This window comes from Methylophaga sp., assembly GCF_965655755.1.
In the GTDB taxonomy this organism is placed as follows: domain Bacteria; phylum Pseudomonadota; class Gammaproteobacteria; order Nitrosococcales; family Methylophagaceae; genus Methylophaga.
In genome coordinates, this window is the sequence record NZ_CBFHHW010000021.1 from 1 (window position 1) to 45194 (window position 45194).

Here is a 45194-nt window from a genome sequence, read left to right on the forward strand (position 1 = left end):
GATACAGGTGAGGTGTTTTACGAGCTCACACTCAATACTAACAATACTTACACTTTCGAGTTGGTGACGCCACAGCCTACTATGACGACCGCGATTGGTAATCAATTTGGTGCCGGTCAGCCAGTTGAGACCATCAATCTGAATGCAGGCTCAACCAACGTGACATTTGATGGTTTGCTATTCGATTCGGACAACAATTATGAAGCGATCGATCTGAACATAGATCATGACGATGATAGAGAGCATGACGATTATCTGAACCCAAATGGTCTCGGTTTTGGTATCGCTAACGGTAACCTGAATGATAATGAAGGTTTTGTGATGTCTGTGGACTCACCGGCAAGTGGTCTGAGCTTTGAGATGGACGCACAAACCGGTTCAGTCGATAGCACCGATATTCATTGGGCAGCTTTGAATGACAATAACCAGGTTGTGGATTCAGGCGTTCTGAGTTATAGCAACTTGCAAAATGTCGACAAAGTCACTGTTGATGTGCAATCTGATGTCGATTTCAGCAGTCTGCAATTGCGTTTTGATATGCCCGACGCCAATGACGGTGTTCGCATTCAAAACTTCAGTCTCACCTCCAAGGTGGTGCCTGATGATTTGACGTTAAACTTCAGTGCGGTTGCAGGGGACGGTGATGATGATCAAACCACTGCGGCTAACTTTAGCGTCACTATCGATAGTGTTCCAACCGCGGTCAACGATATTGAGGTCGTTGAAGAGCCCACTACTGCTCGAGGCGCTGATGTGGTGTTAATCATCGATACATCCGGCAGCATGGAAGATGATGCACCAGGAAAAGATGATGTCTCCATCATGGATAAAATCAAGCAAGCAGTCACCAATCTATTTGGTGAGGCTGACATTCATTCCGTGTTCCTTGCGACCTTTTCTGTCTCAGGAAAGGTGTACACCAATGATCAGGGTGGCTTCTGGTTTACCGATCTAGACGATGCCTTGTCTGTAATCAATGAACTAGAAGGCGATGGCGGTACCAACTATAAAGCAGCACTGGAAACGGTGATGGACGATTATGTCGCGCCACCAGCAGGAGGTAATGACCTCATCAGTTTCTTCCTGTCCGATGGTGAACCCAGCAAAGACTCTTATGAAGTGGATCGTGATACGGAAGAAGACTGGTACGCATTTCTAACACAGCAGGGCTTCACTAACGCCTACGCGGTCGGTTTCGGTGGCCTGAGTGACGATGACAAAGATCAACTTGAGCCTGTTGCATGGCGTGAGGGTGAAGCTCGGCGTGACATTACGGATGGAGATGACGATAGTAATGTCATTATTGTTTCAGAACTCGACACGCTGGCACAGACACTGGGAGCGACCATTGGTGAAGTGGCCAGCACTGCTCAAGGCAATTTGCTGGCCAATGACATCAGTGGTGCCGATGCTCCGATTTCCTTGGTGTCGTTAGTTTATCAAGGTCAACCTCATACTTTCGCTGATGATGGCAACACTGTTAGCTTTAATGTCAGTGACGCTCAGGGTGTGTTTGGTAGTGTTGAAATCCTCGCCAATGGCGACTACACCTTCACGCCGACAGCGGGTCTGGATGTCGCAGAAGACCGCAGTGCAGCCATCAACTACACCATCAAAGATAGCGACGGTGATACCTCAACCGCACAACTGACCGTGAGTCTGAATGATAGCAGTGAAGTGGTGGCTGTTGATAATGTCAACAATGCTCTAGTTCAGGAAGTTACAGTCCCGGGCAGCAGCAGTACACGTGATATTGAATCCTTAGAACTGAAGGCCGATGATTATGGCGATGGTGATACATCAACGAATGGCTCAAGATCGTTCACTATCAATGAGGGGGAAACTGGAAAACTGGTCTTTGATATTGAGGTTGACTCCGGAGAGTTCCAATCAGGAGATCAATTTTCCTGGGAGTTATACAAAGGCGCTGTGAGCATTGATAGCAAGCTCTATACTGATGATTCAGATCGTGAAGGTATTGCAATTGAGAACCTTTCCGCAGGTAGTTATACTCTGAAATTATCACTTAATGACTCAGGTAAAGGCTCGTACAAAGATGATCTTGAGGTCGAACTTGATGATATTAAGCTGACAACTACGATGTCAGCTACTGCAGCAGTTACTATTACGGCTGCAACAGGTAATGTTTTAGCTGACTCTAACACTTCGCTATCAAGCAGTGGTAAGTGGGGTGCCAGTGATGACCTGGGTGCTGAAGGCGCGGTATTAGCTGCTGTTAATGGCACTCTTTGGGATAACCTGACCGATTCCAGCAATGCTGACTATGCTACTGTGGACGGTTATAAAGCGATTACTGGTAGTTATGGTGATCTGTTTATCAACAATGATGGTGATTATGCCTATGTTCCTGATACTGAGCTGGCTAATGTCGGTGAGCAGGAAGTATTCAGTTATACCCTCACGCAGCCTGATGGCGATAGTGACAGTGCCGATTTGGTTATCAATATCGCGGATAGTGCTTTTGTGGCCGAGACGGCTGTCACCACAGCTACCAGTGAGGGTGATCTGATGCTGGGTGGCATCAGCGATGATATGCTTGATGGTGCTGCCGGTAACGATCACCTGGAGGGGGCTGAAGGTAACGACATCCTGATAGGTGGTAGTGGTAACGATATTCTTATCGGTGGTGATGGTGCTGATAGCTTCAAATGGGAGAGTGGTGATGAAGGCACGAAAGTCTCGCCTGCAAGCGATATTGTTAGTGACTTTAATGCGAGCGAGGGCGATTCTCTCAACCTCGCTGATTTGTTACATAATGAAGAATCAAACGACATCACCGATTACATCAGTGTGACCGAGAGTGGCAGTGATGTTGTTATTGAGGTTACTCCTGCCGGCAAGGGCGATATTAGCCAGGTGATTACGCTTGAAGACACTTCGATTGATGCACTGGCAGGTGTCGATGCTAGTGGGCTGTCTCAAGCCGACATTATCAATACGCTGATTAGCAACGGGCAACTGAACGTCGATCAGAGCTAATTCAGAATTGGCATATCCTGTTGCCAACTTTGGCCGGCCTTGTGCCGGCCTTTTTTTTAGTATTTTTCTCACATTATGCAGATACATCAAAAGCATTCGCTTCTTGTCTGGACTGTAATCAGAGATTGTGCTGAACGGTTTGTACTTTGAACAAACTCATGATAAGTCTGACTAAAAACGCCAACATCCCGGAGCAGAGCCTGGTTTATTGGTTCTATGAACTGATGGACGTGGGATTAATAAAAGTAAGCCAATCCGGGGTGGTCGATGTTTATTGACCCATCAGAACAGCACTGGATGATGACTGGCTATTGATTGCAAAAGATGAAATTAACAGCAGACTTTGTTTGCAGTGTTAGCTGGAAGGTAATGTCACCAGCAGTCAGACTTTGCGGCAGTATGGCTTCCTGTTTGATTGATGGTCATGGTGCCACATCGATCACCGACTTGTGAATTTTTAGGGGTGGCTGAAAGGGTGAAACTGTCAGAGTCACTGGCAACAATGGCGAGGTCATAGTACTTGCTGCCGCCATCTTTCGGCGATTGAATAAAGGGCAAATTAGCACCGGCATAGCTAAAACGCTCGCCATAAAGACGCTCCATGTAGGCAGCTAGCTCAAGTAAGTCAGACTGTGCGTTGGTGCGTCGTGTTTTTTGCACATACTGAGCGTAAGACGGTAAAGCAATTGCGGCAATGACACCAATAATTACCACGGTAATCATCAGTTCGATCAGGCTAAAGCCCCCTGAGCGAATCCTGATCATGAGTCACCAGTGTCATTAATTATCCGGAGCTGTGTTATCAGAGGCGGTCCATCTGTTGAAGGTACGGTATTGAACTCAACCTGCTGTCCAGCTCTTAATTTAGCACCATATTCACCCCGCAGTGTATTACCCTGAATTACAGTATCAAGGTTAATGCTATAGAGCTGATAATCAATCTCAATTCTGTTGTCATTGTAACTATGTACGATCACTGCACCACTGTAGTCATAACCGTTTGCCTGCGCACCAACGCAAAAGCCGCTTATTGTCAGGAAAGCGGCAATGGATTTTGTGTTCATTTAGTTTCTCCTGGGAAGTAACTGTAACTTGCGCCATGACTGTCGACCGGTAATGCCCGGACCAGGATTTTCTGTCGTTACTTCAATGTTTCCAGTGGAGCCACTGGTATATTTCAGCTCTGCTGTACCGTCCTCGGTTGTCACGACAGCCGGGGTGGGAATAATACCGACTTTGGATTTTTTGCCGCTGACAGGCACTTCTGAGGTCTCTGATTCGCCTTGATCATTGGTTTGGGTCAAAGTTGCATAATCACTGGTATCAAAAACACGGTCACCGTTGAGATCAAAAGGAGAGTATGGGAGGCGTGAGCCAGAATAGGCATTGAGTTCCATTAACCAGCCAGAGCCTCCGTATTCACATTGATCTTCAGATGGCAATAGTGTCGTGAATATAATCCTGCCATTTCGTATCAGTGCTTTCGATACCTGTCGTTCCCCTTCATTGTTATCACTGGCAGGACTGAACAAATCCATAAACCAGCCCTTATGTTGTGTCCAGTCAATATTGTTATCACTGGTGACCCGGACTTCATAACTACTCTGAACTGTCTCGCTCAAAATCGATTGCTGGAGTAAATCGGACCGAGTCAATGTGGCATCGTCGGCTGTGTTATCCCATAAACCATAGAAAGATTGTGTCAGCTGATTATCAGGTGTGTTGTCACCAACTTCAAAATACTTACCTGTTCCAAAAAGTACCATGAAGCCGAGTCCGGTAGGATGTCTGGTCACCTGTGGTTGAGTGGTAATCGGTTGTCTGTTATTAGCAGCACACGCTGCGTCATCATCACTGCCAATGCCGCCATTACCACCGCCGTTGTCGTTATCGTTGTCATCACTGCAATTTGTTGGCGAGCCACTGATGGAGACATCGAAGCCACCATCATTATCATCATCTGCAATGGCCTCGACCTCGAGTCGATAGCTACCGGGTGTAACAGCATTGAAACTCAGTGTTCCAGAGTCACGGTCCCAGTCAGCGCCCTCGCTGTCTTCAACGAACCAGTCTAGGGTCCAGTCACCTCGGATGCGCTGCCACTGTTTCTCCAACTCTGCGAAGTGATCACCATCCAGCCTGATAATGAGGCGATCTCCTCGCTCACTGCCTGAGAACTCTGTATTTAGGACGACACTGCATTCACTAGCTATCGTGAATGTATTTGACTCGGTATCAACTGCTTCATCCTCGTCAGGAGTTAAAGTGACTTCAGAACCATCATTTGAAACATCCACATCACGGCCGGTATCTTGCCAATTAATATCAGAAGAGGATTCTTCTGTTGACCCCGTACCGAGACAGCTTGCAAACAGATCAGAGAATGTTGCTTCGAAGTCATCACTGTTATTTCTGGCATAAGCTGACACAGACATCTCATAGCTACCCGCAGACACATTGGTAAAGGTCAACAAACCCGTATCCTCATCCCAACTTGCGTTCTGAGTGTCCCGGGATCTCAGCTCCCAATCACCGTCATCGCGTCGTATTTCTGCATAGTGATTGTTGTCCAATGTCACATTGACACGGTCATCATCGCGGGCATCATCGAAGTTTATTGTGATTGAAACATCGCAACTGTCATTCAGTGTGAACTCTGCTGATGTTGTAGTGACACGCTCCCTTTCGTCTGGCGTGAGACGCACACGTGTATCATCATCAAAAGTGCGTACATCTCTTCCACTGTCATTCCATGTGCCGGGATCATCAACTGTAATCGAGGGAGGTGCTGGAGAGGGTGGGTTGACAGGCGGAGAAGCCGAATCTGCAGAACAGGCCTGAAATAGCGGAAGAGGGGTGTTGCCCTGCTTCAGACTAATATCCCACTGGTTATTATTTTCGCTGGTGATGTCGACTTTCCACAGATTGCCAAACAGGTCGCCAGCATAGATTATGTCAGCAATGCCATCACTGTTGTAATCTACAACAGCCGGTGTTGAGAGGCCATTTGGCCGATTCTGTCCTGTCGGGTCCTCATCACTCCCCACACCGGTATCAATCTTCTTGATCAACTGTCCGTCAGCAAGGTTCACAATGTACAGCACGGCATTGCCGGTATTGCTGTCTTCTGAGCCACCATCGAGACCATTATCGACCGTATTGTTGTAGCCGCCAGAAAAAATCGCCGCCCAGTCGCCGTTATGCAATCTGGCAATACTTGGTTTACCAAAGGTAAAGCCAAGATCGCGATCATCTGAATCTGTAAATTCCCACAGTATATTGTCGCTATCAAAGCTCTCTGGCTCGGTGACATCGAGTGCGAAGATTCCCTGTCCCCCACTCCTGAGACCTGATAATAGAATACTTCGCCATTGCCCATTAATAAATGCATCTACAATAGTTGGCGTACCATCGACATAAAAGCGATGACCATAGCTTGGATCGGCAAGCAGTGGCAATTGCGGGAAAATTGATTCTGGAACATACGCAAATAACTCTTGACCTGTATCCGCATTGAACGCATGCAGCATGCCATCGTTAGCACCGACATATATCACCGGCTGCCGGTTGAAATAGCGACTGACAAAGCTGGAATAGGGCGATGTGTTTTCAGGTGAATCAGCTCCCCAACTATCAGGATAACGCTGTGAGGGACCGGCATAGAAGATAGGGCTGGAGTTAATGATGTCGCCAAGTAGTGAGCCTCTGTTTCTGAAGCTACCACCATTGCGTTGTTCATTTGAAATTTCGCCACGAAGGTATTCCAGAACGGGCTCTGAACCCAGCAAAGATTGTTGTTGGCTGGATAACGAATCCCACAAAAAGGGTTGGCCCTCATTGCCATCGAAGGTGAAGATGTTGCGTTTATCCGGGCCTGAGATTAAATCTGAAGCTCGCCATTGTTCTACTGGGAAATTGTTTGATGACAATCCAAAAGCAATCAAATCACCAGTCCAGTCGCCACTCTCATATCGTGCCTGATAGATGCGACTCTGACTTGAGACGGTACTGGAATTGATCGCAACACTTGATGATGAACCGCTTCGACTACTGATATTTGTGAGAATGCCATCCAGCGCTGAAGTAAACGCGCCGGGTTCAGTGGCGTTGAAATAGCGGCCACGGCTGTTGATTGCTGCATGCCACAAATCATCAATATTTTCTATCTTATCGTCACCGGGCTCAGGCCAATTCAGTGAGCCTGAAGACAGTACCGATAGGTCTGTAGCCGGATTTAACCTGCCATTTACTCCGAGTCCAATGGTGTAGTTGACAAGATGCTGCCAGAAAGCTGGGTCTTCATCATTAGCAGGGACGTTATTTCGCATGTCCGGGCGCAGGTCTTCTTTCCAGAATTCCATAGCCACATCCGCCAGCGTGTCGGACCACTGATCTCTGTATGGATTGGACGGTGTATACTGATAGCTGGTCCCATCTGTGTTGGTGTGTCGAGTTCCTGTCTGATTGTCAGCGTTACCCTCTGAGGGTGAACTACCATTCCAGTATCCGTCAGTCATGAGAATGTTATAGTTCTGTCGGCAGGTAAGCTGCGGCTGATCATCGTTTGTGCCGGGTATTTCCGACCAAGGTCCAAACTGATCATCGCGTTGAAGGTATTCACCCACCTGCTTGATTGAACGTCGAAGCGGGGTCCCACGTAAGTCGATTTCTGTACCGTATAGCAAACTAAAGAACTGATCCCGGTCACTGCCTGTGAACGCGCGCACACCTCTCACCATAGTGCCGTTACTGTCTACATCATCTATTTCTGCGTCGTCTTGGTTTATTCTGGCAAAGCCGACGCGAAGTCCTGAACCCTGTCTTGAGAAAGCAAGCCCGATTCCAGCCCGCGCAGCTAGTATCCTCGACCGATAATAGCTGTACCAATTAGCGAAGTTCTGTATTTCTTCTTGATAAGTGCAATAAGACTGACTGAGGCAGTCAGAGCGATTAGCCGCTCGAGGATAGTTGTTTCCCGGTCTGATTTCGAACTTAGTGTAATTCGCTGCGTTCCAACTGTTGCCACCATCAAACCTGTAGTAAACAGCCGGCCAGAAAGATTGCCTATCATTCCAACTGACTGTCAGATCATCCGGGAAACTATGCTGACCGCCGTTGTAGCTTTCCCAGTTGGCTCTCTCTCTATTTTCTTCAGTTAAATCACGACAACCCAGCCCGGGTTGATATGGGTTGTGAGGTGCACAGGATGGGGAAACAGGCCCCATTGAACTGCCATCCGCTCGGGCCCAGGGGATGTATGTAATCGCAGGATTGTAGTAAATAGCATTGATGTCACTGCTCCTCACTCTTGAGCTGTATGAGGTGTCTTCAAAAGCAGGAATAAAATTGCTAAAGGTATCTGCTCCATACACATCTTCAGGAACGGGATAGAGGTAGTAGGTGTAGTTATCATCTGGCATAAATTCCCACTGCATGGAGCCAGAATCATCTAGAGTGAAGATAACGTTAGGTGCAATACCTCCACCGAGATAGAGTGGAACGTTACTGATATTGAGGCTGGCGGCTTGCAGCGTCGTGCCCAAAAGCCCGCTTACGAGGCTTGATATAAAAAAGATTCTCAAATTAGACAGCAACTTAGTATCTCCTTGCAAATGTGCTTTGTAGGAGCGTTTGTGATTTATCACTGCCACCTGTGCCCCTGGAAGTGATTCTGTAATAGACAAGCCCGGTTTCAGTGCTGCCATCCCCAACGACCAGCTCATCTGGGACAAAATATTGATACTCAACAATGACTCTTGGCTGTTTTGCTATGCCTAACAAGTCCATGTCTTGTTTTGCTGCTTTCGACTCCCACCATGCGCTATCTTTCTCGTTCCACCAACTGGTTGTGTCATTGCCGTTTGTGTCCATGATGCCAAGTGACCAGATGCCGGTGGCTCCATCACTACTCGGTAAAATTTCATTTGTTGCAGCGTGGATGTCGTTTTCAGCAGATCTCAAACCAGCCTCAGCAGCCTGAAATGCCATGTCCGCATCTCGGAAATTAACAGCCATTTTTTGTTCCATGGCACCACTGCGAATACTTGATAAACCCAGCAGAGTCATCAAAACCAACATCATAAGTGTAATTATGAGTGCTACCCCAGATTGTTGACTTTTCATATTAGGCTCACCGTACCCTGTTTCTTAGAGTGATCGTCTTACTGAATACCTGTCTAAGCCGACGATCATCTGGTTGCAACAGATTCCCTGCAAGTAGGTATGGTTGAGGTCCGTCTACAGTTAAGTTGTCACTGGCACTCACCGCGACAATTTCAACATTAACCGCAATAACTTGACCCCAGTCTGTCACGGCGTCAGCAGTCACCATGTTGTCAATTAACTTGTCATCATTGGTGTCGATTGCGTATTGAATCTGCATATTTTCAATGTCTGAAGCAATGGCTGTACTCCCTGAGAGAGAGTCATGCTGTACCAGTGATGATCGGCCATTGCTGCCTTGGGAGACATAGAAAGATCGTGTTGATAACCTCGTCAACCAGGCCCCCTCATAGTTTTTGCCAAGTGCCTGGGTTGCATTACCAGGAGTGAAGTTACCACCAGTGTTGTGAGGTATGGAGCCTGACGTATCAGGATTACCACTGCTGATCTGAAATACTGCTGTTGACTCACAATCGTGAACCATGACAATGTCACCAGGCTTAAGCTGGTTCCCGGTTGTCACCTGAAGGTTAGCTGACCCAGGCGGAGTGCCGCCGGGATGTTTAGTAACTTTTACTATTGGGTCATTGGCCAGCCTAAGCGTGATGATGTCGGTACCTGAACTGGCCAGAGAGAGTGAGGTATCAGCAGAAGGTGACCACCCACTGGCACTTGCCTCAAAGCCCTCGATGGGGGTGGCATAGGCCCAGCCAAAAGCATCCGGGTTATTCAACGTATTGTTGATGTCTGCATCAGCTATGTTGAATGTTCCGCAGCCTCTGTAGCCAACGTTAAGAATGCTATCGGTGAGTACCTGCATCGCCAGGCGACCATTTTCTTGAATATGGGCTTTTGCATCTTGAACACGGTAAACCTGGCGGCTTGAGAGGAATAATTGAATGACTGCTGCAGCGATGATAGTGCTGATAAGTAGAGCAATCATCAGCTCTATCAGTGAGAAACCATTTTCAGTCTTGTTGTGAGCTATCACAGTGCTGCCGAGTAGCTGAACGATGTGATACCGAGCGTGCCGTCATCCTGTATTTCTCTCCAGATTATCCGCACGTCGCAAAGAGTACCTGAGAGACTACCAAAGCTAGTGCAATCAATGGCTGCATCACCTCCTGGTAAAGTTTCAGAGACTCGATTCATCCATGAGGATAATTGTCTTTGGATGATGCTGTTACCGCTTGGGCTATCATCACTGATCTCCAGGTCGTAGGAGCCTGCTCTTGCGTTATTCAGATCGGCTCTCATGATCTCAAACACATCAGCAACGTGATTGGTAGCTAATGTCCTAAGTTCAGCACTCTGATTTATCTTGAGTGAAGTGATGTGCAAATAAGCCAGGCCCAAGAGCCCGATTGCTAGAACAAGCAGAGCTACCAAGACTTCTATCAAAGTGAAACCTGTGTTGATTTTTTTTAGCATGGGTTACTTGAGGTTGTTATTTCCGGTCTGCCAGTAGTATTGACTCTGAGTACCCTGGTACTACCTGAGTCGGTATTGCACAGTTGGAATTCCCCGCTTCCTGCAATATTACCCGATGCAGTCGGATAACCAGTCGGTAGATAGGCAATCCAATCGTCTATATTGCTATCACTCTGAACCGTTATATGGTTCAGCAGTGGGCTTTGCTCGTAGAGAACAGTGTCGGTATTCTGGTCGTACTCACCGTCGAAGGCGGAGTCTGTGAAAATAATCCAACCATCAGCCCAGTCTTGTGAAGCAGAGTTACTGAGAATCATCACTGGCTGACCTCGACGGACAGCTTCAGATCTTGCCAAGTGCATTTGGCTCAAAAAGAGATTTGCTTGTGTTGTCAGCCTGTGGCTTCTCAGCATTTCACTAAAACTGGGTGCAGATATAGCAGCCAAAACTGCTACCACTGCTAGAGTTGTCATGAGTTCAATGAAAGTAAACCCCGAGCTTTTCGACATCATGTAAGACTTCCATATTATGCGGGTTATAGTATAAATATTTGATAATTATTCAGAAGTTTTTTTGGCTTGTCAACATACAAACTTATTGAGCAGTCTGCATTTTGTCGTTTGAAGTGAGTTTTGAGTTGAAAAAGATATAAGACTAACTTTGATACAGGAGAGCGGGGGGATTGGGAGGTATTGAGCAGAATTTACAATGAGTAATGCACCTTTTATCTAAGGTTACATACCAATAGATGCACATGGATATTCATAAAATGAGTAAGCTCAGGAATTTTGTTTTCCTAAATGGCACAGCGCGTTTTTGAGCTAATGTGGTTTGTCAGTTCCAACCAAACACTCAGTCTTGAGACTCTCTCTATGCATGATGAGTAGCGTCAGTGTGGCATAAATTCGTCCCAGAAGTTGATACCCAGCTTTCAGATTGTTTGGCATCCTCTAACTTCAACTTGAAACTTCATTTCCTTCGCCTGACATCAGCTCGCTTCTGCCACCTATAAGCTTCCACGCAGTCTCCAGAAAATGGACTAGAACAGGTTCTATCAATTCAAATTGTTGCTTAAGGATATTTATTCATTCTTAGACTTCCTCATTACAAACGCAGTGCAGAACCTAGTGACTATTTGAGAGAGTCTCTGATTATCTGCTTCAATCTCAAGAAGCCTGTGAACAAAACCAGCTCATAAAGTGTTCGGATTTTTTTTTGATAATTGAGAGATGTAGCACTTTTTCTGAGCAAGAGGCTTATTAGTTTTGGCCTTAATCGCAGAAGCGGAAGAACATGATCAAGTGCATCTGTGTTCAACTCTGATTCATGAATTTTTTCAAGTATCGTCAGGACCGATTGGTTTTCAAGAGAAGCTGTTTCATGGAGAGAGTGTTTTTTGCCGCTATCCAGCAGTCTTAGTCTCAGCCCCGATCCCCTACTAAGGACTTCCGTCGACTCGGTCGATAAAATCTGATAAATGAAGTTTCTCTCTAAAAAAAAGTGAAAAGACATGGGGGGGATATAGTCAGCTTCACAAAGCACAAAATCCAGCTTATTGGAACGGTCAAAATGACGTGTATTACTGCTAACCCCGCGTCCCAAGCAACCCCCTATTTTGTAGCGCCTCTGAGTTGACTTGATTGCCCTTACTAAGCTTGAGTGTTCAAAAGTCTCATCATCAATACAAAGCCATAGCCATGGGTATTCAAGTTTATCGGTCTCAAGCTGGAGCAGTGTAATTAGTGAGACCTTAATGATTAAGTTAGTCGCCCTATGGTTTTTCAATGACAGCTTTGAATGAAAGTCCCTAATGATCTGGATTGCTGTCTCATACTCCGATACAGTCTGTTCTACCAATGCAGCGAAAACGTCTCCATTGTTGTCCTGAACAAACAGGCATTGAGCCTGCTCGGGAATTGACTTAAATGAAATTTCTCGCAAATAAGGTTTTTGTGTATCCGGCTGGGATGCTTGTTTATAGTCTAATTTTGAGAAATGAGCCTTCATCAAAGAGCTCTAACTGAGCTGCAATTCCGAAGCATTATCGATGGCATTAGAGTATGCCTTTATGCAGTGTCTTAGTGTTACCTCATCGAGATGAGACTCCCAATCCCCGCTAAGGAACAACTCAATGGTTTTTAATGACTCGCCGTAAGGGCCATCCATGTGCAGAATGGAACCAGTTATCTCATCATTTAGTTGCAATTCTCTTAGAGCATCAGTTTTAGGAATACCAAGCATTAGATGAAGTTGAGACAGCAGGCCGACTAAGAAAGCAGTTTCGCTGTCACCCCCAGAATTAATTTTCTTAAACAGAGCTTCAGTCATGAATGCTTTAATTAATGACTCAAATATCAAGTTTTTAGATGCTGGCTCTAATTCCTGGAGCATAGTGAGGTATATAAGATTGAGAATCTTTTTTGATCCCATCCTCACAATAGCATCTAATAGCCCAGTTATTTTGAGGTTCTTGACGTAGTATGCGGAGTTAGCGATTTTGAGTATTTTGATGACCAGTCCAGGCTCGCTTGCAATTCTATTGCGTATCTCTTCAGCCGCCAGGTTATTGCTTCTTATAACTTGAGCTATATTCGCCAGGTTGGAAAAATGACCTTTTTCTTTTTCGGCTGAATAAGGTTTATTGGTACTGAAATGATAAAGATTAAAATAGTCTTTGAGCTTATCATCCGTGTCTTTTGCATTTAATAAAGCCAGACTAGTCTCTCCGGCATGCTGCCCATATGACGTTAATGTGGTCATAAGAGCTTCTGAATCAGAGTTATCGACGAAAATGTAGTAAGGTATTAATGAGAGGGCAAATTCGAGTTCATCAATGCCACAAATTAGACTCAGATTTCGAATCTCCCCCGGCGTTAAGAGTTTGTTCTGAAACGCCTGTTTGAGGTCATTTGCGTCTAACAACCAAGATGATGCTCGAGTGTCTAGCTGATTACTAGCCAACCATTCATATGTTGTAGCAGAGACACTAATGAAATTCAGTGTGGATGCTTTTTCAGTCTCTTGGAACAAAAAGTTGACAAAGTCAACCAGCGTTTCATGGTGTTTACCTGACTCTATAAGCTGATAAATGTCTAACTCTATTAGCCTGGCACTGATGTTCCCGGAGGAATCCAGAAGCGTGTGTTTATGCAGAGACGGGCTGGAGCTAATATAATCAAGCTCTGATTTGATTTTTTTCATAATTCCGAACATCGAATGTTTATCTTTCTAGAAGGTGATAAGATCTTGATTAAGCTATACCCTATCAATTGTTACCATAAACTATAGATTAAATGAAAGAAAAGATCGACAAAAACGATACAGAAGTGGAAGCTGCGCTGGGCGTCAAGCAGGGTGACTTCCTTAATGATAATGAAGCTAGCAGGCTCAAGGCGGAGTTCATGTCTTTGATGAGTCATGAACTCAGAACACCGCTCAATTCAATCATCGGTTTTACAGATCTTTTGATAGCGAATGGTTCTGACCGTAGTCCAAAAAATCAGGAATACCTGGAGATAGTCTTATCCTCCGCCAGGCACTTAATGAGCCTGATCGATAAAGTGGTTGACATCTCAAAGTTAGAGTTGGGACAAAGCGAAGTAGTGTCAGAAGAGGTCGAAGTTTCGGCACTGATACAGGCGAGCTTGGGTGAGCTAGCCCAACTCGCTGAGGAAAACGCTATCAAACTTGTTTTTAACAACGTGGGGCAAGAAATTTGGTGTTTAGGTGACAGGACAAGAATAAAACAAGTTTTAGTAAATTTAGTTTCCAATGCGATTAAATACAATAGACCTTCAGGTAGGGTAGATGTTGATGTTTTTCAAGGTGAGCAGACTCAGATTACTGTATCAGACACCGGGCTGGGTATCCCCGAAGATAAGCAGAGTTTGATATTTGAGCCATTCAGAAGACTCAGCTCGTACAGTACAAACATTGAAGGAACCGGTGTCGGTTTAACGATTTCGAAAATGTTTGTAGAAGCAATGGGAGGGCAAATAGGAGTGGAAAGTGACTTGGGGCGCGGGAGTAAGTTCTGGTTTAATTTATGCCGCTTAGAGAGTTTCCCACAATCAAACTCCACCTCAACATTGGCGCTAAGTGAAACAGAAAATAAAACTCCACCCTCGTCTAACTCCCTCGTTTTATATATCGAAGACAATGCCGTTAATAGACTTGTGATGACCGAGTTTTTCGACGAGATTTCTGGGGTAGAATTACTGCTTGCAGATAATGCTCACGATGGCATCGCACTGGTGAAGAAAAATAAACCGGCATTAATTCTGATGGACATAAATCTGCCAGGTATTAGTGGGTTGAAAGCATTGCAGATTATTCGAGGGATTGATGAACTCAAAACTATTCCAATCGCTGCAGTTTCAGCACAGGCGATGAAGCATGATATAGAAGAAGCAATGCAACTGGGAATGGATGACTACCTCACTAAGCCTGTGGAGTTTGCAAAAATTCGAGCGACGGTAGCCAAATTTGTATTTGATAATAGAACTAATTATCATTTATGACTCATTTGATACAAAAGCAGAGCAGAAACTCACATGACAACAATAAATGACTTCAGAGACAATTACACCACATCTCAAGTAGCAAAGTTGATGGGAGTTTCAACGAAAACAGTTCAGACTTGGTGTGACGAAGGCATTCTTCATTTTACCAAGACCAATGGAGGTCATCGTCGTATTCCAACTGCTGATCTTAAAGCTCTAATCAGAAGGAAGAAACAGCACTCAGAGGAAGGAAGAGAAGTAACAACAGACCATCATCTGATACTACCTGAGTCGAGTCCAAGAGACGAAGTCAGAGTACTGATTGTTGACGACGATACAAACATACTTACCTTGTACAAAGCTCAGATTGAAAGTTGGGATCTTAAAGTAGATGTGACATGTTCCAGTGACCCATTTGAAGCTCTGCTTCTGATGGGGAGAAGAAGGTTTGATTTATTAATTACTGACATTCTGATGCCAGGAATCGATGGCGCACAAATGCTTCAGAAAATAAGATCCAAGTTGGATCCAGATATGCAAGTGTTAGTAGTTAGCTCGCTGAGGGCTGATGAAGTTGCGAACCAATATATCCTCCCTGATAAAGTGGACATCTTTGAAAAGCCCATCTCATTTGTTGCACTAAGAGATTCGATTAGCAAATTAGTTGAGAAAAAAGCTATTTGAAATGGATGTTAAAGTTTTCTGAGAATATGTCGATTTCACCGTGTACTCAATCATTTCTTGAAGTTAACATCAGCAACGCTTGAGCTGATAACTGAGCGCTTAATTATGAAACTTTATTAAAAACTTGATATTACTCTCCGTAGTGTTGTTCAAGTTATATGTATTTTTCCAGTAGGTATATTCAATCCCAAGATACAGTCGCTTGCTGACGCCCATAGCAGGCCCGATATCCCATTTCAACTGAGGTGTGAAGTTGATACTGTATTCTGCATCAGATGAAGACGAGCTCCAGTCAATAAAACCATCAAAAAGTAATTTTTGTTGACCGATGATGAATGGTAAAGACCATACAGGCGTCAATTGGAAGTTGCTGGATAAGTTCTCATTTTCCCGATGATAGAAGTTGAGTTGGAAGTAATCAAAATGGCTGATGTTTAGGTCGAGCCCGAGGCCAGCAAGATAATTCTGAGAATGTTTGGACTTTTCCAGCTGTGCTGCCAAGTATATGTTGGAGGTTGTAGAGGAGGATGCAAGATTTAACAACCTAAGCCTTGGTTGTAATTCCAGGTAATAGCCGTCACCATTTTTCTCGGTAAGTCTTGTGTCATGGAAAAAAATAAATCACCCCACGGGCAAGCGGTGAAATATTCGAAAGTGCCGATGACGCTATTCCCTTCTGACAGCTTTTCATTTTGACCACTCAAGATTGTATAGCTCAAATCATGGATGTAATTTTCGGATTTGACCTCATCAGGTGTCAAAACCAGTAAGAATGAAACCACGGTTAGGTGTTTAACCAACATGTCATCATTTATCTCGACACAGAGGTATTTGGTGACCGACCCCTAAGATGTAATCGTTGATTGGTCATATTATTTCAGTTTTGTGATTTGGACTGGCCATGCTCGCGGTATCTTCCGCAGTAAAAATCTGATCGCGACCACTCGCTTTGGCAAGATAGAGAGCCTTGTCAGCCTCATGAACAGCATCAAATACAGATTGAGTCGGTTTTAACAAGGCTACTCCCATGCTTGCTGTCACTGGTTCAGTAATTGGGTATGAACTTTCTCTTACTTTACTCATTAATTTATCAGCATATGTGCGTGAATCCGACACGTCCAAGCCTGGACAAATTATGAGAAACTCCTCACCGCCCCAGCGGCAAACCATATCAGTAGAGCGTGAGTTCTCAAGTAGTATCTTTGCAAAGGTCACAAGTACCTGAGCACCTGTGTTGTGGCCGTATTTATCGTTGATACTTTTGAAGTGATCAATATCGATGATTATTATTCCTGTATTACGCTGGTATCGTTGTAGCTGTTGGAGCGCATTGTGGAGTTCGGTCTCAACATGGAGACGATTGAAAATGCCTGTCAAAGGGTCGGTTATAGACTTTGCATGAAGTTTAGTGTTCATGCTGTGTAATTTTTTGTAATGGTAAGCAAATGCAACAAAGACGATTATGCATATCAGTAAAACATTCTTCACCATTTGATAGTCGACACCAATTTCATTTCTAACTGAAATCCACTCATTTATTATTTTCTGTTTTTCAGGTTTGTGGTTGATGAAGTCAATTACGTTAGAGAAAATCTGTCCCAGCTCTTGAGAGTCGCTCCTCGTTCCAATACTCAAACTAATTTTCTCTTCAAGTTGACCTGAGATTTTTAGTTGACCGGTAAAGCTATCACGAATTTGATACGCAATAGTCGCCAAGTTATCTATGAATCCAAATATTTCTCCTTCATAAACTTGTTTTAACCCTTCATAAACTGACTCTACCTGTACGAGGTTGATGCCAGGGTAATTTTCCAATAATTCGTCAACGATGGCATAACCGGCAACGACCCCAAGTTGTTTTTGTTTGACTGAGGATAGATCTTCGATAAATAGTTCATCATTCCTGGTTGCAATAACAATTGGAACGCTTATGTAGGGTGGGGTGAAGCTAAGATATTTCTTACGGGACTCAGTAGGAGCGATTAGAGATACTAAATCACACTCTCTTCATTGAACTGCCTGCAGAGAATCGAGCCATGTTTCAGTTGGATGTAGCTCAATTGGAATTGGAATCTGAGGCATTATCAATTTCTGGAATATCTCTCCAGTCACACCGATATGATTTCCATCTTTCAACTTCTCGTAAGGCATCCAGTCTGGATCAATTCACAACCTGAGGCTACCTTTTTCATAGAGGTACTGTCTTTGCTCAGTTGTCAGTTTTATATTCGTTGCTGATTGATCGAGAATGTCATCAAGTGCCTGAAATTCATAAGTTTCGGAATCTGAAACGATATTAGTTCTCTGCAGGTTTCTAAAAGCTCTTACTGCCAACTCCTCACTGACTTCACCAATCTGATAGAAACCAGTCAGCATCATCGATTCTGTTTTTATCGCTTCGTAGCTCAGGGCTTCGATTGATTTTCTGTCAGAGTACTTTTCATGAATTATTTGGATTATTTCTTCTTTGTTGGCTAACGCATAGCGCCAACCTTCATTGGTTGCATTGACGAATTTACTTGCTCTTTTGGGGTGGTTTTTCGCCTCTTCTAGTGATGTGAAAAGGTTGACAGCGCCCATGAAAAAACCATATTCGACGGGATCAAGGATATTGAAAGGAATGTTTTTTCTTTCAAGTTCGAAGAGTTGGTTGGTGCTAAAGGCCGACATTGCATCGACCTCTCCAGATATGAATGAGGAAGCATCAAAACTGTGTTCTAAAAAACGGGTGTTTTCGCTGGTTATGAAAAAGTGGTTTAGCATCAAGGCCAATGAGCTGTGCAAGAGCTCATCTGAAGTGGCCATAACCTTTTTTCCTATCAATTCAGCAGGGTTTTTGATGTCTGGCTTTGTGACGAATATTAATGGTGACTGTTGAAGATATGTTGCCAGCAAAACGATCGGTACTATCTTTCCGTCTCTGACAACTAGGCTTGAGTTGTGAATGCCATAGTTGACTTCACCCGATAGTATTTTATCGAGAGTGTTATCTCCTTCCTTATATTCAAGCAGCTCAACGTCAAGGCCAGCTGCGCTATAAAGTCCCTTCTCTTTGGCAGCGATGAATCCAGCGTATTGGAACTGAAATTTCCACTCCAACTGGACAGTAACTTTTTCGTTTGCACCTGCCAGAGTCGGGAATAATGCTATTGAGCACAGGAAAAATACGATTTTATGATTAAAAGTTACCACTTCATAAGTTTATTATCAGAATTACTTCATTTCTAGTCTATATTAGTTACAAATAACAATACATTAATTCGTATTTCTATGCGCTTTTTCTGAGGGAGGGAATAAATTACACAGGCAAATTTTGGGAGGAAGGTTATTCACAGAAGTCTTCAAACAGGAATTTGTTATTTCTAATTCGCTGATATAAAAGTGTTTATCAGCAACACCTGCTTTGCCAGAAAGTTATGAAAGCAGTTATCTTAATCAATCAAAGAATTGTTTTTTTGAATCTTTTGTTGAAATAAGGTATTAAATATCTATCACTTCAAGCTGGCGTTGTTGTTCGTATGGACGATGTAGTTGTTCGTAACCTGAGATTCTGGAAGCCAACACCGAATGAGAGGAGTTGGTGCTGGAGAGCTTTACTAGCTGTTGCGCTACTAATTATGAGCTTGGCTGGTCGTGAGCATTTGACTTCTGAATGGGTGCAAACGTCTATTAACGTCCATTCGGGCATATTGCTGGCAGTTATTCTCAGCCGCGGTGTGTGGTTCACCTTGCTGGTGTGGTTTATTTCGTCATTATCCTATGTGCTGTATGCCGGTCCAGATCCTGTTTTATCTGGAGATACGCTGGTATTAACTTTAGAGCCTTTTTTATTGGTTCTCGCGGTACATTTCATGCTCAAGCCCATTTATCAAAGAGCTACTGACCTGACACATATCAGGCCTTTTCTTTTCATGACTGTAGGCTTGATTACTGTTCTTATCACGGTCAGCTTGACTCCAGCTCTCACAAATTTTCTTTCTGGAGCGGGTGACGAGTTTGCCTTAACTCATTGGTGGTCTTCATTCGCAGCTAACTTTGCTGGCATAGCAATAGGCTTTCCGCTTACTTATTTATTTTTTTTAGATAGTCACAAAACGACTCAAGTCAGAATCGCTAGTGTGCTTATTGCTGTCTCAGGCCTGTACTTCCTCAGCAACGGTGTAAGGCAGAATAATAAAGTTTTTAAATCTGAATACGACACCTCCCTGGAATTAGCAGCTGTTGAGATGGAAGCGATGCTAGTGAGCTTTTTCAACGAGCTTGAGATCTATCAGAGGTCAGTTACAAATTATCTTTCAACACAACCAGGGCTATCGGAAGAAGAATTTAAGAACTTTGTTCTATCTTACTCCGACATAAAGGATGATTTTGTTGTAACAGAATGGTTACCTAAAATTTCTCTGGAGAATAGAGAGCGATACGAGTATGAGATGAGTCTAAGACTTGGTATGCCCATCCAAATATCAGATTTAGCAGAAGAAGGGCAACATAGGGTCGCTTTGAGAAGAAGGTATTATTTCCCCGTCACGTATATTCACCCTGAATGGATCAATAAAGACTCATATGCATTTGACCCCAGTTCCTCACGGTCTTCCAATGAAGCGATATTAGAAGCAGTAAATAGTAGAAAGGCAGTTTTCAGAAAACCACTTAATATGAGGTTAAAAGATGGTCAAACTCTTCCTGTTATGGTCGCATACGAGGCGGTGTTTGACTCAAAAAATTTAAACCAACTCAGAGGATTAGTTTTGATTGCAGTCAAACCGCAAAAAGTTTTCAACCAGGCATCAAAACACATGCTGCTGAAGTCGTTTGATTTTAGGCTCATTGATGTTAATTCTGGTCAGATCTACTACTCTCCTGAACTTGGCTTCTCTGAGTCAGGCGCTAAGTTATCTCGGGACTTGAAGGCTCTGGGTCGCTTGCTTAAATTAGAACTGTACCCCAAGTTTGAAGCTATTGATTCCAACCATGTCATTGAGCAATCAAATGGTCTGATACTCAAATCAAGTCTTTTATTCATGCTTTTTAGTGTTTTTTGGTTAATCAACAACTCTAGAGAGCGATTTGAAGAAGAGCTCAAGCTCAGGACTAAAGAGCTTGAGCATAGTGCCTCAAAGGCAATTGATTCAGAGAAAGAAACTCAAAAATTATTGCAAAAAAAGATAAAGGCAGAAAAGCAATTGCGGCTCTCGAAGGTTGCATTTGAAAGTGCCAGTGAAGCCATGCTGGTGCTATCGTCCTCTGGCAATGTGATTTTAAGTAATCATAGGTTCCACGAGCTGACCGGCCTTTCAGATCATCAGTCGATGTATATACATCATTTATTTGAAATAATAGGTGAAAAAAACAAGTCGGAGCAGATACTAAAAGCATTACCTAGCCACAGAAAATGGCGAGGTGAGCTGAGTATAAAAGCATTTAACGGGCAAAGCATACCTATACTTGCGAGCATTAGACTTGTCCGTGAGTTAGAGGATTATTTTGTTGTTGTTTTTTCTGATATAACCGAACTGAAGAAAGTCCAGAATACTCTGCTGCTGAGGGCAAACTATGACAAGTTGACAGGGCTGCCTAATAGAGCTCTGTTTTATGACCGCATCAGTGAGCAAATCAAAATTTGCCATCGTGAAAGCAAAAGTTTGTGTTTGCTGTTTGTTGACTTGGATAAGTTCAAGCTCATTAACGATTCAATGGGTCATGAACAGGGGGATGTGTATCTTAAACATGTCGCGAGTTGCTTGAGGAATACAGTTAGGGAGGCAGATACAGTAGCAAGATTAGGTGGTGACGAATTTACTGTCATGCTACCTGGCTTAGGTCCACACGACAGAGTAGAGGCACTGTTAAACAAAATTATTGGTGCTATTAGAACGCCACTGGAACTTGATGGCAAAACTGTAATTCCTGATGCGAGTATCGGGGCCGCATTCTATCCATCTGATGCTAATTCTGCACAAGAACTGATTAAGTTCGCGGACCGTGCGATGTATGCTGCCAAGGAGTCAGAAAACCGTAACTATGTCATATATGATGATGAGATTGCAGAACGCTGGCAAACAAGTGAAAAACTTAATGATGACATAAGGTCTGCGCTCTCCAATGATGAGCTTGATGTTGTCTTTCAACCTTTTAATGAGTCTTCAACAGATAGTGAACACATTGCCTATGAAGTTCTACTACGCTGGAATAATAGAGAGAAAGGGCAGCTGAACGCGTCAGAGTTTATTACCAATGCAGTAGATGTCAATTTAGTTAAGGCATTAGATATAAGAGCACTCGAGCTTGTTATGAAATATTTGAGGCAACTTAATTCAGTTGGAAAAACCCTAGAGTGCTCGATCAATATCTCTGTTCACTCGCTGCTTAGTAAAGAGTTTTTACAGCTGGTTAGTGATGGTTCCAAGCTTCTTTGTGAAGATAACCGCCTTTTTGTTGAGTTGAAAGAAAACTCATTGAGTCATATGGGGGAAGAGCTTCTGATGGCTATAGAGAGGGTCAGAGCTCTAGGAGTTATGGTTATCTTAGATGACTTTGGTTGCACTAATGTTGGACTTAGTTTGCTCCAAAACCTCCCAGTAGACCTGGTGAAAATCGACCGGAGTCTATCAGACTTTTCGCTACATGATCATCGCTCAGAAATGATCATTAAAGCTGTGGTGGGGTTATGTAGGGACTTCAGGATTGTTCCAGTGGTTCAATTTGTTGAGAGTCAAAAAGAAATAGAGTGGTTTAACTCAATAGGGGTGGAATGTTTTCAAGGGTATGCGTTATCGCAACCTCTGAGTTTCAAAGAACTCCAATCATTTTGAGTCACTAAGATTGTTTGAAATGGTAAGACTTAGTTTTTATCGACGACCGAAAAGTTACCACTCATGGGGCTTGCAAAGTAATAGCCTTGATAATATTGAATCCCCCTTTGTAATAACCAATCAAACTCATTCAGGGTTTCCACTCCTTCTGCGACTACTTCAATACCTAACCTGTCCGAAATGTGTTTCATAGCCTCAACAATAGCCTGCTGCGGCCCTGAGAGATGAATCTTGCTTATTATACTTCGATCGATTTTTAGTATGTGTGGCTGTATTTTTGATAAAAGTGAGAGGCCTGCGTAGCCTGAACCAAAGTCATCAATAGCGACTTTGATACCAGTTGCACGTATCTGGTCTACTATGAGCATGAAATCACCGAGGTTAATGAAAGCCTCTTGTTCAGTTATTTCAAAGATAAGCCTTTCTGGAGCCAGTCCACGGCCCTGGCAGTGCTCAACTAATTTATAAACTGCGTTTTGATTTTCAAAAAGTGTGCCCGGTAATAGATTAAGCGAAAGCATTCCATTAAATTCTTGTCGGCAAAAATGGTTGATGGCAGAAAATTTTGATTCCATATCCAGCGTATAAACTTCTGATTTTGTCAGGCCTGAAAAGATTTCTGCTGGAGACTCACCATTATCTCCTCTAATTAAGCCCTCAAGGCAACAAATCTGTTCGTTGTATGCGTCATAAATGGGTTGAAATGCAAAACAATGCTTTTCAGCAGCTAATTTTGTTGGTAATGCTATAATTTGACTGTCCAGAAGTTTATCTGATTGTCTCTCTTCACTACTATTCGAGTTTGTCCATAAACCATTGGTAAATGCTTGAATGATTTTAGAGGCTTTACTGGTATCAACTGACCTGTCAGTTCTTAAGTAATCTGTAATCTTGATTATCTCTTGAGTAAGGGGGTTGATTAGATTCTTACTTGTTAAAATAAGCTTCATTCCCCAGTCTCGATGCTCTCTTTTGGGAATTGGCTCTTTCAGAATGACCGTGATTTCGTTATGACGCTCGTCAGCTTCGATCTGAGACATTAAGGACATAACCTGTTTCTGGTCGCCTTCTAGTACCTGTAAGAAATACTCCCCATCAAAGAGTAGTATTCCTGTTATGCCTTTAGCTTCATTCCTAGAGCATAATTTTTGAGTAAATTTCGGGATAAACTCAGAAGGAAAGTTTTCTCTCTTTTTGCTTTTGTAAATTAGTTGAAAGAGTTGCAATTGAATAATCCTAGGCTGAGTTTAACTTCGGTCTCCACAACGGAGTATTTTGACTGAGATGTATTAAATATATATCAAATAACTAGTGGATAAAACAAAAATACAATTTAACTAGAGGTCGTCGGGCAGCTCAGAGGTCAGTTCTGCTCCATTAGAGTTGTATTCACAAAGTGGAATGTTAAACCAGAAAGTAGAGCCTTCAGCCAGAGCACTGATAACGCCAATCTCTCCCCCCATTTTTGTAACCAGCGCTTTCGACAGCGCAAGACCAAGTCCGGTACCCTGATGTAACTCAGAATCACCTACCTTCGTGAAGCTCTCAAAAACGCGCTTTTGGTCTTGGTCACTGATACCGATACCCTGATCATGTATTTCCACTCTCAGTAGTCCCGCATCTGAAGTCGTGAGAATATGTACTGGGCTTTTAGGAGGGCTAAACTTGATAGCGTTTCCTATCAGGTTGATGAGAACCTGACGTAATTTCAGGCTATCGGCCAAAACCTCTGTCTTTGTGTTAAAACTACTGGTGACGATACGAATTGATTTTTCACTGGCCAGAGGTTGAAGTATTGATATAGAGGCTTGTAGCTGTTGATCGAAGTCGATTTTTTCATAATTTATTTCTAGCTTGCCAGACTCGACTTTTGCCAAGTCCAACACATCATTTATCAGAGAGGTGAGATGTTTTGCAGAAATGTATATCTCGTTGGCATATCTGTGAACTTTAGATTGTGTTTCAGTTTTCATCGAGATCAGTTCTGAAAAACCGGTAATGGCGTTAAGCGGTGTCCTCAATTCATGGCTTATGCTTGATACAAATTCTGTTTTTGCCTGGCTAGCCGACTCAAACTTATCTCTTTCTATAATTAACCGCTTTTGGTAAGTTGATTTTTCATGCAATAGTTCTTGGTGTCTAAGAAGACTCCCCATGATCGATCTCAATTCATCTGTTTGGTTTCCAAATCTACTGAAATCCAGCTTTTTATTGCTCGATAAATCTTTAATGCACTGATTGATATGTAGCAAGGGCTTAAGCAGGTAATTTTCAAATACTACCCACATCAAAAGAGTGGTAAAAATTAATAGTGTAATTAAAGCTAAAGTCCATGTAGTTATCCGATTTGAGATACTTTTTTGAGGTGTCGTCAGGTCATAAGTGATGATGACCCTACCAAAAAGCTCACCTTGATGAACAACTTCATATTGATGTTTCTCAAACCTGCTAGCTTCTGTATGGGAAATCGGTTTGTCCCAAGAGGCAAGGGCCTTACCAGACTCTTCAGTGACTGTGATGTTGATGATATTGGAGTCCAGAGCTGCAGCTTTTTTTACAAAAGTCTCCAACTTAGCAACATCTTCAACAATCAGATCATCTACGATGCCGCTACTGAACCCTCTCAAGGACCGCTCCATTGAATCAGAAGTGATATTTTTTAACTGTTCTTCCAGTGATTGCTTAAAATAGAGAACCGCAAACAAAGCATTTACAGAAAAGATTACAGCAAAAAACAGAAAGAACTTTTTCTTGAGAGACATCAGTTGTGTTTTACTGTTGTGTCGAATTTGCGAAGAAAAGATTGTTGTTGGCTATTGCCTCTTTGATCTTCTCAAAAGCAAGTTGATCCGCCTCGGTGAAGCCCGTTGCCCCCAGTTTATTTAGCGAGCTTGTGTTTTCTTGTGACAGGAGAGCTTTTCTAAGTTTCTCAATGGTAATAACAGATAGCCCACTTCTGGCAATCCACGGTTTAGTTACATTTTCGAACCTGGCTATCTCCCTGATAGGTTTTCCCTGCTTTACTAACTTTTCAAATGTGCTTTCTTTGAGTGCACCAGCGTCAAATTTACCCATCGCAACGGCGTTGCCAACGCGATCATGGCGCTCCAAGTAGTCATAGTGTGACAGGCTATGACTGTAAACTTTATGTTCAGAAAGATATTTTTGTGCCAGATAGCGGCCGATAGTTGATTGCGAATCACCAAAAGCAAAAGTTCTGCCGACCAGGTCACTGACATTATGTATGTCGCTATCACTGTGTACGCATATCACGCCATAAAAAACTGTCTTGTCCTCAACTTTCTCTACGGCAAGTATTTCTAAATCAGAATTCTGAGTATGCGCGAGTGTGTAAGATGCGGGACCAAACCTGGCAAAATCAACTTTTCCCTGAACGAGATCATTGATACCCGTCTCATAGTCTTTTGCCACAGACATGCTTATCGTGACGGGCTGTCTCATTTCTATGGACAGCGCTTTCTCAATGTCATTCAGAATCGGTCTGAATTGATTGACTACTGATGTTGGTTTGTCTGCTGTGTAGACGCCAAATTTTAAATTAATGTCAGCAAAACTATTTGTGTTGATAAACCCAAGTAACAGAAAAAGTGCAGCCTTGATGGGAAAGTGAGAAGGTGAAGTACACACAAACGTCTCCATAATTTCGTTTATTAATAAACGAATGATATTATTTGTAGCAGTTTTGTGAAAGTAATTTAGGACTGTATCCTCAGGTAAGCAGAAGGGTTTCTGTAGTCTGTGGCTTTTTGCTAAGCACTGTGCACTAAGGCGAGTGCAAATACATGCGCTGAAATATGGAGTCTCCACGCTTCAATAACTTACTGAGCAATCACATGTCTTTTTGTAACGCCACAATTGCTAAAAAACGCAGCAATAAATTGATGAAATTCAGGAGTGAAGATGAGCGAAAACACGGTGAATGTGCTCGTAGTTGATGATGACATGCCGACGCTTAAACTTCTGAGTGCACAGCTTGAGACGATTCCTCACCCACTTTGCAGGTAGACTGTTGCCAGCACGCTGCTGAGGCCCAAGTAAAAGTTCAATCCAACAGTTATGACTTACTGATCTGTGATTTGAACATGCCAGATTGTCCAGGCGATGAGCTTTTGAGGTATGCATTAGACAACAGTGCAAATGAGAGGCTGGCACTGGCTGCGATGACTGCCCTCAGCCAAGATGATGTGTCCAGGTTTTATTGCGTGCCCGAAAACACAACCGTTATTTGCAAGCCGGTTGACCGAAGTGGTCTCTTCAGTCTTATTCTGGCTGTTAATGCTGCAAAGTGTCTGACAAGGATGGAATAAATTGGACGGTTGACATCATTCCATAATCACATTGTTAAAGTACAATAATGTACAACTCACATTTTTCACGCTGAAAATCGTCTGTATCTCAGCCTGGAAGACCCAGGAAAGCCTCTTTATTTCAGTGGCTTGAGTTCTTCATTAGTTTGTTGTATTTTGGTATAAAAGTAAAGAATAAGTGGAGTTTATATGAAAGAGCTTCTAGAGTCGACGAGATTTAAAGAACTTGGATTACGTTACCCTCATATCGCTATCAAGCTGAAACAGGTTTGGGGTTCAGAGGCGTGCGGAGCATACTTTCATGAGTTGTTCACTGATACCAGAAATGGAGAGAGACAGGGGTTTCCCCAAGAACATTTAGTCTGGCTCAAAGGCTTGGAAAAGCTCTATAAATTCCATTACAAGCCTCATAGTGAAGAGCATGATGTTTGGAGATTCCCACTGTAATTATAGTTGTTACGGGGCTTCGGTTAGCTCTGAATACATACACATAGTTCCATAGTCCTAATCCATTCACACTAACTTATTCCTTGCTAATACTATCTTTGTCCTATTCATTCCCTAACGTAAAACCAAATTACTGACCTCTAGGCCTAGATGTGATTTCGAAGGCTTTGAAAGGTCAGTAATCTTGTAAATTTTCATGCTCATAATACCAATGGATTGATTGATACTTATCTAGCAGTATGAATTGAGTAATCATCGGAGCGAACAAGAGCTTTATTACAAGTCATTATCTAGCAGAAGCTCAATGACTGTTAAACCTTCCTATCTCCGAGGCCATTCAGAGTAAGTAACAAACGATGGCCAGCCAGCGTTCGAACAACACAAACTGAGTGTCAGGATGGCTATCACTCAGGGTTAGCCTCTGCGTATCCAGCATGTCTGTATATTAAAGATGGGAAACCTAATAGGGTATTAGTGACTACGAAAACTTATAGAACGATTAAAAAGTGCGCGTTTGATTGATAACGACTCACTCAAACTCACTAGCTTCTCTGACGCTCGACTTTGTTGTCACTTTCAAACATCCCGGTCGCAGGCTAATCTGTAACACTGTCAATAATCAGAGTAAACAATGGATCACGATTCTTTAATGCCTCATGGGGTCTGTTTTAATTGGAACCTAGAGCTACTTTTTCTTCATGTGGCTTCGGACTTATTGATTGCATTGGCTTATTCTTCGATTCCAATCACAATAGTCTATTTTGCATCTAAACGCAGAAGCAGCGGACTTGCCACTTATTATTATCTTTTTGCCGCTTTCATTTTGGCGTGTGGGGTAACCCACATGCTAGGCATCATTACCTTATGGAGTCCAATTTACCTTGTTTCTGGAACCGCAAAAGCATTAACTGCAATTGTGTCGGTTGTCACAGCAGTCTATCTAATTCCAAGAGTTCCTTTACTGATGGAACTGCCTGACATTGATGAGTTGACGGAGATCAACTCGGAATTAAAAAAAGAAAATCAAAACCGTTTGAGAAGTGAAAAACTCTTAATCGATAAGCAAAATCAGCTGGATGAGACGAATGCAAGACTCATCGCTTTAATTGACTCGATCCCAAGCGCTGTGTGCTGGCTTGACAGTGCTGGTCGCTTCACCGGCGCAAATGCTGAGTATAAAAATCTTTTCGGTTTCCCAGTGCAAGAGGATAGTGATGACAACGCTTTTGTCCCGTGCTTTAGTGATAGAGATGAAATAATATCTTCATTGTCGTCACTACAAAACGGTGAAACAGACCTTCTAAAGTATGAAAAGGAAACTGTTTCACTTAAGGGTGAGATCGTAATTGATGTATCGATGGTATTGATAAGGGATGAGGATTCAATGCATCGGGGCTTCTTAGTCGTTATCAATGATGTGACGGCACGTAAAAAAATGGAATCAGCAAGAGATAAAGCTATCTCTGAAGCCGAGCAGGCCAGTGCTGTTAAGACCCAGTTTTTGGCCAGAGTCAGTCATGAGCTGAGGACCCCAATAAACAGCATTCTGGGTTTTACCGAGTTACTCAAAATTAAGAACCTGGTAACTAGCAAAGGTCGTGAATATTTACAGCATATTAATGATTCAGGCCATTATCTTTTGGATTTAGTCAATGATGTCTTGGACTTGGCAAAAATAGAGTCAGGGACACTGGATATGAAATTTGAGCCAGTCTCACTCGATGAGGTGATTAAGGCATCAATTTCCATGCACAGCAACTATGCCATAGAAAGAGAAGTTGAAATTCATTATCAGAGCTCATCAGACGCGTATTTCATTATTGGAGACAAGGTTCGGTTACTAGAAGTTATCAATAACATTCTTACAAACAGTATTAAATACAAGGCCAATGACTCAAAAACACACGATGTCAGAATCTTTTTAGACAGGCCTACTGCTTCTCATATCGAATTAACTTTGAGGGACAATGGAGTGGGTATGGAAATTAACAACCAGAACGATCCATTTGAACTTTTCAATCGCCTCAATCAAAACGGAAATAATGAGGGTGTAGGGTTAGGGCTTTCTATTTGCAAGCGACTAGTTGAGTTGATGGGCGCGGAAATTGGTCTGGAGTCGCAAGTCGGTGTCGGCACAACTGTAAAGATTAAATTCAACGCTTATTTCAAAAATTCGAAATAATTGGCAAGGTTCCTAGTCAAGACTGCTTGGATGGATGTGGGAGTCCTTGTCAGAGAGGCTGGAAATACCTGCACCCGCAGAATAAACAGCAGTGATCAAATTTCTGATGGCGTATTGATTTGATACATTTCTGATAATAATATTGAGGGCTATTAATTTTATTAAGTTTTCCGGAACAAGTAATGTCAGACTGACAATTACTGCGTATCCCTCACCAAAATTAACGAAAAATAACAATTATGGATATAGCAACTACAGTAGGTTTCATTGCGTCACTATCCACCATTCTGCTGTCAATATATCTTGGACAGTCTTCTGCTGAGTTTATAAACAGCTCGTCAGCTTTGATTGTATTTATGGGTACGCTCACCATCACGCTGATGAAATTTCCACTGAGTCGTTTTGTGTCAGGATTTAAATCTGCCGGGAAAGCTTTTTACCACAGGTCAAGCTCGAATATTGATTTGATTCAAGAAATATTGAGACTCTCAAAGCTTGGTAGAAGTGGTGATTTGTTGAAAACTCAACTGAGCAAAATCAATAATAGTGCGCTCAGGAAAGGGATACAGTTAATCAATGACGGTTTCAAGCAAGGTGAAGTCGAGCTTGTTTTGGAGCGTGATCTGGCGATTGAAATCTATGAACAGAACATCGGTAGGGAGCTATTTAAAGCGATTGGCCGGGTTGCTCCAGCGATGGGAATGATCGGAACCCTTGTAGGTTTAATACAAATGTTGTCCAACCTACAGGAGCCATCGAGCCTGGGGCCGGCTATGGCTGTTGCATTACTGACAACCTTATATGGAGCGGTTTTTGCCCATGCATTTGCGCTTCCTGTAGCGGTGAAGCTTGGCTACCGTATTGAGGAAGAGATAGCCCAACAAGCTCTAGTCTTAGCGGGTCTCAAAGCAATACAAAACAATACAAGTTCTATCGTGTTAGAGGAGATTCTTCATTCTCATTTGGTAAGAAATGAAAAAAAATGAATTCTGCTCATATCCAATCGAATAAACAGCCAGAGGATGAGAATGATTGGTTACTCACCTTTGCCGATCTGATGATGCTATTGTTGGCATTCTTCGTTTTATTGTTTTCTTTATCCTCCATTGACGCCCGAAAATATGCGGAACTCAGCAAATTCATCAACGAATCATTCTCCAGCGACATGGCGAATAGAGAAAATAAACAAAAATATCAGTTAACGAAGCCTGAACAAAGAAAACAAGCAATACTGCAAAAGCTTTCTAATATGAGTGGCGAAGTCAGGGCTGCCATCAATGATAAAAACATTGAAATTATTACAACCGATAGTCACCTGATCTTCAGGTTACGTGATCAGTTTGCTTTTGAGTCTGGTAGCGCGGTACTCAGGCCTGAGTCAGAGCAGGCATTGACTCGAATTTCAGCGACCATCGCTAGGACTGAAGGAAAAATAGAGGTTTCTGGACATACTGACAACATACCAATAGAGACAGAGCATTTCAGTTCTAATTGGTTGCTCAGTGCGGCGAGAGCTGCGGAAGTTTCTGAGTACCTAACTAATGCACAACCTGGAATTGAAGAAAGAATTGTCGTAAAAGCGCATTCCAGCAATCTTCCTTTAGCAGATAACTCAACCTCAGCAGGGAGAGCCATTAACAGACGCGTTGAAATATCATTGTCATTTGAATGACAATGACTTTGAGTTTTCTCCATAAGCTGGAATTAGAGCTCTATTATATAAAGTTATCTGTGTGAGATTTGGCCAAGCCTAGCGGCCATGATTGATAAGGTATTTATTTCTCTTTACACCGTCAATGCTGTATTCGTAGATGTGAAGGTATTGTAATGATAAAGCTTGTACCCGTGTCAACAGAGCTTTCAACTTCAATCTTACCCTCAAGAAGTTCAACAAGGTGTTTAGTAATCACCAGCCCAATACCGCTACCCTGAATGTGACGGTGTTGATCGAGCCTTACAAACATATCAAACAGTTCAGCTAATTTATCTTCAGGAATGCCGCTGCCAGTGTCTTTAATTTCAATTGAGATATTATGGTCGTCCTGCTTCCTTAGGTAAATTTTTACAGTTCCACCGGAACGGTTATATTTGATTGCGTTCGAGAGCAAATTAATGATTATCTGTTTGAGCCTGTCATGGTCGCTTTTTAAATGAAAATCAGCATTGGCCAAGCTGTGTCTCTCCATGTGTACATGCTTAACCTCAGCTTCGTTTTTTAGAAGTGTTAAGCAGTCATCAACTAAGTTTTCCAGATTAAACTCAGTTAAGTTGAGCTTGAATTTGCCTGATTCTATGAGTGATAAATCAAGTAAATCATTAATCAAGCTCAAAAGATAACGGCTCGAACTCCTTATTTGTTCGAGGCTGCGCTTATTTTTTTCGCTCAGATCCGCCTGTCTGTGATGCATCATGTCTCCGAATCCAATGATTGCATTCAAGGGGGTCCTAAGCTCATGACTCATTTTTGTTAAAAAGTCTGATTTTGCTCTTGTTTGAATAAATTGCATTACCCTTGCGCGCTGAGAATGGTATGCAAAAACCAACAAAAAGGTAAAAATAATTCCTAAAAGAGCAATGATATAGGTGCTGGTCAGCGCATGATGCTCAGCTTTGATCGCAAATACCCACTGACCTCCCGGCACACTAATGAATTGTTTCACTGTAGGGTTCTGAAAAACAGTTTCATCTCCCCAGAATATTTCTCCATCCTCACCTAAGCCATGGCGACCTCGAATAGCTAAATTGTAGTTCGAGCTGAGTTCTGACAAACCGGCTTCTTCATAAATGGTATTGGTGTCGACGATAACTGTGGCTAATCCCCAAAAATCATTCGGAATCTCTTTCAACCAGGGAGTATCAGCTTTAACCCTCCCAGAGCTCACATATCTATCACTAGGAAATGTTGGCCGTGCCGAAAAAACGGCTTTTCTTGAAATAATCGCTTCTCCACCCTGAATTAGTTCCAAGGGGCCAGCTGTAAGTTGATTTCTATTGGCGATAGCACTGAGAACCTGCAGACGACGAGTATCATCAACGAGTAAATCATGATTCAGCGCCGCACTATTTCTGCGCTCATTTGTGATCAGAGATACAACCCCGTCCGGAGCAAGCTGGATGCTCAGTATACCTTTGAGCTGTATATTCAATTCCTTGGCGAACTTTGTAAAAACCGGCTTGAAATTTTGAAATTGCTCAGGGTCAGAGGGGTCTGTATATTGCTCGGCTTTAACCAGAGCGATAAGTGCAGGTATAACAGAGAGTTTCTGTTGAATAATGCTTTCAACTTTGGAAGTGACGCCTGTCAGGGTTTCATGACTCAACTCAAAAACATGAGTCTTTTTCTCCTGATAGTCGATGACTGCAACGCCAACAGAAGTTATCGCTCCTATCATGAACAACAAAAAAAGAGCCAATGAATGCGGTACTTTGGTGGTGACTTGTGTCTGGGGATCTCTCCGGGTTTTTAGTAAAATCTGCCGCAAAGAATGAGTAATGAAATTGTTCACAAGTAAAATATCATCATTGAAAAAAGATTCCGCATTAGCCGCATAAAAGTTTGGTTGAAACCTTACTTTAATGTTTTAGTTGTATACTGGTTTGCCTGAGCTGGCTAGTGAGTCTCAGGGTATTCATCTTTTATCGCTAAGATTTCAGACTTTATGCTCAGGTAGCATCTCACCAATTCAGGATCAAAGTGTTTGCCTGCCTGGTCCTGAATAAAATCAAATGCATCATCAGTTTTCCAGGCCTTTTTGTAAGGTCTCTCCGTTGTCAATGCATCGAATACATCCGCAATACAGAGAACCCTTGCGCTCAGAGGTATTTCAACGCCTTTAAGACCATTTGGGTAGCCAGAACCGTCCCATTTTTCATGGTGGCACAGTGAAACTTCTCTGGCCAGCCTGAGCAGTGGCGATTGGTGTTGTCCAATTATGTCCGCACCAATTTGTGGGTGACTCTTCATAATTTCCCACTCATGCTGGTCCAGCTTTCCTGGTTTTAGCAGAATATTATCGGGTATGCCAATTTTACCAATGTCGTGCATTGGAGCAGCATTATAAAGCAGCTCGACCCATTCTTTATTTGCACCGAGGCTTTTGGCAAGAAGCCGAGTGTAGTGGCTCATGCGAATCACATGAAGGCCTGTCTCGTTATCCTTGAATTCTGCAGCACGCCCCAGGTTACGAATGATTTGGAGGCGAGTTTCCTCAAGTTCGTTAGTCCTCACTTTGACTAAAGATTCCAGCTCTTGATGCTGCTGATGTAGCGCGAGGTGAGTTCTAACTCTTGCTTTCACTACCGGCGGACTAATCGGCTTGGAAATATAATCTACGGCGCCGGACTCAATCCCAGTCTGTTCATCTTCAGGATCAGACTTTGCTGTAATAAATATGACTGGAATATCAGAGGTGATCGGATCCAGTTTGAGTTTTTTGCAAACGGTTAAACCATCCATCTCAGGCATCATCACATCGAGTAATATCAGATCAGGCTTGGGTTTTTGCCTGGCAATACTCAAAGCCCTATGACCATTCAAGGCAGCTTTAATTTTGTAGTCCGGTTCTAGGGTGTTTTTAAGGACATCAATATTTTCCGGATGGTCATCTACGATTAGCACTGATTGTCTTTGTGTCATGATTTAGCCTTAGAGTAATTATCAGTCAGACGTTGAAGTATTTGCTCAGCTGCCTCAAAGTCATAAATGCGCACTTGGTTGAGCAATGATTTCAGTAATGCTTGCTCTAGCCTCATATCATCGGAAGAGAGAAGTAGAAGCGCTTCGTCTTCAGCACCCGTGTCATTACTGACTATCAGGTTCTTAAGTTTTTCCAGGCGCTGTAGCGTTGTTTTGCTGGTGCTATCAGTTTTTATGCCATGATTATGTTCATTAACAGAGTTTTCTGAGTTACTGAAGTCAATAAGCAGGTGACTGATTTCTTTAATCACCTCTTCACAATGTTCAGCTACCAGCTTTATTTGATTTTCGACATCTAAAGTTTGCTTTCCTGACTTCAAATCAAGCTCGAGTTGCTGAGCCAGATTTTGCACTTTCGTGGCGCCAATCGATGCAGATGCCCCTTTCAGTGAATGGGCCAGTCTCTCCATTTCTTCATGTTTGCCTAACTGATACATGGTTGAGAGATCTGAGGAAACATCCTTGTAGGTTTCTGCAAACTTCAGAAGTATTTTTTTGAGAAGCTGCCTATTATTTGCAGTGACTGTCAAACCACGATGAATATCAACTGTTGTGAGTGACTCAAGCGGTATCTTGTCATTCGTCTGACTGGCATTACTTGCTATGGTTTTTGATGGGCTGTGATCGATCCAGCGTGATAACACATTGAACAGTAACTCAACATCGAGAGGCTTGCCGACATGATCATTCATACCTGAATCGAGCGCTGCCTGCCTATCGCCGGCCATCGTGTTTGCTGTAAGTGCAATGATGGGTAAATCACGCAGCATCATCTCATTGCGTATTACATTAGTTGCTTCGTAACCGTTCATAACCGGCATCTGACAGTCCATCAAAACAGCATCGAAATAATTTTCCTGAAGCGCATCGATCGCCTCTTTGCCATCATTGGCCTTTGTTACAGCAGCGCCAGTGTGTAACAGCAGCTCTTCAATCAGCTCCATATTGATTTCATTGTCCTCAACCACGAGGATACGTTTATTTTCAAGCCAGGCGTATTCAGTCAATAGCTTGTCTTCATTCAAGGCTTGGGCCTCCCTGACAGTGTCACCCCCAGTGAAATTAGAAAATGTGTCCATTAGGACACTGGGGGTCAGTGGCTTAGTGATGTATGAGTTGATCCCAATATCTCTGGCAATAGACACCAGCTCTTCGTCCTTGATCGGCGTCATCAGAATGAGTTTTTCAGCTTCTACGAGCTCGTTATCCACGACTTGTTTGCAAAACTGTAAGCCGGAGAGATCAGGGAGTGACCAATCTATAAAGACAAAATCCGGCTTATTATGGCTACCCAGGATTTCAAGCCCTTTTCTACCAGTTTGAGCAATGGTTGATTCCATACCCATGTGTGATAGCAGCGAAGCCAGTGATTGTGCGCTATTGGAGTTGTCCTCCACAATCAGTGCCAATTTATTGATGAATCTATCTTTGATGTCTGTGGAGATGAATTCTTTGATGGTTTTAGGTGTGCCGAGTTCAAGTGGCAACGTTACGGTAAATTCACTACCAACCTCATACTCACTAGTTACGCTAATGTCTCCGCCCATCATTCTGGTAAGACGTCTAGAGATAGCCAGTCCTAAACCTGTTCCCCCGTACTTGCGGGTCATTGAGGTATCGGCTTGAGAGAATGATTCAAAAAGCTTTGATAAATGATTTTCTGTCATCCCGATACCGGTATCTTTAATCGTTATCTTCAGCGTGATACTTGTTTCATTTTGTTGATCAGCAGCACAATGAATAATGACCTCTCCTCGCTCAGTAAATTTAATAGCGTTATTAGTGAGGTTAAGCAGCACCTGGCTAATACGAACCGGATCACCGATCAGAGAGTCGGGAATGTCCAATGGACAATTGAGGATAAGTTCTAATCGTTTTTCCTGGGCGAGAAATGCAATTTGAGAGACTACGCTGGTGAGGAGTTGATTAAGTGAAAATGCACTCTTTTCCAACTTGAGTTTATTCGCCTCGATTTTGGAAAAATCGAGAATATCATCAAGGATGGTCAAAAGGCTTTTTGCTGAGATATTGACCCTTTCAACGTATTTACGTTGTTTGGGCTCCAGGCTGGAATTTAGTGTTAGATAAGTCATGCCAATGATGGCATTCATCGGTGTTCGAATCTCATGCGACATGTTTGCCAGAAACTCTGATTTTGCTTGGGTGGCTGACTCTGCTTTGAGCTTGGCCGATTCCAGCTCCCGCTGAATATGTTTCTGGCTGGTAATATCAAAAAACCAGCATAATGTGGTTTTCTGGTCGTTATAGTAATGTCTGAAAAAGTTAGCCAAGACATCCAGTTTTTCACCATTAGAGGTGATGGCAGTCATTTCGTAATCGCTAATTACCGGATTAATTTCAAGCTCGGCTTTTATATCAACCGCTTCCTGCGGGTCTGGAAAAAGACTCTTGAAGTCCCCCCCTTCATGAACCCCCATCATGCGTGTCATACGCTTATTTACATAGCGAAATACCCCATTATTGATAATACCAACAGCAACCGGGCTGGTGGCCATCACCATTTCCAGTTGCTGTCGTTCTTGATCAAGGGCTTGTTCAATCCTTTTCCTATCAGAAATATCCCTGATTGAACTGGCGATTATAGTGCCTTGATCTGTCTCGATGGGGCTGAGACTGATCTCAACCGGAAACTCTCTACCACCTTTGCCAAGCGCATAAAGCTCATTGTCCGTTCTTGCTTTGAGGGGCCTGACCTTAGGCTCTTCGTAATATTTATCTCGCAATCGAACATGTGAGTGTTGGAATCGCCGCGGTACAAGAATCTCTATCGAGTGACCAATTAATTCACTGCGATCATATCCAAATATCTGCTCGGCCAGTTTGTTGACGATAATGATTTTTGCTTTCTCATCAGTGACGACAATGGGATCGGGAGCTGACTCCAACACATTCCTGAGACGTTGCTCGCTCTCTCTGGTTTTTTGCTCGGATGTCTGATGTCGGATGTCCTCCCTGATACCTCGATAAAAGCAATAGACACTAAAGAGTAGGAATAAAAGCGATAGCCCGACAGTGGCTCTTCTATAAAACTCTGCCGTATCAGCAATGGCATACAACTCTTTTTGCATCAGTTGATCAACCTCGTTGGCCAGTGCTGATACCTGATAGCTATATAGTCTGAGATTTGTTTGAGCCTGTTCTGAAGGAGAGTAAAGCAAAGATTCCGCCTGACCGATTAGCAAATTCAGCTTATCCTGAAACTCAAGTGCTTTGTCATGAAAAGGAAGTAAAGTCTCAGCTCGCTGAAAAGAACCCTGCGCCTGTCTGAGAAGGGCTATTCCTTGCTGACGATCCCAGGCTGAGGCTGTGCCAGTATCAAGTGTAATATGCATTACACCATTACTAATGTCATCGATCGACTGACCAATCTCAACTGCCAAGTCGCGAGAGCGGGAGATGGTCTCACGCTGGTTAATAACCTGAAGAATATTAATGGTCATCACTAACCATAAGATGAACAGGCCAGCCAGAATCCAGCCGCGTTGACCGATAAAGTTATTAAAGCAACCGAATATGTTCTTGAATTGAGATTTTATGTTGATGATTTTCATAATGTGTTTTCGGCAGAAAAACCGAACTGCTTGATAAGGTCGAGATGCTCCTGGCTTTTAATCCAGGGGGTTGCCGCTTTATCCCAGTCAGCCCTGAGTGACTTTGCGTCAGGATGAAAGGCGAACCCAACGTTCTCGATGACTTCGCTACCAAGCACCGCTTTGGCAGAGACGATTTCATGCTTATTGGAGTAATCGGCGAGGATGGCCTTAACTGAAGGCACTGATAAAAAAAGCGCATCGCCAATACCAGAAGAGAATGCGGCTTTTGCTGAGGCTATGTCTGGTGCCTGAATGATATGAATGGTAGTACTACTGATTCTTGATAGTCTTTCATATTCGACCGAACCAGCCAGAACTATAATTCTGATTACTTCTGTATTGATATTAAACTGCCGGAGTTTTTCAGCATAATTGCGAGCCACAAGAAAGCCCGATTTCACCTTGATAAAAGGAGTGGAAAAATCAATGATAGCTTCCCTGTCAGGGCGAACAAACATCCCTGCAGCGATAATATCAATCCTTTTATTTTTCAGTCTGTCTATCAGGCTGGAAAAGTTCATTTGCACCCAAGTGATGTCTGTATAGCCCAGTTTTTTGGCAATCACTCTGGCTGTTTCAATGGATTGTCCTGTGAGAAAGCCATCATTATTGATGTATGAGTAAGGCTTCTCTATGGCATAACCGATGCGTAAAGGGGTATCGTTACCGGCTTTTTGATCACAGGCAGTAATAGCCAAAAGCGCGGTAAGTATTGTTACTAAGATTGCTATCTTGGCGAGGCTCATCGAATCAAGTACTCCAATTATCACCCTAACAAATAATGAGCCTGATTACACTCCCTTTGCCGATAAGAAACTATTATAATTAAGAAACTAGTATAATAATGATACTTGTATCAAAGTGTGGCGCGCAAGCATACATTAAAATAAATTAGTTTATGTTTATTTTTCATGCGACTTGGATAGCTACTGCCTTAGTGATAACTAAGCTCTATCAAGGTCACTATGGCGCATATACAGACTGGATCAAGTCATTGATTAACTCCCATCTGCTTTTGGATGGCAATATAATGAAACGAGTTTCAGGGATAAATTATGGAAAAAAACAATAGCCTAACTACAAAACAAGTGGCTGATTTGTTCAATGTTACTATCCGAGCAGTTCAGTTATGGGCGGATAAAGGTGTGATTACTGTATCCAGAACACCAGGTGGCCACAGACGAATTGCCAAAGAAGAGTTAAGCAAAATTAGAGATCATCTTCATCAAGAGCCCTCATCAGTCTCATCTTCGGGGAATATTGATTTTGATACAAATAACCACCTGCGAATTCTCCTCGTTGAAGATGATACGTATATGCTTTCACTTTATGAAAGCGTGATTTCAGAATGGCAATCACCGCCAGTTCGTGTAATTACTGCAAATGATGGTTATCAGGCATTGATCGAGGTGGGTAAGGCGGCATTTGATTTGATTATCACTGATATAAAAATGCCAAATATCGATGGTGCTCGGATGATAAAAATTATACGACAAAACAGTGGTGATGAAGCCCCCCGCATTGCTGTGGTAACGAGTCTTACTAGCACCGAACTTCGTGAAAACTATGAATTACCAGCAGATGTAGCAATCTTTGAAAAACCGGTTTCCTATGCTCAACTACATAGGATTGCATCAGAAATATACAAAAAGAAATACAATAATATTCTTTAAGACAGAGTCAAAAAATGTGACGAAGTTCACATAAAAGATCTGCTAGGTATCACAACTGTCATTATTTTGTGATACAGTCCTACCTGTTTAGTGATAACGCTATGTCGGTATCACCTATTGGGAGCGATGCGCAGACATGCATAACAAATCAGATAAGAGTTCTTTTGTAGTAACCGCCCAAAAACAAATCTTTGTTCTGGGCATCATATCCGCGGTTATTACCTTTTTAGTTTTATTGACTCACCAGTCATTTTTAACCGGCATGATCCCCTTGTTGGTTATTATTGCCGTTACAATCCAGCAGCATTCCTTATTTCAGAAAACCATAGCCAGATACCATGATTCGATGGTTACTGATCACCATGAGCAGATTACTGCAATTTGCCAGAAACCAAACACCGAATTGAGCAGACTTGTCCTAGAGGCTTTGCCTATATGGCAGAAGAATATAGCCACTGCAGAAAACATCACTGAAAAAGGAATTGGCGATCTGTCAGCACAATTTACCGAGTTATCAAAGCGTTTGAGCCATGCCCTGTCCGAAAGTGAGCAGGGTGGCTTAGGTGAGCCCATCATCGTCACCTTGTCTCAGGGACATGACCGCTTGCATGCTGCCACCGATGCGCTGCGTGATGCCCAACAAAACAAGGATTCGGTGCTTTCCGAGATACATCAATTAGAGTCCTATATTGATGAACTGCATGAGATGTCCTCCAGTGTCATTGCCATTGCCGAAAAAACAAATTTACTGGCATTAAATGCAGCCATTGAGGCAGCCAGAGCAGGTGATTATGGCCGGGGCTTTTCTGTCGTTGCTAATGAAGTAAGAGCACTGTCTACGCAATCACGAGAAATGGCTGGAATGATAGTAGATAAAGTATCAAAAATTGATACTGCCATTCACAACACTTCATCACATGCAAAAAGCATGATGGCGCATGAGGGCGAGCTTTTGGTACAGACAGAGAAAAAGGTCGACTCAGTGATCGATGACTTTCAGATCATCATGGAGCGCCTACAGCATTCGTCTGAAGCACTTAAGGACAATACCGCCAGTGTTCAGCAAGAAATTAACAATGTCATTGTGTCCCTGCAATTTCAGGATCGAATCAGTCAGATGCTGACCCAGGTGAGTAACAGTCTTAATCATCTGGAAACCATGATAAATGATTCGGCGAATTTTTCAGAAGAAGAGCTGGAAAAACACTTCAATGTCAGTCAGTGGCTGTCAGAGATGAAAAAGACATACAGCATGTCTGAGCAGTACAAAAATCACGGTGACAAGGTCATAGCAGAAGACCAGAACCAGAGCGTTGTATTTTTTTAGTAGGGAGTCGTTATGTCTAAAACTGTGCTTGTAGTGGATGATTCAGCATCGATGCGTCAAGTCGTGGCCGGAACACTGGAAAGTGTCGGTTTCGGTACCTTGCAGGCGGTCGATGGTGTTGACGCACTGACAAAACTCGATCAACAGCGGGTTAACCTGATAATCAGCGATGTGAATATGCCGAATATGGATGGGCTGACCTTCCTGAAAGAAGTTAAGAAGCGACCAGATACCAAGTTCACCCCTGTCATTATGCTGACAACCGAGACTGTTGCCGATAAGAAGGAAGAGGGGCGTCAGGCTGGTGCCAAAGCGTGGGTTGTAAAACCGTTTCAACCAGACCAGATAGTAGCAGCAGTTCACAAACTGTTGATGTGATAACTATGGAAATCACAGTCAATAGAAATGATGAGGGGCTTACAGTTGAGTTCATTGGCGAACTCAATATCTATGCTATGGAACGATTTTCAGAGAATGTGTCTGACTGGCTTCTGGAGCAAGCCAAGCTGGTTTTGAATCTGGAACAGGTGACGGCAATTGATGGAAGCGGACTTCAAATTATGCTTTTCCTCAGACATATTCGAAGAAAAATGGATAGACAAACAGAATTCAGGAATATCCATGATGATGTTAATTCTTACTTAGCCAGGGCAGGTCTTGAGTTAACACTTCAACAAGCTTCATTCTCAGTCAATGTTGCTGCTCCAGAGAACACGCTAGGCCAGTACCATGTTTGAAGCAGCAATGAGTACATTTTTTGAGGAGGCATCGGAGAATCTCGATCTGATGGAGCAGTATTTGCTGAGCCTTGAGAAGCACACGGATTCAGATCCGGGTGAAGAGCTTAATGCTTTATTCCGGGCTGTTCATACCATTAAAGGTTCAGCTGGATTATTTGGTTTTGACAAGATTGTGAGTTTTACCCATGGTCTTGAAAACATGCTGCAAGAGTTGCGAAGCCAGGCTTTGAGACCGGAACCCGAGCAAAGTAGCTTATTGTTTTCTTCACGAGATCATATTGCAAACCAGCTGGCATTCTATATCGCAGGTAATGTACCTGATGATTCCTGCGATGCAGAGAGCTCGAGACTCTCTCAGCAAATTCAGCATATTTGCGACGGCTTGATGGCAGGCCCTGTTTCTCAATGGGATAGTGAAACACGCGCTGTCAAAAACGGATCATCAAACCCTTACTGGCACCTATCTCTACGCTTTGATAAAAACAGTTTCAAAGATGGTATGGACCCATTGCCCTTTATTGGCTATCTCGCAAAGCTGGGAAGGCTAATCGAGGTCCGGGTTTTGGAAAAAAACTTTCCAGAGCCTGAAATGTTTGACCCAGAAAATTGTTATCTGGCACTCGAAGTCGTTCTCGAAGCCGATGTTACCTATGAAACAGTTATTGACACGTTCGAATTTGTTAGCTCGGATCGGGCCGTTGTCGTTATCGAGCCGGGCAGTCCTATCGACAAATATCAGCAGCTTCTTGAAATCCGTAGACAAGACGCTGATGAGATAAAGCAGCTTCTCGCAGACAGCGGTGCTCTGACGACAGACATGTTGCTTATGCTGGATAAAAAGGGTGATGACGCTGTTGAACATGCCGGCACAGTGACGGCTAATACGATTTCTCCAGAGGCACAGGAAAACTCTAAAAGTGCCTCTCTCAGAGTCGATTCAGACAAACTTGATACGCTCATTAACCTGATTGGTGAGTTAGTTACAACGGGCGCGGGAGTAGCTCTGATTGCTCAGGCTAATCCTGATATGAGTGAATCAGTCTCTAACCTCAATGGCTTGGTCGAGGAAATTCGTGATGCTGCCCTCAAGCTCAGAATGGTGCCGGTGGCCGGGACATTCAAGCGATTTAACAGGGTAGTCAGGGATACCTCAAAGGCGCTGGGTAAGGAAGCCACGTTGATAATGTCTGGCGAAGACACAGAGCTGGATAAATCGGTGATTGAGCATATAGCGGACCCGCTGATGCATTTGGTCAGAAATGCTATTGATCATGGTATTGAAATGCCTGCAGAGCGTCTGGCTAAGGGGAAGCCGCCAGAGGGTGTGCTAAGGCTTTCTGCCTATCACGAGTCAGGTTCGATTGTGTTGGAGATCAGCGATGACGGTAAAGGGCTCGACCCGGCATTCATCACAGATCGTGCTCTGGAAAGAGGCTTAATCAGTGATGACCAGAACCTGACCAAGGAAGAGGCTTTTCAGTTGATTTTCGAGCCTGGCTTTTCTACCAAGGATGAGGTGACTGATCTTTCAGGCCGCGGTGTTGGTATGGATGTTGTCAGAAGAAATATCACCGAGCTTCGCGGCCGTATAGAAGTTGATAGTGAAAGCGATCGCGGCACCACTTTTCGAATTTTTATGCCACTGACACTGGCCATTATTGATGGTTTTCTTATTGCCGTTGCTGAAGACAGGTTCGTGCTGCCTCTGGATTCCGTAGAGGAGTGCGTTGCATTAAGTCCTTCCGAACTGAAACAAGGTAAAAAAGGGGCTTATATGATGCTTAGAAATGAAGTCCTACCGATACTGGACTTACGTCAGATGTTCGAACTGGTGGGGAGGGCATCACGTCGACAAAGCGTGATTGTAGTCAATGCCGGCAGTCAACGGTTCGGTTTGATTGTTGACCGCCTTCTGGGTGAGTTCCAAACCGTCATAAAACCAATGGGCAACCTTTTCAAGAAGCTTGCTGGCATCAGTGGCTCAACCATCATGGCTGATGGTCAACTCGCGCTAATCCTTGATGTAGATGGGCTCACAGCTCACTTCGTCTGAAAGTTAACAACAGTATTCCTACATACCAATTTCAATATTTGCAGAGAAATAACATGCTAAAAAATATCAAAATCAGTGTGAAACTTGTCGGTGCCTTCCTGATTATCTGTGCCATTACGGCTGCTGTCGGTTACTTAGGCCTGTCCAACATGAAAAAGCTTAATGATGCGGCCGACGTGTTGTACCAAAACGAGCTTCGAGGAGTCAGTTTTATCAAGGAAGCCAATGTCAACTTACTTAGTCTGGGGCGCTCCCTACGAAATGCGGTGCTGGCAAGTGAAGCATCCGAAAGGATCACTACCCTTGAAAACATTGACCAGCATTTCAAAAAACTGAAAATCAATGTTGCCCAGGCTCAGCCACTTTTTCAAAGCCTGCAAGCCAAAGAGCTGTTCAACCAACTGAATAATGATGTTGCTCAATATGAACAGGGAATTGAGCAGGCGAAAGCCCTAGTCAGTGATGAGTCTCTCATGGAGAGAAGAAAGTCTGTTGACTTCATCAGGAATGAGTTACGCACAGTGGCAGATAGCCTTGACACTACAATGACAGCTTTGTCTGAAATCAAGGTTGAAAATGCACAGGATGCGGCAGATTACACGACAGAGTTGTATCAAAACAGCAGCACATTGATGTTGACGCTGGTGGCAATAGGTGTGATTTCAGGTCTGATTTTGGGTTACGTAATTGCCCGTTCCATCAGTAGACCGCTGAATCAGGCTGTAGGTGTTGCCCAAGAAATATCGGAAGGTAATCTGGGCGTGTCGCTCACCGTTGATGGCCGCGATGAAGTGGGTCAGTTAATGTCAGCTATGCAGGAGATGGTTCGCAAGCTTTCCCAAGTGGTTGGTGATGTGAATACCGCCAGTGGTTCATTGGCTTCGGCGTCAGAGCAAGTGTCTTCTACATCTCAAAACCTCAGCCAAGGCGCAACTGAGCAAGCTGCCAGCGTTGAGGAAACAACAGCTTCAGTCGAACAGATGTCGGCTTCAATTGAGCAAAACACTGAAAACGCCAAAAACACCGATGTCATGTCCAGCAAGGCTGCCAAAGAAGCCATAGAGAGTGGTGAAGCGGTTGCTAAAACCGTGTTGGCCATGAAATCCATCGCCGAGAAGATCAGCATTATTGATGACATTGCCTATCAGACTAATCTTTTGGCTTTGAACGCTGCCATTGAGGCCGCCCGAGCTGGTGAACATGGAAAAGGTTTCGCGGTTGTAGCAGCTGAGGTGAGAAAACTCGCCGAGAGAAGTCAGGTGGCATCGCAGGAAATTGGTGAAGTGGCACAGGGCAGTGTCGCTATTGCAGAGCAGGCTGGTAAGTTACTGGAAGAGATGGTGCCTTCGATTGAAAAGACATCGGCATTGGTTCAGGAAATCACCGCTGCTTCAGCTGAACAAACCACCGGAGCTACTCAGATTAACTCGGCAATGGAACAACTGAGCACGATTACACAGCAAAGTGCATCAGCTTCAGAAGAACTTGCCTCAACCGCAGAAGAAATGAGTAGCCAGGCGCTGGAGTTACAAGAGCTGATGGC

At 43.3% G+C, this 45194-nt stretch carries 33 protein-coding genes and 1 pseudogene; 14 read left to right on the forward strand and 20 right to left on the reverse strand.

The features are described from left to right. On the forward strand, positions 1-3000 hold a 3000-nt coding region (locus ACTF5U_RS08160; RefSeq protein WP_438971138.1), incomplete at its 5' end, for a type I secretion C-terminal target domain-containing protein. A 372-nt stretch (positions 3001-3372) separates the two neighbouring features. Here ACTF5U_RS08160 and ACTF5U_RS08165 read toward each other — a convergent pair. From ACTF5U_RS08165 to ACTF5U_RS08200, 8 genes are all read right to left on the reverse strand, one after another. After that, positions 3373-3765 (reverse strand): type IV pilin protein, encoded by a 393-nt coding sequence (locus tag ACTF5U_RS08165; RefSeq protein ID WP_438971139.1) that lies wholly within the window; start codon positions 3763-3765, stop codon positions 3373-3375. After that, complete coding sequence (locus ACTF5U_RS08170; RefSeq protein ID WP_438971140.1) at positions 3762-4064, reverse strand: hypothetical protein; 303 nt, start codon at positions 4062-4064, stop codon at positions 3762-3764. Before ACTF5U_RS08170 ends, ACTF5U_RS08165 begins: the two co-directional genes overlap by 4 nt. After that, the gene (locus tag ACTF5U_RS08175) at positions 4065-8543 is read right to left on the reverse strand and encodes a pilus assembly protein (protein ID WP_438971141.1); all 4479 of its coding nucleotides are present in this window, start codon (positions 8541-8543) and stop codon (positions 4065-4067) included. It abuts the gene before it with no gap. Between the two features lie 52 nt (positions 8544-8595). After that, on the reverse strand, positions 8596-9123 hold the full coding sequence (locus ACTF5U_RS08180; protein ID WP_438971142.1) for a pilus assembly PilX family protein: 528 nt from the start codon (positions 9121-9123) through the stop codon (positions 8596-8598). 7 nt (positions 9124-9130) lie between these two features. Beyond that, positions 9131-10153 carry a PilW family protein gene (locus ACTF5U_RS08185; RefSeq protein ID WP_438971143.1) on the reverse strand — a complete coding sequence of 341 codons (1023 nt, stop codon included), beginning with the start codon at positions 10151-10153 and terminating at the stop codon, positions 9131-9133. Further along, positions 10150-10593, reverse strand: a complete 444-nt coding sequence (gene pilV, locus ACTF5U_RS08190; RefSeq protein WP_438971144.1) for a type IV pilus modification protein PilV — start codon at positions 10591-10593, stop codon at positions 10150-10152. Before pilV ends, ACTF5U_RS08185 begins: the two co-directional genes overlap by 4 nt. After that, a complete protein-coding gene (locus ACTF5U_RS08195) occupies positions 10587-11105 on the reverse strand; it encodes a GspH/FimT family pseudopilin (RefSeq protein WP_438971145.1) in 519 nt (172 codons plus the stop codon). The genes pilV and ACTF5U_RS08195 overlap by 7 nt, the downstream gene beginning before the upstream one ends. Before the next feature lie 1504 nt (positions 11106-12609). Further along, positions 12610-13794, reverse strand: coding sequence for an HDOD domain-containing protein (locus ACTF5U_RS08200; RefSeq protein WP_438971146.1), 1185 nt, complete (start codon positions 13792-13794; stop codon positions 12610-12612). Between the two features lie 92 nt (positions 13795-13886). Between ACTF5U_RS08200 and ACTF5U_RS08205 the strand changes: the two genes are divergently transcribed. Continuing rightward, positions 13887-15113 (forward strand): hybrid sensor histidine kinase/response regulator, encoded by a 1227-nt coding sequence (locus tag ACTF5U_RS08205; protein ID WP_438971147.1) that lies wholly within the window; start codon positions 13887-13889, stop codon positions 15111-15113. Positions 15114-15146: 33 nt separating this feature from the next. Further along, positions 15147-15779: a response regulator gene (locus tag ACTF5U_RS08210; RefSeq protein ID WP_438971148.1), complete on the forward strand. Its 633-nt coding sequence runs from the start codon at positions 15147-15149 to the stop codon at positions 15777-15779. Between the two features lie 99 nt (positions 15780-15878). Here ACTF5U_RS08210 and ACTF5U_RS08215 read toward each other — a convergent pair whose 3' ends face one another. From ACTF5U_RS08215 to ACTF5U_RS08235, 5 genes and pseudogenes are all read right to left on the reverse strand, one after another. Further along, the gene (locus tag ACTF5U_RS08215) at positions 15879-16322 is read right to left on the reverse strand and encodes a hypothetical protein (RefSeq protein ID WP_438971149.1); all 444 of its coding nucleotides are present in this window, start codon (positions 16320-16322) and stop codon (positions 15879-15881) included. Next, complete coding sequence (locus tag ACTF5U_RS08220; RefSeq protein ID WP_438971150.1) at positions 16316-16582, reverse strand: hypothetical protein; 267 nt, start codon at positions 16580-16582, stop codon at positions 16316-16318. The genes ACTF5U_RS08215 and ACTF5U_RS08220 overlap by 7 nt, the downstream gene beginning before the upstream one ends. A 64-nt stretch (positions 16583-16646) precedes the next feature. Further along, positions 16647-17270, reverse strand: a complete 624-nt coding sequence (locus ACTF5U_RS08225; protein WP_438971169.1) for a GGDEF domain-containing protein — start codon at positions 17268-17270, stop codon at positions 16647-16649. A gap of 45 nt (positions 17271-17315) precedes the next feature. Beyond that, positions 17316-17771: pseudogene (locus ACTF5U_RS08230) on the reverse strand (hypothetical protein); the annotation flags it as partial. Positions 17772-17945: 174 nt separating this feature from the next. After that, positions 17946-18971, reverse strand: a complete 1026-nt coding sequence (locus ACTF5U_RS08235; protein ID WP_438971151.1) for an ABC transporter substrate-binding protein — start codon at positions 18969-18971, stop codon at positions 17946-17948. A gap of 326 nt (positions 18972-19297) precedes the next feature. Here ACTF5U_RS08235 and ACTF5U_RS08240 point away from each other — a divergent pair, with 326 nt between their 5' ends. After that, a complete protein-coding gene (locus ACTF5U_RS08240; RefSeq protein WP_438971152.1) occupies positions 19298-22591 on the forward strand; it encodes an EAL domain-containing protein in 3294 nt (1097 codons plus the stop codon). Positions 22592-22620: 29 nt separating this feature from the next. On the opposite strand, the gene ACTF5U_RS08245 is transcribed toward ACTF5U_RS08240, so the two are convergent. The 3 genes from ACTF5U_RS08245 to ACTF5U_RS08255 all read right to left on the reverse strand — a co-directional run bounded on the left by ACTF5U_RS08245 (position 22621) and on the right by ACTF5U_RS08255 (position 26251). Next, entirely contained in the window at positions 22621-23817 is a 1197-nt protein-coding gene (locus tag ACTF5U_RS08245) for a diguanylate phosphodiesterase (protein ID WP_438971153.1), read from the reverse strand. Positions 23818-23928: 111 nt separating this feature from the next. Next, a complete protein-coding gene (locus ACTF5U_RS08250) occupies positions 23929-25353 on the reverse strand; it encodes a sensor histidine kinase (protein WP_438971154.1) in 1425 nt (474 codons plus the stop codon). A 10-nt stretch (positions 25354-25363) separates the two neighbouring features. Further along, positions 25364-26251, reverse strand: a complete 888-nt coding sequence (locus ACTF5U_RS08255) for a PhnD/SsuA/transferrin family substrate-binding protein (RefSeq protein ID WP_438971170.1) — start codon at positions 26249-26251, stop codon at positions 25364-25366. Positions 26252-26607: 356 nt separating this feature from the next. Here ACTF5U_RS08255 and ACTF5U_RS08260 point away from each other — a divergent pair, with 356 nt between their 5' ends. The 4 genes from ACTF5U_RS08260 (at position 26608) to ACTF5U_RS08275 (ending at position 31220) form a co-directional block, all read left to right on the forward strand. Continuing rightward, complete coding sequence (locus tag ACTF5U_RS08260; protein WP_438971155.1) at positions 26608-26919, forward strand: response regulator; 312 nt, start codon at positions 26608-26610, stop codon at positions 26917-26919. Positions 26920-27997: 1078 nt separating this feature from the next. Continuing rightward, positions 27998-29548, forward strand: coding sequence for an ATP-binding protein (locus ACTF5U_RS08265; RefSeq protein WP_438971156.1), 1551 nt, complete (start codon positions 27998-28000; stop codon positions 29546-29548). Positions 29549-29787: 239 nt separating this feature from the next. Further along, positions 29788-30534 carry a MotA/TolQ/ExbB proton channel family protein gene (locus ACTF5U_RS08270; RefSeq protein WP_438971157.1) on the forward strand — a complete coding sequence of 249 codons (747 nt, stop codon included), beginning with the start codon at positions 29788-29790 and terminating at the stop codon, positions 30532-30534. Then, positions 30531-31220 (forward strand): OmpA/MotB family protein, encoded by a 690-nt coding sequence (locus ACTF5U_RS08275; protein WP_438971158.1) that lies wholly within the window; start codon positions 30531-30533, stop codon positions 31218-31220. The genes ACTF5U_RS08270 and ACTF5U_RS08275 overlap by 4 nt, the downstream gene beginning before the upstream one ends. A gap of 121 nt (positions 31221-31341) precedes the next feature. On the opposite strand, the gene ACTF5U_RS08280 is transcribed toward ACTF5U_RS08275, so the two are convergent. The 4 genes from ACTF5U_RS08280 to ACTF5U_RS08295 all read right to left on the reverse strand — a co-directional run bounded on the left by ACTF5U_RS08280 (position 31342) and on the right by ACTF5U_RS08295 (position 38604). After that, the gene (locus tag ACTF5U_RS08280) at positions 31342-33054 is read right to left on the reverse strand and encodes an ATP-binding protein (protein ID WP_438971159.1); all 1713 of its coding nucleotides are present in this window, start codon (positions 33052-33054) and stop codon (positions 31342-31344) included. 104 nt (positions 33055-33158) lie between these two features. Beyond that, a complete protein-coding gene (locus ACTF5U_RS08285; protein ID WP_438971160.1) occupies positions 33159-34184 on the reverse strand; it encodes an HD domain-containing phosphohydrolase in 1026 nt (341 codons plus the stop codon). Continuing rightward, positions 34181-37816: a response regulator gene (locus tag ACTF5U_RS08290; protein ID WP_438971161.1), complete on the reverse strand. Its 3636-nt coding sequence runs from the start codon at positions 37814-37816 to the stop codon at positions 34181-34183. The genes ACTF5U_RS08285 and ACTF5U_RS08290 overlap by 4 nt, the downstream gene beginning before the upstream one ends. Further along, positions 37813-38604 carry a transporter substrate-binding domain-containing protein gene (locus ACTF5U_RS08295; RefSeq protein ID WP_438971162.1) on the reverse strand — a complete coding sequence of 264 codons (792 nt, stop codon included), beginning with the start codon at positions 38602-38604 and terminating at the stop codon, positions 37813-37815. Before ACTF5U_RS08295 ends, ACTF5U_RS08290 begins: the two co-directional genes overlap by 4 nt. Before the next feature lie 309 nt (positions 38605-38913). Between ACTF5U_RS08295 and ACTF5U_RS08300 the strand changes: the two genes are divergently transcribed. From ACTF5U_RS08300 to ACTF5U_RS08325, 6 genes are all read left to right on the forward strand, one after another. Continuing rightward, a complete protein-coding gene (locus ACTF5U_RS08300; RefSeq protein WP_438971163.1) occupies positions 38914-39531 on the forward strand; it encodes a response regulator in 618 nt (205 codons plus the stop codon). A gap of 136 nt (positions 39532-39667) precedes the next feature. Further along, on the forward strand, positions 39668-40858 hold the full coding sequence (locus ACTF5U_RS08305) for a methyl-accepting chemotaxis protein (protein ID WP_438971164.1): 1191 nt from the start codon (positions 39668-39670) through the stop codon (positions 40856-40858). Between the two features lie 12 nt (positions 40859-40870). After that, positions 40871-41236, forward strand: a complete 366-nt coding sequence (locus tag ACTF5U_RS08310) for a response regulator (protein ID WP_438971165.1) — start codon at positions 40871-40873, stop codon at positions 41234-41236. A gap of 5 nt (positions 41237-41241) precedes the next feature. Further along, complete coding sequence (locus ACTF5U_RS08315) at positions 41242-41595, forward strand: STAS domain-containing protein (RefSeq protein ID WP_438971166.1); 354 nt, start codon at positions 41242-41244, stop codon at positions 41593-41595. Continuing rightward, positions 41588-43651 carry a chemotaxis protein CheA gene (locus ACTF5U_RS08320; protein WP_438971167.1) on the forward strand — a complete coding sequence of 688 codons (2064 nt, stop codon included), beginning with the start codon at positions 41588-41590 and terminating at the stop codon, positions 43649-43651. The genes ACTF5U_RS08315 and ACTF5U_RS08320 overlap by 8 nt, the downstream gene beginning before the upstream one ends. A gap of 53 nt (positions 43652-43704) precedes the next feature. Then, positions 43705-45194 (forward strand): methyl-accepting chemotaxis protein (locus tag ACTF5U_RS08325; RefSeq protein ID WP_438971168.1); only part of this gene is annotated, 1490 nt, incomplete at its 3' end.

Bases quoted from the DNA above. Each gene is read 5' to 3' on its own strand.
- ACTF5U_RS08165 (WP_438971139.1), bottom strand. From the start codon at position 3,765: ATGATCAGGATTCGCTCAGGGGGCTTTAGCCTGATCGAACTGATGATT.
- ACTF5U_RS08170 (WP_438971140.1), bottom strand. From the start codon at position 4,064: ATGAACACAAAATCCATTGCCGCTTTCCTGACAATAAGCGGCTTTTGC.
- ACTF5U_RS08180 (WP_438971142.1), bottom strand. From the start codon at position 9,123: ATGAAAAGTCAACAATCTGGGGTAGCACTCATAATTACACTTATGATG.
- pilV (WP_438971144.1), bottom strand. From the start codon at position 10,593: ATGCTAAAAAAAATCAACACAGGTTTCACTTTGATAGAAGTCTTGGTA.
- ACTF5U_RS08195 (WP_438971145.1), bottom strand. From the start codon at position 11,105: ATGATGTCGAAAAGCTCGGGGTTTACTTTCATTGAACTCATGACAACT.
- ACTF5U_RS08200 (WP_438971146.1), bottom strand. From the start codon at position 13,794: ATGAAAAAAATCAAATCAGAGCTTGATTATATTAGCTCCAGCCCGTCT.
- ACTF5U_RS08205 (WP_438971147.1), top strand. From the start codon at position 13,887: ATGAAAGAAAAGATCGACAAAAACGATACAGAAGTGGAAGCTGCGCTG.
- ACTF5U_RS08210 (WP_438971148.1), top strand. From the start codon at position 15,147: ATGACAACAATAAATGACTTCAGAGACAATTACACCACATCTCAAGTA.
- ACTF5U_RS08220 (WP_438971150.1), bottom strand. From the start codon at position 16,582: ATGTTGGTTAAACACCTAACCGTGGTTTCATTCTTACTGGTTTTGACA.
- ACTF5U_RS08225 (WP_438971169.1), bottom strand. From the start codon at position 17,270: ATGGTGAAGAATGTTTTACTGATATGCATAATCGTCTTTGTTGCATTT.
- ACTF5U_RS08240 (WP_438971152.1), top strand. From the start codon at position 19,298: ATGGACGATGTAGTTGTTCGTAACCTGAGATTCTGGAAGCCAACACCG.
- ACTF5U_RS08250 (WP_438971154.1), bottom strand. From the start codon at position 25,353: ATGTCTCTCAAGAAAAAGTTCTTTCTGTTTTTTGCTGTAATCTTTTCT.
- ACTF5U_RS08255 (WP_438971170.1), bottom strand. From the start codon at position 26,251: ATGGAGACGTTTGTGTGTACTTCACCTTCTCACTTTCCCATCAAGGCT.
- ACTF5U_RS08265 (WP_438971156.1), top strand. From the start codon at position 27,998: ATGGATCACGATTCTTTAATGCCTCATGGGGTCTGTTTTAATTGGAAC.
- ACTF5U_RS08270 (WP_438971157.1), top strand. From the start codon at position 29,788: ATGGATATAGCAACTACAGTAGGTTTCATTGCGTCACTATCCACCATT.
- ACTF5U_RS08275 (WP_438971158.1), top strand. From the start codon at position 30,531: ATGAATTCTGCTCATATCCAATCGAATAAACAGCCAGAGGATGAGAAT.
- ACTF5U_RS08285 (WP_438971160.1), bottom strand. From the start codon at position 34,184: ATGACACAAAGACAATCAGTGCTAATCGTAGATGACCATCCGGAAAAT.
- ACTF5U_RS08290 (WP_438971161.1), bottom strand. From the start codon at position 37,816: ATGAAAATCATCAACATAAAATCTCAATTCAAGAACATATTCGGTTGC.
- ACTF5U_RS08295 (WP_438971162.1), bottom strand. From the start codon at position 38,604: ATGAGCCTCGCCAAGATAGCAATCTTAGTAACAATACTTACCGCGCTT.
- ACTF5U_RS08300 (WP_438971163.1), top strand. From the start codon at position 38,914: ATGGAAAAAAACAATAGCCTAACTACAAAACAAGTGGCTGATTTGTTC.
- ACTF5U_RS08305 (WP_438971164.1), top strand. From the start codon at position 39,668: ATGCATAACAAATCAGATAAGAGTTCTTTTGTAGTAACCGCCCAAAAA.
- ACTF5U_RS08310 (WP_438971165.1), top strand. From the start codon at position 40,871: ATGTCTAAAACTGTGCTTGTAGTGGATGATTCAGCATCGATGCGTCAA.
- ACTF5U_RS08315 (WP_438971166.1), top strand. From the start codon at position 41,242: ATGGAAATCACAGTCAATAGAAATGATGAGGGGCTTACAGTTGAGTTC.
- ACTF5U_RS08320 (WP_438971167.1), top strand. From the start codon at position 41,588: ATGTTTGAAGCAGCAATGAGTACATTTTTTGAGGAGGCATCGGAGAAT.